This window comes from Oceanirhabdus seepicola, from assembly GCF_023684385.1.
GTDB lineage: Bacteria > Bacillota > Clostridia > Clostridiales > Clostridiaceae > Oceanirhabdus > Oceanirhabdus seepicola.
This window is the reverse complement of record NZ_JAGSOJ010000002.1, coordinates 1,095,753-1,153,423: the sequence shown is the minus strand read 5'-3', so window position 1 is coordinate 1,153,423 and position 57,671 is coordinate 1,095,753. Positions and strand designations below refer to the sequence as shown.

The window sequence follows — 57,671 nt, the reverse complement described above, 5'->3', positions numbered from 1 at the left end:
GATCCCAAAACTGGTGAGATTACTCCAAAAATTAAGATTTCTGAAAATCCTGAAAAAATAACCAACCCAGCTTTTAAAAATATTTACAGAATTTTTGATAAAGATAGTAATAAAGCAATTGCTGATTTGTTAACTATAAGAGGAGAAGAAATTGATTTTACTAAACCTCTAACTTTATTTAATCCTGTTCATACTTGGAAAAAGAAAACTCTTAATAATTATTATGCAAAAGAGCTTATGGTGAAGATTTTTGATAAAGGAGAATTGGTTTACGAATCACCTGAAGTTAAGGATATAAAAGAATTCTGCAAAAAAGAACTTGATAATCTTTGGGCAGAAGTTAAAAGATTCGAGAACCCTCACCCATATTATATAGATTTATCTCAAAATCTTTGGAATTTAAAACAAGAATTGCTTATGAAATATTCTTCTGAATTTAATAAATAGATTATTGAGTTTTTTCAATAATCAGAGGAAGTGATATTATGAATAAACCTAAAATAAAAATATCTTATACCGCTTATGATAAACTTATGGAAGTCATAGAAGATCGTCAAGAAATTAACTGCATTAAAGTTGAAGCTGCTACTAAAGGGTGTGGACCTAAAGTTAGTTTTTATTTTGATAGTGTTAATAATGATGAGATAACTGATTATGTAGACAAACTTCCATTAGTTTATGGTAATGATATATCTAAAGATTTTAAAACAATAATAATCGTATACAGAAAAAACAGTTTTTCAGTTAAAGCAGAAAGATATAGTGATGAGCTTCAAGGAATCCTTGTAGCTGAAACTAAAGGTTGTGGCGGAAACTGTGGAAAACACCGTTAAAGAAATGGAAAAGCTTTAAAAGAAGTTGAGAGTGGAGAATTGAGAATGATGGATGCTTCTGCCTTTAGGGGCAGAAGCTACATTTTATTGTTCTTTAGAACAAGGTATTTTTCACTCATTTTATCTTGAGATAAAATATTGTATTTGTATACACCTATGTTTTGTATTATTTAGATGCAACTTAAACTTTAATATTAATAACAAAAAAGTTGACGACATTATCGCCAACTTTTTTGTTATTAAATACAATATCTTTCTTGTGTTTCAGCTACAATGTTTCATCAAAATGAAACGAGTAAAACCCTTTTGTCCAAGGAACAACAAGATTAAAATTTCTCGAAGAGAAATGTCCTTCGTTCTCCACTCTCCACTTTCAACTCTCAACTTATTTTTTTACGCTTCGTGCTTTTCACGTCTTGTTACTTTAAAAAGATCAATCGTATGAGGAAGAGTAATCTTCTTAACTTTACCATTATACTTTTTAATCTTTCTCAAAACCAACACCTCAATAATAAAAATATTTTCTCACTTTTATTATTTATAAAAACTCTGAATTTTAATCATACTCTTTATTGATATAGTTTGTCTATATATTAAAAAGCTCCTGGATATTTATTTTTCAAATACTCTATATTATCATTCATTTCAAATACTTTTAATCTTTCCTCTTCCTCAAATGGGCAGATCCCGTCATTCTCATCCCATCTGTAAAAGGGACAATCTGCAAAGCATTCAACATCTTCCCCACTCAATGATAAAAACTCACATAACTTCATGCCAACACCTCTTTCGCTAATATTTCCCATTTCCTCAATTATACATATTTTTCCCCCTAATTACAATTAATTTCAGAATTTTTTTATTTTTTTGGAAATAGAACAATTTCACGAAGAAATTATCACATGTAATCTTGCTTATATCAAGTGGTTATTTATTTGTGTAAAATTGAACCTGTTGAATTTGGTAAGAATAAAAAAATGAAAGCCAAGCGCGTGCAACGGGTCTTTTTTAATAATCTATTTATTATAAATTATCAACAAATTTTTTAATTATTGCTGCCGTGAATCCCCAAATAACAATATCTTGGTTATACTTATAAAAATACTCATTCATAATTCCTTTTTTAAATTTATAATCTTTCCCTCCATTAATAAGTTCATATGGAAAATCTTTATTATTTATTGGCCCTATTTCCATCTCATATAATACTGGTTCATTATCCAAAAAATACTGCAATGGAATCTTTATCAATTCTTCAACCTCATTAGGGTTAACATTAAATTCCCCCCCTTTCTTTACCCCTAGAAAAGGATATATTATAAGACCATATGGACTTACTAGATAATCCAACTCCCCAATAACCTCTATATCCTCTTTATCTATGCCTATTTCCTCATCACACTCCCTAAGAGCTGCATCAATAGGTAACTCTTCTTCTACCCTGCCACCAGGCAAACAAATATCACCTGGTTGAGATTTCATTCCAAATGCCCTTCTCTCAAATATCACATTCACTTGACCATCTTCGCACTCTTCCATGAGCAAAAGTACAGCTGCCTCTCTTTTCTTAGTAATTGGATATCCTTTTCTTCCTCTATATTTTTTTATAACTCTTTCAATCATAAGTTCTCAACTCCCTTTAAATAAAGCCTAATGTTTTATTCCCTATAGTTTAACATAAAGAAAATTCCCATAATAGTTTAATAAATGTTCATAATTAAGAACCTTACTATTTTTATAATACAGGTTTATAGTAACTCCCTTATCTGATATAATTGAGTGTAGACATAAGTCATCTTCAAGCAAATAACAACTCTAGCTTGTTATTTTATTTGAATATGCCTTGGATACATAAATATATAAACTTTAATAGAATTGACGGAGGTATAAAGTGAAAAATTTCAAAAAATCTTTATGGATATTTTTAATCTTGTTTATTGTAAGTTTTAATCTTGTTTGGGCAGAAGATCTATCAAATATTAGTGGTACTCAGGCAATCGTTTATGATTATGAAACCGGTGAGATCATTTATACTAAGGATATTGATAGCAAATCATATCCTGCGTCAATCACTAAGTTAATGACCGCTTTACTATTAGCTGAAAACTTTAATAAAGATGAAATGCTTACATATACTCAAAGTGCGGCAGATCAACCTGCATATTCTTATGGTAAAAATGTAGAGCAAGTTCTTGTTGGAGATAAGATGTCTGCTGAGGATGCGATGTATGCATTGCTATTATACTCTGGTAATGATATAGCCTATATGATTGCTGATAATGTCAGTGGTGACAGTGCTAAATTTGTAAATGCTATGAACTTAAAGGCAAAAGAACTGGGAATGACTAGCACTAATTTTGTAACACCTAACGGAATAGATGATAATACTGAAGTTCATCTAACTACCCCATATGACATAGCTATAATGACAAAAGCAGCCTTTGAAAATGACTGGATAGAAAAAACTATGAAAACAGAACGCGTTGTGGTTTCTACTGAAAATTCAAGAGAAAGAGAAATTGAAAATAGAAATAAAAACCTTGGATTAAATGGATGTATTGGTGGTAAAACAGGTTATACAGAGAAAGCTGGTAGATGCTTGACTTCTATCTACAAAAATAATGATAGAACTTTAATTGGTGTAGTAATGAATTCTGAATATATTTACGGTGTAGATACTGCAGTATTCGAAGACATGAATACAATAATGGAATATAGTTTCAACAGAGAGAAAGATACCCTTAAGAAAAGCGGAGATATCATAAAAAGTGTAACAGCTTCATATAAAGTCATCCCATTCATTGGTCCAAATAGAACTATTGATATACCCCTTTTCATTAATGAGGACATAAAATATTATAAAACTGAAATTGAACCTAAAATCGATGTTAAAGTAAATACTTTTAATCTATGGAAAATAGATCCTTCAACTCCATTAGGAACTATAACTATTACTTTAAAAGATTATAGTGAAACATATACTCTTTATAGTGATATTAGCAGTAGCAAACTATTAAAAGATAATATTTTTATTTATGTTGGATTAGGAATCGGTGTACTTATACTAATAATCTTAATAGTAATTATATTTAAAAAGATTTTTGGTAGAAAAAAGAGAAGATATAGATATTAAGAACTTATGTTAAGGGGATTAGTATCTCTAACTATATTGTACTTGGAACAATGGGACTATTAACAGTATTTATTCTGGGAACAGTGTTTTATTTCTTTACTATTACTAACATTGCCATAGTACTTACCATAGCAATGATTAGCTTCATTAAACACCGCCCTAACTTTGTTAATATTAAAAACGGAACTGAAAAGAAACTAATGCGTACAATAAAAAAGTAAGTATTTTTATAACCAAAAGGAAGTACATGAATAAATGTTACTTCCTCTTTTATTTCCTTATTCTTATTAATTTTTTCTTTAAAAATTCCTAATATAATTAAAAATATAATCTTTATTAACTGGTAATCATAATTAATAATATTAATTATTTGTATTTTATTGACAACTATATCTATATATCATAACATATTAATATAGAGATAAACGAATAAGAAGGTGATCTTAATGAATAAAAATAATAAATCATATGAAGAGATAGCTGAAATTTTAAAAGCACTGTCTCATCCAGTTAGATTATGCATAGTTGCTGGCTTACTGGATAAAGGAAAATGTAATGTTAATTATATGAAAGAATGCCTTGAACTCCCACAATCAACTGTATCCCAGCATCTTCAGAAACTTAAAGCAGCTGGAATAATATCTGGTGAGAGAAATGGATTAGAGATATTTTATAGTGTTAAAGATGAATCAGTAAAGAAAATAATAGAAGTATTATTCTAAACTTAAGTAGGATAAATAGGTATAAGGCACATGAAAATAGATAACAAGTCAAAGATGCTAGTCTATTTATTTGAATGTGCCTAAGGCTTACAATATACATACTCGATAAAAAACTGAACCTAATAGAAATTTAGAGTACAATAAAAAGTAAATATTTTATAACTTATAACAAAGAAGGAAGTACATTTAAAAAATGTTACTTCCTTTTTTGTTATCTATATTCTTGTTAATTTTTTTCTTTAATGTTTACTTAATATAATAAAGAATATCCTTTTTGTTAACAGGTAATCCTAATAAAAACTAATAATATTTTTTATTTTTTTGTTATTTTATTGACAACCATATCTATATATCGTAATATACTAATATAAAGATGTTTAATAAGAAGGTGATATTAATGGATAATAATTATAAATCTTACGAAGAGATATCAGAGATTTTAAAAGCAATCTCTCATCCGGTTAGGTTGTGCATAGTAGCTGGCTTACTGGATAAAGGAAAATGCAATGTTAATTATATGAAGGAGTGTCTTGATCTCCCACAGTCAACTGTATCCCAGCATCTTCAGAAACTTAAATCCGCTGGAATAATATCTGGGGAGAGAAATGGATTAGAAATATATTATAGTGTTAAAGACGAAACAGTAAAGAAAATTATAGAAGTATTATTTTAAAACTAAGGAGGCTTATCATGGGAAAGAAAATATTGGTTGTAGGCGGCGTCGCTGGTGGTGCATCTGCTGCTGCTAGACTTCGTAGATTAGATGAAAAAGCAAATATTGTATTATTTGAGAAAGGACCTCATATCTCCTTTGCAAACTGTGGATTACCTTACCATATAGGTGATGAGATAAAAGAAAGAGATGCTCTTCTTCTACACACCCCTGAAACTTTTAAAGCAAGATTAGATGTAGATGTTAGAGTAAATAGTATGGTAAGTGAAATTAATCCAAAGGAAAATAAAGTTAAGGTTATTAATTTTGATGGTGAAAGTTATGAAGAAAGCTATGATGAGTTAATTCTTTCACCAGGCGCAAAGCCAATGCGTCCACCAATTCCTGGTATAGATAACAAGAATATATTCACTTTAAGAAACATCAATGACATGGATAAAATCAAAAATTACATCATATCAAATCATGTGAAATCAGCAGTAGTAGTTGGTGGAGGATTCATCGGAGTTGAGATGGCTGAAAATCTTCACTCTTTAAAAGTTGAAACCTCACTTGTTGAAGCAGCTCCTCATGTCCTAACTCCATTTGATATGGATATGATTCCAATGATTGAAGATGAAATAAAATCTAGAGGAATTAACCTTTATGTTAACAATCCAGTTTCATCTTTTGAAGGTGATGGAAAGAGTTTAAATGTTACTCTTAAAAACGGTGAAAAAATTGAAACTCAACTAGTTATCTTATCTATAGGAGTAACTCCTGATACAGGATTCATAAAAAATTCTGGAATAGAACTTGGTCCTAGAGGACACATTGTAGTAGATGATTCTTTAAGAACTAATTTCTCAAACATTTATGCTGTTGGTGATGCTATTGAAGTAAAAGACTATGTAGATGAAAGTAAAACTGCTATCCCTCTTGCAGGTCCTGCAAACAAACAAGGACGTATGGCAGCCGATAATATATATGGCGATGATAAAAAATATAAAGGTTCTTTAGGATCATCAATAATAAAAGTATTTGATTTAACATGTGCAAGAACTGGAAATACAGAGTTTGCTCTTAAGAAAAAAGGGATTGAGTACCATAAGGCACTTCTTTACCCTCAAAGCCACGCTTCATATTATCCTGGTGCTATGCCAATGGCTCTTAAGGTATTATTCGGTAAAGATGGTAAACTTCTTGGTGCTCAGGCTGTTGGATATGAAGGCGTTGCCAAACGTATTGATGTAATTGCTACTTCAATGAAATACAAAGGAACGGTACATGACTTAACTGAACTTGAACTATGTTATGCTCCTCCATTCTCATCTGCAAAAGATCCAGTTAATATGGCAGGTTATGTTGGAGAAAATATTTTAAAAGGAAAAACTGATATTGTTTCTCCAGAAGATATTGATAATATTCCAGATTCAGCTGTATTACTTGATGTAAGAACAGACTTAGAACGCGAAAATGGATATCTTAAAGATTCTATTCATATCCCTGTTGACTCTTTAAGAGAAAATCTTCATAAACTTCCTAAAGATAAAGAAATATGGGTTTATTGTCAAATAGGATTAAGAGGATATATCGGAGAAAGAATTCTTAAACAGAACGGATTCAAAGTTAAAAATATTACAGGTGGTTATAAGTTTTATAGAGGCGTTAATGTTGTAAAAACAACTGAAGCACCTTCAATTCCTCAAAATATAACTCCAGATAAAGTAGATACTTCTATTGAGGAAAAACAAGTTAAACCAGTTACTGAACTAAACGCATGTGGATTATGTTGTCCTGGCCCACTATTAACAACAAAAGAAGCAATGGATGAACTTAATGATGGAGAAAAATTAAAAATAAAAGCTTCTGATCCTGGCTTCTATGAAGATATAAAAGCTTGGTGTTACAGAACAAATAACAATCTTGTTAATTTAGAAAAAGATAAAGGTATAATAACTGCTGAAATAATCAAAGGGGTAGATGATAAATCTATTGCTTGTGATTCAACTGAGCAACTAGGCCCAGTTCGTGATAATAAAACTATGGTTGTTTTCAGTGGAGATCTTGATAAAGCTATAGCATCATTTATCATTGCAAACGGCGCTGCAGCTATGGGTAAAAAAGTTACTATGTTCTTTACTTTCTGGGGTATAAATATTCTAAGAAACCCTGAAAAGGTTAAAGTTGATAAATCCTTCATAGAGAAAATGTTCGGATTCATGATGCCTAGAGGTACAAATAAACTAAAATTATCTAATATGCACATGATGGGTATGGGAAGTTCTATGATAAAAGGTATAATGAAGAAACATAATGTAGCCTCTCTTCCAGAGTTAATTGCATCAGCTCAAAAGAACGGTGTTGAAATAGTAGCTTGTCAGATGTCAATGGATCTTCTAGGATTAAAAGTAGAAGAATTGATACCAGGAGTAAAAATAGGCGGAGTTGGGTATTACCTTGGTGAAGCTGAAGATTCAAATGTAAATCTATTTATATAAACTAAATGGAGTAGGGAAACGCCCCTACTCCGTTTTAATTTTATTCACTATTGCTTTTTCAATCTACTCAAGTCTTCATTTGCTAATCCTGTTACTCTACTTATTAAATCTAAATCAAAGTCTCTAATAAGTAAAATTCTAGCTACTTCTTCTGATTTATTTATTACACCCAAATCGTATCCTTTTTTAAATCCTTTCTTGAAGCCCTTTCGGAATGTTTTTTTCATATTCTTTTTTACTTTCTTTTTTTGCTTCTTTACTTTTTTTCCTCTATGTCCTCCACGTTTAGATAAAGATTTTTTATCCAGCTTCTTCTTATCATCAGACTTCATATCATCTAAATTTTTATCTACTGACTTTTTAACTCCATCCTCACTCATGCCTACCTCACTTTATGTTAGAAAAACAACAATTATTATTTATATAAATATATTAAAATTCTTTTATAAATATTCTAAGTAATAGCTAAATAACCATCTTAAAGTACTAATATTTTATTAATTAGCTCGTCTATAATTATTTCTTCACCTTGATAATCTCCATATTATACATTTATGTTAAAGACTTTCGCTGTCTCTTATTTCAATTTCCGTTCCCTCTGGAGCCACCAACTTAAATTGGTATCCCCCTTTTATCTTATAAATGATTTTACCATGTTTCTTTTTAAAGTTAGTAAAACCCTTGCTTTTGAATTCTTCTAATTCTTCATGAGCATCCTCAACAATAAAACTTAGGTGTGGTATACCCTGATTAAGCTTCTCATAGGCACTATAAGGACTTGAACATTTTGGTGGAAGAATTTCAAATAACAAATCACCATACTTCAACCACCCTCTCTTTATTCTCTTAGGAACATAGATATCTTCTTTAATAATTTCAACTCCTAAAACCTTTGTGTAAAAATCAATTGTATCATTATAACAAGATGTCTGAATACAAAAATGATGTAGTGATCTTCCTTTCACCAAATTCCTCTCCTTTACGCAATATGTAATAAAATAACCACTAGAGTAATTACCCCAATGGTTATTCTTAACTGGTTTTAGTAATGTATTCCACTCCAATAGATATTATTTGCTACCTTAGCCATGGGTGATAACTCCACATCTTTAAGTGCCCATTTCTTATATTCCATAAATCCAGTACGATCAACAATGTAACCAATATGCTCTTTTGGTAAACTTCTATCTATATACTCATTAATATAATCATAAGTATTCTTAATGATCTTAATGATACTCTCCTCATCTACCCAAAGAATGAAATCTTCAGCAAGTCTTGGATTTTTCTTACCTGTACGTCCCATTATTGCTAGACGGTAAAATTTATTATCATTACGTGTCCACGCGTTAGTTGGACAGTTAAGTACACATTCTCCACATCCGATACATTTATCATGATCACGTACAATCTTGTAGTTTTCCATCTTCAATGCACCTGTTGAAAGCTTCTGGCACTTTTCAACACAACGATTGCAGCTTACACAACGCTCTTTCTCATATTCAGGTAATGTCATACCAATGATTCCAAAGTCATGCATTCTAACTTTTATACAGTCATTAGGACATCCCGTTAAAGCAATCTTTACGTGAAAATCATTAGGGAAAATAGCATCTTCTATTCTCTTTGCAAACCCACTTGTCTCATATTGAGCTTTAGGGCAAGCTCTATTACCAATGCATGCAGCTACATTACGAGTACCTGCTGCCGGATAACCTGTATTAGGACTAACCTGATTTATTCCAAACCCTTCAATAACCGGTTGTATTAGTTCATTTACCTTATCCATATCTTCCATTCTAATTCCAGTAATTTCAAACCCCTGTCTTGTAGTTAAATGAACATCTCCATCTCCATATTCCTGTGCAATCTTATTAAGCACTAAGAAGTGTTCAGTATTTATTCTCCCACCTGGAACCCTTACTCTCAGGGAGGTCATATATCTATCTTTTACTATTCTAAAGGCATTTTGGGTAACTTTTTTAGTATTAATATCCATATTCAATCCTCCCCCTTAATCAAATAACTGCTTAGCTTTTGTAAAGTTAAACACTGGTCCTTCTAGACATATATATGTGTCATCCATTTTACAGTGTCCACATTTTCCAATACCACAGTGCATTTTTCTCTCATAAGATACCCAAATATTCTCCTCTGGTATACCGGAATCCAAGAAGGCCATAACTGTAAACTTCATCATCATGGGTGGCCCTACAATTATAACAGCAGTGTTACTCTTATCTTCTACCTTAACTCCATCTACGTACTTAGTAATAAGACCAACATTACCTTCGTATCCCTCTTCTGCACCATCAACAGTAAGAGTAATATTCATCTTTTCTTGCCAAGCTTTAATCTCTTTCTTGAATAAGATATCCTGAGGAGATTTAAAACCTACTAAAAGATTAAAATCTTTATATTCTTCTGGAGATCCATATATAATATCAATTATCCCTTTAACAGGAGCTAAACCACTACCACCTGCCGCTATAATTACTTCCTTATCTTTATATAAATTAACATCAAATCCATTTCCATAAGGACCTCTTAACCAGAAGCCATCTCCTACTTTGAACTTGTGAAGTTCATCAGTTACTTTACCTACACGACGAATCGTAAAATCTAAATACTCTTCTCCTATCCCTGAAACCGAGATAGGACACTCCCCGTATTTTGGAATTGAAACCTCAAAGAACTGACCTGGCTTAACATCACCTTTGTAAGCCATTCTAAATGTATATTCTATATCTGTATGTTGAATTATTTCTAAAATTTCTGATTTAAAAGGCATGTACGCATTTTTCATTATTTTGTCTCCCCCCTTGTATAATCATCTAATTTGTTTATACAAGCTGAGAAGGAAATATATTGAGGACATGCATCATCACAACGACCACATCCAACACACATATGATAACCAAATCGCTTGTTATAGTCATATACTTTATGAAGAGTTTTAAATCTCATTTTATCACCGTTCTTCTGTCTAAAGCTGTGACCACCAGCCATATCTGTATATCCATCTACCTGACAAGAAGCCCATACACGTCTTCTCTCACCATTGTTTTCGTTATCTTTATAAAATATATCCTGCATAGAGAAGCATGTACAAGTTGGACAAACAAAGTTACATTTTCCACATGCAATACAACGCTTATCATACTCTCTCCATAGGTCTGCATCTTTAACATCTCCAGTCAGCCCTTTTGGAATGTTAACCTTAGTATCATTTTCAGTTACATAAGGAACCTCAAATTCAACTTTTTCCCCTTGGAAATAATTCTCTAGTTCATCATCTTTAACATCTAACATTACTTGATCTTTATCTAGTTTTAATCCAAGACTGTAATTTTCACTTTTATTTGTTCCCATACTTACACAGAAACAATTTCTGAAACTCTTTTCGCATCCCATAAGTACAAACTTAACACGATCTCTAACTTGCTTATAGTATGGATCTATCTCTCCATTCTTAATATAAATCTGATCTATTCTTTTTATAGAATGAAGATCACAAGATCTTAAAAACACAAGTACCTTCTTTTTTTCCATTGAAGGCTCAGTATACGCATCTTCTGTGAAGTGAAATAACACTTGAGTCATAGGTAATAATACTTCTTTATGTGAGAAGTGTGATTTTTTATTAAACTCTATCTCCTCTAAGGAACTAACCCCTTTATAACGAATTGAATCTGTGTCTGAACAACGCCCTTTAAATGGCATTGAAACAGGTGCATATATTTTGTATTCTTTTTTTAAATTTTCTAAGCTCTCATTAAATTTACTTTTACTTAAAGAAATTTTCATATTGACCATTACCTCCACTTCATTCATTATTTTCCCTGACCTAAGATAAAGTAGCTTCCTCCTAGAAGTATTCCTCCACCGATAAAGTTACCGATTGTTACTGGAATTAAGTTATTCATCATCCCCATAACAGAGATTGTTTCTGGATGTGGCATAAATAATGATATTGAAAATATAGTCATATTTGCAATACTATGCTCGAATCCGCTAGTTATAAACGCAAATAAACACCACCAGATCATAATTAACTTTCCAGATTCACTTTTCATTTTTATAGAACAAAGTACAGCTAAACAAACTAAAATATTACATAAGATACCTTTTGCTAATAATGGCATAAATTCGCCACTCATCTTAGAACTTGCTACTTTGATTATAAAATCTCCAGTTCCACCAGTTGCAGATCCCGCCATAACGAATATCACCGCTACCAATGCTGATCCAATAAAGTTACCAATATAGCTATAGAACCATACACGACTTGCATCACCCCAACTCACACGATTGTCCAAAGCACCAGCTGTCATAATAAGATTATTACCTGTAAATAATTCCGATCCTGCCATAATAACAAGACTAAGTGCAATACCAAATGATACACCCATGACGATTTTAGTTGAAGGTGACCCTGCTGCTGATAACAGCCCTCCAATTGTCATAATAAGAATGATTCCTAGTCCAACGTAGAATCCAGCTAAAATTGAAGCTAAAACATATTTTCCTTTTGAGTCTTTTGACAACTTTGCTTTAGCCACCGATGCATTTCCTAACTTCTTCAATGTTTCTCCTGACATTTGTAACCCCCCTTAAATTTTTCTTTCTTCTTAAAATAACTTTCATTTAAACTTCGAGGATTGATAAATTTTAGACAAATCATCCTCCATTAATATATTTTAATTTTAAATTACTTCATAAAAAAAGTATGTGACAATTATCACACACTCATTCTTTTTATATTCAATTTTGCTTAATCCCTATAATATTTTAATAATGACTTCTCGTGAACAAAAAGACTCTTATCTTCCCACTTTATTACCCCTTCACTTAAGAGCACCTTCATAGCTCTTGAAATAGTTTCACGTGAACTGCCTAACATATAGGATAGATATGTTACTGTAATCTTAAGATCAATTAATCTCCAGTCACCCTTTGAAACGCCATAATCTCTTGATAACTTCCAGAGTTTCGCTGCTAATTTCTTATCCATTCTTATAGGTACAGTATTCTTTAGTTGACGATATAACCTTCTCTGTTTCTTTCCTATAGAGTTAATAATGTTTAGTGTTAAAGAAAAATCTTTCTCCATAATAGCAAGAAACTCTTCTTTATTAAATTCTAAAATCACTGCCTCTTCAAAAACTTCACACATTACTGATACGGGAAGTTCATCGAAGACAACTTCATTTATAAGGTCACCTTCCCCTAATATAAAGAAAATACGTTTCTGTCCCCATCCTGAATATCTAGCCATACTTACCTTACCTGATAAAATTGCGTAGAATTTATTTATCTGATCCTTTTCAAAAAAGAGCGTCTTATCTCTCTCATATAACCTTGCTTTAGCTATCTTTAGAATTGCCTTTTTAGATTTTTCAGTAATTCCATTAAAAGCTTTAATACTTTGAATATCCTTTAATGTAATTTCAACACCACTTTTTTTATCCAAGAGTAACACTCCTTTGTTTCATATATAATTTATTATATTTTACTCTATTGTATAACATTTTATTTCTAGTCCCAATATAAATTCCGTGTTAAAATATATATAAATAATTTAATGAATTTTCTAAATAAGCAAACACTTTTGAGAGGTGCATACAATGAAGAGAAATTTCATAAAAGTTAGTGGAATTGTTCAAGGGGTTGGTTTTAGACCCTATGTTTATAAAATTGCAGTTGAGAATAATCTTAAAGGGTGGGTTAATAATACCAGCGAAGGAGTTTTTATGGATATTGAAGGTAATGTAGATGATATAACCACTCTCGTTACTTCACTTCAAACATCACCTCCGCCCTTATCTAAAATAACTGCGATCCAGATTGAAGAGCTAGCTCTAACTGGTTTTGATGATTTTACTATAAAAATAAGCGAAGATAATAAAAATAAAGTCACCTTAATATCACCAGATATATCAACATGCGAAGATTGTTTCCATGATATTTCTGATCCAAATAATAGACGTTTTGAATACCCATTTACAAACTGTACAAATTGCGGTCCAAGATTCTCAATTATAAAGAATATACCTTATGATAGATGTGAAACAACCATGAATAAATTCCCTATGTGTCCTGAGTGTAATGAGGAATATAAAAATCCATTAGATAGACGATTCCACGCACAACCAAATGCATGTGATGAATGTGGACCTCATCTTTGGCTTGAATCATCTAAAGGAGAAAAAATAGAGTGTGATGACCCACTTGAATTTACAAGAAAAGAACTTCTTAAAGGAAAGATATTCGCAATTAAGGGATTAGGAGGTTTCCATCTTTGCTGTAATGCATATGATAAAGATGCACTCAAAACTCTGCGTGTGCGAAAGAATCGCCCATGTAAACCTTTTGCTATAATGGTGGATGACCCCACTATGTTAAGGCAAGGTTATTCTATAACCTCTGCTGAGGAGGAACTTATAAGGTGCAAAGAACGTCCAATAGTTATAATTGAAAAAAAGCATGGAGATGATCTTTTTCCATTGGAACTAGCTCCTAATGTAAATACCTGTGGTGTTATGATGCCTTATACTCCTCTTCATAAACTTCTATTTAAATGTGAGATTACTGCACTTGTTATGACAAGTGCAAATATGACTTCTCTACCTCTTGAATATACAAATGAAGGAGCAAGAGAAAATTTATCATCAATAGCTGATTATTTCCTCTTCCATAATAGAGATATTCATACTCCTATTGATGATTCAATAGTAAGGATTGTTGGAGATAGATTCCAAACACTTAGACGTGCACGTGGTTATGTACCTCTTCCACTGAAACATGAGAAGATGAACAGTATTTTAGCTCTTGGTCCAAATATGAAAAATACCTTCTCCTTTTCAAAGGAATCTAACATATTCATGAGTCAATATAACGGTGATCTCGAAAGCTATGAGAATATAAAACTCTACCAAAGAAACCTAGAACATTTTTCAAAGATATATGATTTCAAACCTGAAGTAGTGGTTCATGATAATCATCCTACATACTACACCACAACTTTTAGCAATGAATTTAAAGTAACCAAACTATCCATTCAACACCATTATGCTCATATTATAAGCTGCATGGCTGAGAATAATCTCCTTAAGAAAAAAGTCATCGGGGTAGCCTTTGATGGAACAGGATATGGAGATGATGGCATGGTTTGGGGCGGCGAGTTCTTTATATGTGATTTGAACCAATGTAACAGATATGCCCACTTTGAATATATGGATATACAAGGAGGAGAATCAGCGATTAAAAAACCTTGGAAGATTGCTGTAGCATACCTTAATCAAGCATTCTTAAAATCCAATGGAGCTTTGAATGAAAAACAATATGAAAATATTCTTTCATCCATAACTGGTAATGAAAATGATAAGAAAACCTTAATTACCTTGCTAAATAAAAATATAAACACCTTCTCAACCTCAAGTATTGGTAGATTATTTGATTGTGTATCATCCCTGATATCAGTCTGTAATGAAGCAACTTATGAGGGTCAAGCATCCATAGAACTTGAGGAACTCTTATGGAATCTACCTGTTAAGAGCGATGATTCATACAATCATGTAATTAATGAAGATAATAGAACTAAAAGAATTGAGATTGCAGAGTTAATTTGTACAATTTCAAAAGATATTTTGAATGAAGTTCCTAAGGAGATAATATCCCTTAAATTTCATAATACTATAATTAATATAATTGTAGATATATGTTCATCTATAAGAAAGGAACATAACATAAATGATGTATGCTTAAGTGGTGGCGTTTTTCAAAATTCATACATACTAGAGAATAGTATTAATAAATTAACATCACTATCTTTTATTGTGCACACCCATAAAGATTATCCATGTAACGATGGAGGAATATCTTTAGGACAACTAATATATGCATGGAATAAAACAAAAAAGGAGAGACTATAATGAAAAAATTTATTGATTTACGAAGTGACACTATAACGCAGCCTACAGATGATATGAGGAGAGCAATGTTCGAGGCCGAAGTTGGAGATGATGTATACGGTGATGACCCTACAGTAAATAAATTTGAAAAACTGGCTGCTGAAATTCTTGGAAAAGAGGCTGCATTATTAGTTCCTTCTGGAACATTCGGTAACCAACTTGCAATTTTCACTCATTGTAGAAGAGGAAACGAAGTAATCCTAGGAGAAGATACTCATATTATTCAACATGAAGTTGGCGCTGCAGCTGTTATAAGTGGTGTACAATTACGACCTATCCAAAGTACAAAAGGAGAAATGAATCCATTACATATCAAAGAGAGAATAAGAAAAGAGGAAGATGATATTCATTACCCTTCCACAGGACTTATTTGCATGGAAAATGCTCACTCTAATGGTAGAGTTATATCACTTGATAATATGAAAAAAATTTACGAAGTAGGAAATGTAAATAATGTTCCTGTTCATCTAGACGGTGCTCGCCTATTCAATGCAGCTGCTTATTTAAATAAAGATATCAAAGAACTGACTCAATACTGTGACACAGTAAATGTTTGTATATCAAAAGGGCTTTGCGCTCCTATTGGATCAATACTAGCTGGTGACAAGAAATTTATTGAAAGAGCAAAAAAAGCTCGTAAACTTTTAGGCGGTGGCTTACGTCAGGCAGGCTTCATTGCAGCTGCTGGTATATTAGCTATAACTGATATGGCTGAGAGAATTGGAGAAGACCATGAAACAGCATTATATCTCGCTAAACGACTTAAAGAATTCAAAAACATAAAAGTTTCACATGATTTCCTTCACATAAACATGGTATTCTTCCAACTGAAAGACTTTGATAGCATTGAACTTATGGAAAAATTATTAAAGTACAATATTAAAATCAATCCAGAAGAGGACGGTTTAATGCGCTTTGTCACAAGTTATTGGACTTCTGAAGAAGATATTGATATACTTATAAATAAAATGAAAGAAATTATGGCATAAACAACCATATGATATTTTTCTTTCATATAGTTTAATTTTCAGAATTTTGTTTCCTTTCAAATAAATAATTGATAAATCCATAATAATGTGTTACCATATAAATAACAATTGTCACAATTTGTTGTTGTATTTATAACATTCGAAATAGTATTCAATTTATAAATAGTCAATACCAAATATAGTGAATTATGCACATTTGCTATATTTTTATATACTACATTTTTCAAAGTTATGACAATGATATAGAATTTCATGTTCAATAGGTCGCGTCCCGCTAGAACCTATATAACCACTTAACCACATATATATGAATACAGAGCATGACTTTCAGCATTCATTACATAACTCCCTGAGAATATGTTATTTCCATTAACCAAAAGCCTCTCCCACAGAGGCTTTTTTATTTTGTTAAAACAACAAAATTCCCATGACCCATTAAGAATAAGTAGACATCGGAACAGTATTAAAAGAAACGTAAAAGTGCAGAGTTGAGAATTGAGAACGATTGACATTTCACTCCGTGAAATTTAAATTCTGCTGTTCCTTGAACAAAAAAAATTTACTCGTTTCATTTAAATGAAACCTTGTACTCTAAATACAATATTTTATCCACAGATAAAATGAGTAAAATCTCGTTGGTCTAAAGAAGAATAAGATGTAGTTTCTGCCCTAAGGGCAGAAACATCCATCGTTCTCCACTCTCCACTCTCAACTTCCAACTATGTTTTTATTTTCTTTGTTATATTTATTTTTTCAACAGGCTGAGTTTTTCCAATGGAACATAGAATTTCTCGTACCTGTTGCCTTTTTTATCACTATATTGTCCATTTTCACTATTCACCATAACAACAGCTCGTTTATTAACCTTATAGAGTACACCCTCTAACCTTGCATTCTTAAAATCAAAACATACCCTATCTCCTAACACCATGTTCTTCTCTTTCTTCAAAACCTCTCTGTTATTTGGTAGTTTATGATATGATTGAGTATGTCCAAAAATATTCTTTGCCAAAATCTTAAATCGAGGATTAGAACAATTGCTATCACCATATAGCACAAATTCTAGAAGATGAACCATTTCATGTTCCATTATGAGCATCACTGCCATTAATCTATCCTCACATTTTAATCCACATACTTCTCTATCTTCTTCTGTTTTCAACAAATTATTGAAAAATACCTTAGATAACCTTATTTCAAAATCATTAACCAGCTTCCCATTCCTTGTTTTAGCTAATGTTTTACCTGCTGCAGAGGTCATCCGACTTGATATTGAGAACTTTATGTTCATTTTATATTTTTTAAAGACCTCTTGAAGAAATATCTCATCATATATATTAAATAATATCTTTATATCAACAGCAGATATATCCACCAATCCATATTCCAAATAATTTATAGATTTCTTAATAAATTGTTTTTTTATTTCATCTCTTTTGCCAATAACTTCTTCTCTTGATAGTTTCATCAGAGCTATATCTCGCTGCATTTTATCCTCCTTAAGCGTTAGAATAAAAATATAATTTTCCGCCTTCTATCATACTGTCAATCTTTCCTTTATTTAATAAGTAAGTTATGTATCCATTTATAGTTGTTCTATTTAGGTAGTATTGCTTCTTATTTATGTTAAGATCATTTAATATGAATATGCGCTCCATAAGATCTTCCTGTGTCATCGGATTATTAAGAGCATCATATATTTCTTGCTCATACTTCTTTATGTTGCTTCTATTTACTTCTATTAATTCTTCCATTTCCTCATGATTATATATTCTGTCGGAATGTCCAATTACATATCTATCACATTTTAAACTCTTAATTTTTTCTAACGAATCAAGGAACTCTTCTATATTGAACACATACGCTAATGAATATTTTTCAAGTATACTTTCTGAAAAAATACTATCACCTAGGAATGCCACTTTATCAGGTGTTATAATACCTATCCCATCCGATGCATGTCCTGGCAGCGAGACAATCTCAAATCCCTTATTATTCAACTCTAACTTTCCCTGTTCAATAGTCTCATCCACCTCACTAAATTTATTCTTATCCTTCATTTTTTCAACAGGATTACCTCCATATGTAATATATGCTCCAATTTGATAATTCTCAATATACAATCTTTCTTCATGAGATGTATATATTCTCAAGTTAGGTGAATTTTCCTTAATAAATAAATTTCCTCCACAATGATCAGTATGATTATGTGTATTGATTATAAATCTACATTTTAACTGGTTTTCATTCAAAATCTTAAATATCTTTTTACCGAAAGCTTTTCCTGTTCCAGTGTCTATTATCAAAGCATCTTTATTCTTAAATATATATACCCCTATGTTGGTTGGTGCTGAAATACTATATGTATTTCCTAATATTTTATCAATATTCAATACTATCACCTTCAATTATTTTCTTTTTTTAACCATTATACCATTTCTAAACATCACTTCTCTACCACAAAAACTTGAAGAACTTGCTAACACATGAAATAACCTAAAATGTTTATACATTTAAGCTTGTTTTATATATATTATATATCAATTTAATATGTATAATTATATTTAATAACTTTTTTTGTATAACGTATTGCATAATTAAGCCACTTTATATTATAATGAAATCGAACGAACGAATATTATCCAAATGTTCCACGTTTTTATTCTGTAGGTTTAATAGAGTAGTTTCTTATATATTTATCACAAACAAAGAATATATAGTATACTACATTAAATATAAAATTCTCACATTAAAGAAAGGGGATTATTATGAGAAATTGCATAATTGCTCAATCAGGTGGACCAACTTCTGTAATCAACTCAAGTGTAATGGGGGTTGTTGCGAAAAATAATAAGATTAAATATTACGATAACGTTTTTGCAGGTTTAAATGGTATTGAAGGAATACTTCAAGAGAAATTCTTCAACCTATCAAATCTAACAAATGAACAAATAGAAACTATTAAGTATACTCCTGCTGCCGCATTAGGATCTTGCAGATATAAATTAAAAGATGTTACTAAATGTACTGAAGAATATGATCTTTTATTTGATATAATGGACAAACACAATATAGAGACTTTCTTCTATGCTGGTGGAAATGACTCTATGGACACTGTTAATAAGCTTTCGAAATATGCTGAACTTAAAAATAGGAATTTAAAATTCTTTGGAATTCCAAAAACTATTGATAACGATCTACCAATAATGGATCATACACCAGGTTATGGTAGTGCAGCAAAGTTCATAGCATCAACAATTTTAGAAAACTACCTTGATACTAACGTTTATTCAAAGAAAAACGTTTTTATCGTAGAGACAATGGGTAGAGATACTGGATGGCTTGCTGCTTCTGCAACTGCTGCAAGAATTAATAATAAATGTGTTGTTGACTATATTTATCTTCCTGAAAGCATATTCAATGAAGAACAGTTCTTAAATAACGTTAAGAAGAAACTTGAAACTCAAGACAGTGTATTCGTTGTTGTATCTGAAGGAATTAGAAATGCTGAGGGAACATTTATTAGTGAACTAAATGCTGAAAGCAAAAAAGATACTTTTGGTCACGTTCAATTAGGAGGGGTAGGAGCATACCTTAAACATATCCTTATTGAAAAAGGAATAGTATCAAAGGTTCGTTCACTTGAGATTTCCACTTCTCAAAGATGTGCTATGCACTGCGCATCACAAAGAGATATTGATGAAGCATTCTCCCTTGGGGAAGCTGCTTTAGACTACTCTTCTTATGGAGAAAATGGAATGCTAGTAGCTTTAAAAAGAACATCTTCATTCCCTTATTTCTGTGAACCTATAATAATTCATACATCAAAGATTGCTAATCAGATAAAATATGTTCCAACTGATTGGATAAACACTGAGAGCAATCACCTTAATGACAGTGCTTTTGAATATATCTCTCCTCTCATACAAGGTCAGCCAAATTTCGTTTTGGAAAACGGACTCCCTAAGTTTCTGACTTTGAGAGAATTGATATCCTAATATATATATATATATCGCCAGGAACTCCATTTATATGGAGTTCCTTAATATTTGATGACAAAGTTATATTATTTTGTGTTCAATCTGTTTTTTGTCTTTAGAAAGCAGATTGTTTAAAAAGTTCAAGGTCAAGGAACAAGGCGAACGAGCAGTGGAGTGTACGAATTTTGTACTCGAGCAGCACAGAGAGCCTTAGTGACGCCGAGATTGGGCTTTTTAGACGGTCTGCTCATTTTGGGTTCTTGACTTAAATTAGTTCTTACTATAATATCTATGTATAGATAATTCTAAGGAGTGAAATTATGGGTAATAAAATCAGAACAAGATTTGCTCCAAGTCCAACTGGTAGAATGCACGTTGGTAACTTGAGAACAGCTTTATATGCATATTTAATTGCAAAACACGAAGATGGAGATTTCTTATTAAGAATTGAAGATACAGACCAAGAAAGATATGTTGAAGGTGCAGTAGATATAATCTACAGAACTTTAGAGAACACTGGTCTTATTCATGATGAAGGTCCAGATAAAGATAAAGGATTTGGTCCTTATGTTCAAAGTGAAAGACAAAAATCAGGAATGTATCTTGAGAATGCTAAAAAACTTGTTGAAAAAGGAGAAGCATACTATTGTTTCTGTACTAAAGAAAGATTAGATTCTCTTAAAGGTGATGAAGATTCAAAGGAAATCGTTAAATACGATAAACATTGTTTACACCTTTCAAAAGAAGAGATAGAAAAGAACCTTGCTGAAGGTATTCCATATGTAATAAGACAAAATAACCCTACAGAAGGTAAAACATCTTTCACTGATGAGATTTATGGAACAATAGAAGTTGATAATAGCGAATTAGATGACATGGTTCTTATAAAATCAGATGGATTCCCAACTTATAACTTTGCAAATGTTGTGGATGATCATCAAATGGAAATAACTCACGTTGTACGTGGAAATGAATATCTTTCTTCTTCACCAAAGTACAACAGACTATATGAAGCATTCGGATGGGAAGTTCCTACATATGTACACGTACCATTAATAACTGATGAGAATCACAAGAAATTAAGTAAGAGAAGTGGTCACTCTTCTTATGAAGATTTAATTGAACAAGGATTCTTAGCTGATACAATTGTTAACTTTGTATCTCTACTAGGATGGAACCCTGGAACAAATGAGGAGATTTTCTCTCTTGAAGAGTTAATTAAACTATTTGATTACAGAAACATCAATAAATCGCCAGCTGTTTTTGATATGAAGAAATTTAGATGGATGAACGGCGAATACATTAAGAACATGGATTTTGATGCGTTCTTTGAGATTGCAAAACCTTATCTTGAAAAAGCAATCACTAAGGAATCATTAGATCTTAAAAAAATCGGTTCAATGGTTCAATCAAGACTTGAAGTTCTTACTGATATTTCAGAGAAGATTTCATTCTTCAATGAGTTACCTGAATACAGCATAGATCTTTATGTTCATAAGAAGATGAAAACAACACCTGAAAATTCACTTGAAAGCCTTGAAAAGGTATTACCTGTTCTTAAGGATGTTCAAGAATGGAATAAAGACGCACTTCACGAAATTATAATGGCCTTTGTTAAGGAGCTTGGAATTAAAAATGGTCAGATGTTATGGCCTCTAAGAACCGCTCTATCTGGTGTTGCATCAACTCCAGGCGGTGCTTTTGATTTAGCAGATGTACTTGGAAAAGAAGAATCTCTAAATAGAATTGAAAAAGGAATTGAGCTTTTAAAAGCAAACGTTTAAAAGCAATGTATAATGGAGAATGATGGATGCTTCTGCCTTTAAGGCAGAAGCATCCATTTTTTTGTTTTTAGAACTGCACACCCACTCACCTTATTGACATCTATTTTTTTAAATGCTATTATTTATCCGTATATACAAATATTAACTTAAGGAGGAATTTTATGTATAACTTAAACAAAGTAGACGCAAAAAATTTAACAGATAAAGAAATTGAATCTTTATATATTTTTGATCAAAATAATAATAATAAATACAACTTCTTAAATATCTATGATAATTTGGACAAGTTCAAAAATCAATTTTTGTCAAATTTTTATAATGATGATAAGGAATTATTTTTATTAAAAAAAGATACTTCAATATGTGGTATAATTTGCTTCACAAAAACTATTGATTTTAATGAAAAACCAGAGAATCAATTAAAAATATTAATTAATGAAAATATGAATGAAGATCTTATTAGTACCATTAATTCTTTTATAAAGTCAAAATTAAATGAACACGGTGAGATTCTACTTCAAACCTATAACGATGAGTTAACTGAATTAATCAATAAATACAACTATAAAACAAAATTCAAATCCAATTGTTATACATTAGATCGAGGAGATATCAATGTGGACATGCTTACTACATGGATTCATAGGTTTGAAACTAAAAATAAAGACCTTAAAATGAAATATACTACTTTAATCTCAGAAGAGTATATTCAACAATATTGTGACTTATTTACAGAAACAATGAAAGATATGCCTGATAATAATGAAGATGCTTATGAAAGTCCTATTATAACACAAGAAAAACAAAGAAAAATCAATAATAACTTTAGAAATAATAATATGACGCATAATTGTTATATGGTTTTTAACTCTGAAAATCAAATGATTGCCAAATCAAACCTTAGGGTAACTAACACTGATGCCCGTTTCCCATATCAATTTATGGTGGGAGTTAAAAGAGAATACAGAAACAGAGGCATCGGAAAATGGCTATATGCATGTATGTATAAGAGGTTATATGAAAATGTACAGTTTGAAAAAGTTCTTGTAAAACATCATCCCGACAATATATCAGCAATTAAAGTAAGTCAATCAGTTGGATATAAATTCAAATTTTCAGAAACTCACTACCTATTAACTAAAGATTATAAGTAATGATTAAATGAACACCAAAAGCCTCTAGTACAGAGGCTTTTTTATCCTAATTTTTGTAAAGGTACATAGTATTCCTCATATTTATTCCTTTTTTAGCACTATATTATCCAATTTCACTCTTTACAGAAGCATTAGTTAAAATGAATCATCTAATTAAAATTTCACAGAATTAAATAACCATCATTCTTCATTTTGTTTTCTTTAAACTTCATTAAGATTGTAAACAAACTCATCAATTATTTTAAAAAACTCTTCATAAATGAAATTATATTCTATGGCTTCTCCAGCTATAGTTAAGAACAAGATACTATACTCTCTAATATCTATCTCTTTAACATTTTTCAAGCTCCCATAATCATTAAATCCATCCATGGATAAAATTATCTTTTCTTCTTCACCATCAACATTATGATACTTAAACTCAAATATATTGTTCTGAGTATTATTAACAACAACTATCCCATTAGTTTCAGTGTTAAAAATTCCATAAGCCTTATCCACTATTATTTCAAATCCAATATCCTTACCAATATTTAATTTAAAAAGCTGCCATCTATACTCATCACATTCATCAATAATATTAATTAAATAAACCTCTCCATCACTTTCAAAAATACTATGTATGTTGTTTGCTTCATTATTTTTAATTAACTTCTCATGTTCATCCATTACATAATATTCTCTATCAGAAAACACTATGGTATATGAACCATCTCCAACTTTAATTTTGTTAAATTCAATTTCATAGCCCTCGGTATTATTAGCATAACACCTAATACTAATGCAATTTATCAATAATATAAATACAACCATACTTAAAATAATCCTCTTTATTACTTTCATAAACAACCTCCATTTGGAAAAATATTACAATATAAACATATTTATATTGTAACTCATTTTCCTTTTTATGGAAATTATTTTCATACGACTTATATCTATTTTATAAGACTTATATTATCTAAAATATACTCTCCCTCATCAAAAATGAACTTTATTACAGAGATATTGTCGATTTTTGCACTATAATCTAAAGGTAACAGAACTGTCTGAAATACAGTCCCCTCCCTTTTTCCTAAATCATCGTTTAAAGATTCTGTTTTCATAACATTACTATCAATACTATCCCATAATGGATATAATTCATTCACATCATATACTACTTTATTTCCATCACCATCAAAAATCTCTACTTCAATGTTATAAATAAGATCTTTTGCTCCGAAAGAAACCATATCAAAACTGAGATAATTATATTCCTCAATTTCTATATTTCTCTTAAGATTAAATCCTACAATATTTTTAGTACTCTCATCAATACTAATATACATCCCTTTATTGTTAAGCTTCCCGTTATCCCTAAGTCTTATCTTCTTAATTTCATAAGCTACATCTCCATCTTTTCCAATTCCCGAGTCAGTTAAAATAGAATACCTATAACTATTTTTATCAAAATCTACAAGAGTATAACTTTCTGAGTCACTATACCCATTAATGAACCGCTTATTTTCATGCTGATTTATACCATTTAAATTGTTTTTGAATATTGGTATGAACTCTTCTCTATCATTTAAAGTACTCTCAAGAAAAATATAAGTATATTTTAGAGCTATCTCTCTCTGCTTTTCTCCACTTATAAGTTCACTCTTATTTATCATCAAACTTAAAGGGAAGTCATCATCTTCATCCCCCCACATGGTGTTAAACTGCCCATGATTGGCTCCCTCAATATATAAGTAACTCTTAAAATAAAAGTCTTTACCCGTAAAAATAACATTATCATATGATTTCTTTCCTTGAAATTCTGAAACATCTCCATCATTACTCCCTTGAATAGCTAAAAAATTAACATCATGTATTTTTGGATAATCCCCACAAGATTCATACTGACCATAAGTAGTTCCAAATGTAATTATTGATTTAATATCAATTGGGAAGTTAAAATCCACACCATAATCCTCTGGTGATTCACTTATCTCTGTGAATAATTTTGACAGAAATGCAGTTTCGCCTCCTCTTGAGTGCCCAAAGAGAGCCACACTCTCCTCATTAATTTTACCCCTAATAGGGTTCCCCTCTTCTTTATTCCATTGAAAAATTTGCTCTATATGCTTAAGAGTTAGATACGCTCTTCCATCATTCTCATCTGAATAACCGCCACTCCAACTACCATTAAAGTAATTTTCATCAACCATAGCTACCACATATCCTCTTTCTGATAGGAACTTTCCTATATACTCATACCCTAATTCTGAAGGCTCCTCCATAGAATGATTTCCATGTATTACAACCACAAGGGGATAAGCTCCCTCATTCTTGGGATAATATATATGTCCATTTATAGGAACAGTATCAAATTGAGTATCCCAATATACCATTCTCCACATTTTATCAATCCCAATGGGCTCTTCAATAAATTCTCCTATGGTCACCACTTCTGTTTTTAATTCCCCATTACTATATCTACTTCTCTTATCATCTTGGTTACCATACCATATCACATTATAATCGCTTATTATATTTTCATCCCCTAAAACATTGTATATTGAACTGTCTTCCTTTAAATATTGAGAATAAATCTTTTCAATTTTTTCTTCATTTTCCCCAGTATAAGGATATTCTCCAATATGAAAACTCCATAATTGAATTATAATCACTACACTTAAAAATATACAATAACATATTTTTAGTGCTCCAATGGTACTCTTCTTTGCAAGAAAAAATGTTAAATATGAAATAACCATTAGTACTATTACCGTAGCATTCACTTCTTCAAAAAAGGAATAAGAGCTTTCAGTAATTAAGACATAAAACACTATATATATACCACAATGAATACCCATTAATCTATTATCAATAAATTTAAAGGGCTTACTTAAAATTCCAAATAAGAAGTACCCCACATAGAATAAAAGATTAAAAATCACGAAAAACACCAAGAATTTGAAATAAAAATCCAATCCAATTTCAATTAAAACAGAAAAAATAAAACTTAACATTAATATCATAATCTTTGTTGACCTATCAACAGATTTCAATTCTTTAAATGTACCAATAATTCCTTTTATTATTTTTTTCAACACTTCTTTAATATTTATTTTTTTCATCATCATAATTATATTGTTCTCCAGTCTAGACTTTGGCATGTAAAAATAAATAACAATTTATGTATTTATTATATACCCAAACCAGTCTAACTAAAACCCAAAATAATGAAATCACAGATATATTCTCACCTATAATTTCATTATTTCGGTCTTTTTTATTGTTTGTTAAACGGATTCTTTCTCTTTAAACCCGGATAGTAATATATAATCTTTTTATCATCTCCAATAGGAAAATAGTATAACTCAAGAGTTACACTCCCTGTCATGTCACATAGTTCTCCACCTGAAATACTCAAATATTTAATTACTATTTCCTTATGATAATTTTCAATTTCTGATATAAACTTCATTAACTCAGTCAAAGCATCGCTATAAGATAATGTTACAGAAAACCGAGGAATACTCCTGCCCATAACACCAGAATCTATATCTTCTGATGTTATAGACATACTACTTATATTTATTCCTGAGTTATTAATAATCTCATCTATTACATTAATTACATCTTCTTCTTCTATATAATGAAAAAAATCAATGGCTAATAATTTCATTTCTTTTGATAACCCTTCAACATTTACCTTATTTAACTTCTCTTCATTCCTATTATGCTCTATCTTACTCATTTCTCCTTCTAGTAAGTACTTTTCCTCCCTTAAGCTTTCTATTTGCTTTAATCTAGGATTTAACAAAAAATCATAATAGACGAAGATTGATATAATAGCAGAAAGAACAATAAGCATAACCTTCTCTCTTTTAGTTATCTTCATGATTCTTCATCTCCTCTATCTTTGCAGAAATGGAAAACCTATAGGTAGTAACTCCGTCATTATCCACTGCTACTATTGAAGGTACATTCACCTCTTTAAGTCCTACCCCTTTAAGATTATTTATAGTTGAGGCTACTCCTTTTCTATCAGAAGACTCACAGTCCATAGATAATTGTTTTTGGTTGTATTCAAAAGAACTTATACTTACATTTTTAGGTATAGCATTAAAGATCCTCACTATTCCATGTGTAGTTATCTTATTTAAACCAGCAACATATGCTTTTATACTTTGAATCTGTGTTAAAGACTCCTTTAATACTCTTTCATTTTCACTAATGCTCTTAAAATTACTATCAAGTTTACTCACCTGGGTTGATCTTAGCATTTTATTGTGATTATCAATATTGACTTTCTCCCTATAAATATCCCTCTCTAGATAAAACACAGAACTTACAACACCACCTAAAATAAATAAAACTGCAAATAGACTAAGTGTGATTGATATATTTTTATTCCTTTTTTCTTCAATGAATTCATAGAAAAAGTTTAAATCATTCATGACGCCCCCGTATTTTGAATATATAAAACTTATCACACTTTTTTAATATTCTTAATAATCTAGTGTGTGCTCTATATTTTTAGTTTCTATTTCTTTTTCTGTTTCTTTTCCATCATTAGTTTCCTTAACTATACTTGTAACTGTAGCTGTAACGGTTATAGTTCCCGTAGGATCAATTACTTTATCTGTATTAGAAAAAGCAATTCCCCAAACTCCACCAGTTTTAGGCTTAGTATCCATTCCGCCCTTAATATACTTCCACACATCCTCTAAATCATTTGAACTTAAAGCATCATTTGCATCAACCTTATCCTGAAGTTCTCCAGCTTCGTATGCCATAAGTGCCGCTTCAGCAAGTAGTTTCGCCGTTACCTCATCTGCCCTCTTATTTGCATTATCCTTATATGCAGAATACTTAGGAACTGCTATTGCAGCCAAAATTCCTATAATAGCGATAACCACTATTAATTCCACCAGGCTAAATCCTTTTCTTTTTTTGTTCTTGATTTCTTTTAACATATCATAATCCTCCATATATATTTTTTATGGTTAATATACTCCACGGATTCTATTTAGTTATAGGATTTATAGCATAAAACGTAAAGTATTTTAATTACATATTGTTATTTTTATCCTTTTATTGAATAAATATTCTTTATTTTGCCCCTTTCGAAGGTATTTTTTAGCGACAAAAAACGCCGACATAAATAGTCGGCGCGAGTTTATAAATATGTTACTACTTTATAAAAAGAGGAATAAACTCATTTATATTATAGTCATATAACCCTCTAGGTGTAATTTTGAGAGTTGGTACTACTGTAAGACTCATAAATGATAATGTAATTAATGGATCAACTCCTCCTGAAATCCCTTTACCCTTTAAAACATCTTTAATTCTTCTGATTCTGCCACTTATAAATTCTGGATTCATATTTGTCATTAATCCCCCAATTGGAAGGGCTATACTCTCCATTACCTTTCCTTCACAGACTAGAGCAATTCCGCCCCCCATCTGAATTACCTTATTCACCGCTTTTGTCATATCCTCATCACTATCTCCTACACATACAATATTATGGGAGTCATGAGAAATACTTTGAGCAAGAGCACAATTCTTAATTCCAAATCCATCAATATACCCTACTGAGTACTTATGCGATTTTGTATGTCTTCCAAAAACAGCTATCTTATTTATCCTTCTTCCCTTTATCTCTGTAACAAACTCGCCATCATTAACTACTTCTTTTACTTCTTTTTTAGTTACAATAGATTCAGGGATTACTTTGATTACATTTATAAGCTCTCCTTCACATTTAACTTTTAACATATCACTTGTTATTTCACTAATTTTAATAGTATTTTCAAATATATACTTATTCTCAACAAAAATTCTATGTTCTGTTACTTCTTTACCATTCTTTATAATCCTATTGATGCTAACATCATTAAGATCATCGAGTATTAAAAGATCAGCCTTAAACCCTGGTGCTACAGCACCCCTATCATGAAGGTTATATATTCTAGCTGCATTATATGAGCCCAATGTATAAGCCATTATAGGATCCATCCCTAATTCTATAGCTTTTTTAACACAGTTATTTATGGTACCTTCCCCAATTATATCGTCTATATGTCTATCGTCTGTACAGAAACAAAACATATGGGAATTCTCTATATTAACTGTAGAAATCACCTTTTTCAAATCCTTTGCTGCCGATCCTTCTCTAATGAGAATTTTCATACCTAAATCTATCTTTTCAAGAGCTTCTCTTGAAGTTGAACACTCATGATCTGTTATAACTCCTGCATCCACATATGCATTCAACCACCGTTTGCTTATGTTAGGACAATGTCCATCTATGATTTCTCCCTTGAATAACTCAAGTTTTTGTATCATATCTTCTCTTCCCGCAATAACAGCAAGAACATCCATTACTTCCCCTAGTCCTATGACATTGCTATATTTCTTTAATCTCTTTAATTCCTTTACTCCAACTTCAGCTCCATTATCATCAATATCTGTGGCTGGTACACACGATGGCAACATATAGAATATATCCGCCCCAATCTCAGCAGTATCATTAATCATAAACTCTATTCCTTTTTCCCCAAGTACATTTGCAATCTCATGAGGATCTGCAATGATTGTTCCTACACCTTTCTTTAGAACCTCTTGAGAAAAAACGCTAGGTGTCATCATGGATGATTCAATGTGTACGTGAGCATCAATAAATAATGGGGCAACATATTTTTCACTACAGTCGATTTCTTTCTCTCCACTAAATCTTCCAATACCCACTATTTTCCCATCTTTAATACCCACATCATTCTTAATAATCTTTTTAGTAAAGACATTTACAATTGAAGCGTTCTTTAAAACCAAATCAGCTTTTTTTTCTCCAAGAGAATACTTTATCTCTTCTGTTAATCCTTTCAAACTGTCCCCTCCTATTTTAGTATTTCATTAATTCCATCTTGGGCATATTCAAATATCAGATTTTATCTCATAAACAGCATTTAAATAAGCTTTAATAAAATATTCTATATCATTATCTGCGTAACCCTTCTTTTCAAGAACATTAATAATTATCAGAATTATATTTTTATGAATTAATTTATTAACAAACCGTCCCCTAATAAGATTCTCTATTTCATAAAGCCTAAAAGGCATTTCTTTCTCTTTAAATAAAACAATCCTACCATCTCTAATTTTTTTATTGTGTATATCCAAAAATAAAGTTACATTAAATTTTTCCTTAATTCCTTGTTCATCTTCAACTTCAATTTCATAACTCTTTCTTATTCCATTAAAATCATTATATATTATTTTTAGAATTTCACCAATGTTTTTGCTATAGAAAATTTCTCTTATTTCTTTTATTTCTGTAGTAGTTTCCTTTTGACACTTTATCTTAGCATTCAAAGCTAAAAGTTCGCACAGAGTTAATGCCCCATTCATCCTAGCATATAATTTCACCATATCTCTTGCATTATGAACCTGTTTTTCTTCATTATCGTGTAAGGATTTTGTTTTTAATTCCATAAAAATACACCCCTTAAATAATATGTTATTATAACATTATTATAAGAAGTGTATATATATGCCTTATGCTTAATTAATATATTGATTAATTAAAATACAAATATCAAAATAACAAAGAAACAAAGAAGAAATTATGTTATTTGTCCTTTGTTTCTGTATTCTTTATTTCTATATTCTTTATTTCTGTATCCTTTTCTGTTAATTCTTTATTGATAAACATATCTTTCCACTTTTCCATTATGTAATATAAACTAATGACATCCTGCTGGTTATATAGTAAAAGCTTGTCTATTTTATCATTTGCCATTCTGTAATTTTCTTTAGAGAACATTTTACCAAAAGTCCTAGCAATTTTTGCTCCATTTAGCACTTCACTTTCCCTTTCGATATTCATTATTTCCTCTAATTTTTTTAATCCTATTATTTTTTTAAAAACCTTTTCATATTCTTTCTGAATATCAACATGAATCAATCTAGACACCACACTGAAATCAAATATCTCATTTTCAGAAAGATGCTTAAGTACAAGAAAATCGTTATTTCCCGAGAATGTTATTATGTATCTCTTCCCCTTGCACTCATACATATATCTTAAATATTCTTCCGCTTGTGATAAAACAATTTGTTTTTCCCCTCTATTTTCCATCATATATTGTAAAAATTGTAACTCGTTAGTATTATTATCAAGTACGCATGCCCCAAATACTACAACACCAATTGGTTTTTTATATACATAATGCTCAAGATCTAGGAATACCCCCTTCTCACATACCTCACTACATGGTACTTCCTTCCCATTAATATTCATCATATAATCATTAAAGGAACCATCTACTTTTATACCCTTATTTATTTGAATCAAATTATCACACTCTCTATTTATATTCTTACTATTATAATATCATCATTTTCAATTAAACTCAATTAAAGTACATTAAACCCAATTGACATTAATTGAAAATGATGCTAGAATTAAATTGATAATAATTTTCATTACGAGGTGGTAATAATGAGCATTTGCGATTTATATCCAGGACAGAAAGCTTACGTTGAAATTGTTGCTGGAGAAGAAAAACTCTGTAAAAGATTAAACGCTTTAGGATGTGTTCAAGGTGCTGAAATTACGTTCAAAAACAAAGCTCCACTAGGAGATCCTATTATTATAAATTTAAAAGGTACAACCTTAGCATTAAGAAAAAAAGACGCTAAATTAATTCAAGTTAAAAAAGCGAATTAAGGAGGTTACTAATGAAGACAATTGCCTTAGTTGGTAATCCTAACGTTGGAAAGACCACTCTTTTCAACCTGCTCACAGGATCTAAACAGAAAGTTGGAAACTGGGCAGGGGTTACTGTTGATAAAAAAGAAGGTTCTTATAAGAACAACAGAATAATTGATTTGCCTGGTATCTATGCATTGGATACCTTTTCTAATGAGGAGAAAGTCTCAAAGGAATTCTTACAAAAAGATGATGTAGACTTAATAATAAATATTGTTGATGCATCAAACCTTGTGAGAAATCTTTTTCTAACAACTCAATTAAAACAATTTAAAAAACCTATTGTTATTGTTTTAAATATGATGGATATGGCTAAATCCAAAGGAATTGAAATCAATACAACAAAACTTGAAGATGAACTTGGTTTAAAGGTTATTCCAATATCCGCTTCAAAAAACGAAGGAATCGATAAAGTTAAAGATTTCATTATAAGTGGTAATTTTAAAAAGGAAAATAACATAAAAGATTTTGATGATGAAACAGATACATATATCTATTTAGATAGTGTGTTAGATAAATGTACTAACTATATTAAAACTGATGAATCATCAATAAGTGATAAAATTGATAAAGTTATGCTTAATAAATTTTTAAGCTTTCCAATATTCCTTTTCATGATGTTTATAATATTTAAGTTTACTTTCAATTGGGCTGGTCAACCGTTAGCTGATCTATTAGATGGTTATCTTAATGATTCTTTAATACCATTTCTAAATGAATCGCTAACATTCTTAAGTCCTATGATAAAATCCTTACTAGTAGATGGAATTATTTCTGGCGTAGGTTCTATTCTAGTATTTTTACCAATAATATTAGTGCTTTTTATAGGCATTACCCTACTCGAGGATAGTGGTTACATGGCCAGAGCTGCACTTATTACAGATAAACTTATGAGAATGATGGGTCTTTCTGGAAAAGCTTTTATCCCTATGATTGTAGGATTTGGATGTAGTGTTCCTGCTGTAATGTCTGCAAGAACTCTTGAAAGCGAAAAAGATAGAAAACTTGCTGCACTACTTGTTCCGTTAATGTCATGTAATGCTCGTTTACCAGTGTATGCAGTATTTATATCTGCTTTTTTCCCTAATAATGGGACACTAGTTTTAATGTCACTATACTTATTAGGAATTGTACTTTCATTCCTTATTGGCATATTATTTAAGAATACAATATTTAAAAAAGATGAAGAACCATTTATAATTGAACTACCTGAGTACCAGGTGCCAAATTTCAAAAATTTACTTCTTCATACATGGGAAAAGGCTAAAGGATTTGTTAAGAAAGCAGGAACTATCATCCTTGCAATGTCTGTAGTAATCTGGTTCCTTTCAAGTTTCAGTATGACTGGTGCAACAGATTCAATCAACGATAGTTTCCTTGCATCAATAGGTAAGGCTATAGCACCATTTTTCGCTCCACTAGGGTTTGGTAACTGGCAATCAGCAGTAGCATTACTAAATGGTCTCCTAGCTAAAGAAGTTGTTGTTAGTAGTATGGGAGTAATTTTCGGAAGTGACTTGCAAACCTTGTTACCACAACACTTCTCTGCTGTAACTGCATATGGCTTCATGGTATTCGTTCTTCTTTATACTCCATGCGTAACCGTGATAGCAACAATGAAGAAAGAATTTGGTTACAGATTTATGCTATTCTCTGTAGGTTATCAACTAGCATTAGCATGGATAGTTGCATTCTTAGTTAATGTATTTGGTGGGATGCTAGCAAATGGAGCAATTTCAGCAATACAACTACTGATGGCTATTGCACTTATCTCACTAACAATCGGAATAATTATAAAAATATTTAAGAAGAAAAAAAGTTGTGATTGCAGTTGCTAAAAATGCAAAAAACTAGAGACTATTAAACAGTCTCTAGTTTTTTAATATTTAAATTTATTCTTCTCAGTATATTCATAAGTTGCTTAAAAGGCTTCTTTTATAATCTCATCAATCTTTATAGGATCAGTATTGCCTTTTATTAGGGCTTCAATTGCTGCTGCAGCTTCTTTTCTACTTAATTTCTCTACATTACTTTTAAGCTCTATTTTGTGCTTTCTAAGAAGAGATCTTAAATAATTAAGTTGATTATTTGATATTTTCTCTACTTTTATATTTGGATTTTTATCAATCTCACTAATGATTTTGAACAAAAATGGCAAATTCAAAGCATCTTCGAAATTATGAAGCATTATAGTATCTCTTATGCTTTCATTATTTGTGTACAAGAATTGCTTATACAATTGTACTGTTAGTCCACCATCAATCTTATCTTCCCTCTCAATACCTATATACTTCTCTACACTTTTAAGATTACATCTTTCAATCCCTAACTGGTTATGATAAGGTTTTATCTCTCTGTATAGATCAATATGCTCTTTAGGGGGAATAAACTCTAATTTATGTTTTTCCATTCTTCTGATTAGATAGGGTTCATCAAAAGCAATTCCATTATATGAACACCATTTATCAAAGACTTTAAGATCATTCCTAAAATTCTCTAATACACTTATCTCATCCTCTTTATACTCTGCAAAATACTGCTTAACTACAAATCTTCCCTCTTTAAAAAATCCTAACGATATTAACATTATTATGTCTTGGGTTTTATTAAATCCAGTGCTTTCAATATCAAAGAAAGCAACGTTTTCTAAATCGTACTCTCTTATGATTTCGCTATCAAGTTCAATGTCTTGAAGCATTTCTTTAAAAAACATTAAATATCCTCCAAACTAGAACAATATGCTCTTTTCTCTACTATTTATTATACATTAAAATGATAATATTATAAAGCAAGTAAATCAAAAAAAGAGGAGGATATTCCTACCTCTTTTTATATTTACAACATATTACATTTTCTCAACTACTTTAATACCTAAAAGATCTAATGACTTCTTGATTACAACGCAAGTAGCTTCAACAAGTTTAAGTCTTGCATTCTTCAACTCTTCACTCTCAGAATTAGCAATATTATGTGCATTGTAAAACTTATTGAATGCTTTAGCAACATCAAGTACATATCTTGTTATTATACTTGGCTCTAACTTATCAATAGAAGATTTAATTGCAAGCTCAAGGTTTTCAAGAATTTTAACAAGTTCAAACTCTTCTTTTGAATTAAGTAATGAGTAATCTGCTTCTTCTTCAACAGTTCCAAGCTTTCTTAATATACTCTTACCCCTAGCATACGTGTACTGAGTATATGGTCCCGTTTCTCCTTCAAAGCTTAACATCTCATCCCAATTGAATACAATATCTCTTGTTCTATTATTCTTAAGGTATGTGAATATTATTGCTCCAATACCAACCTCTTTAGCAACTTCTTCTTTATTTTCTAATTCTGGATTCTTCTCATTAATTATACTTAAAGTTTTATTAACAGCTTCATTAAGAAGATCTTCAAGGAAAATTACATCACCTTTTCTTGTAGATAACTTCTTATCTGCAAATCTAACCATTCCAAATGGCACATGAATACAATCTTTTGCCCACTCAAATCCCATTAACTCAAGAGATTTGAACACTTGATTAAAGTGTAATGTTTGATCTTTACCAACAACATATATATTCTTGCTAAAATCATATTTTTTCTTTCTATATGTTGCAGCAGCAAGGTCACGTGTAGCATATATAGTAGCACCATCAGCCTTTTTAACGATACAAGGAGGCATATTGTACTCTTCAAGGTCTATTACTTGCGCTCCTTGGCTTTCAACAAGTAATCCTGTTTTCTCTATCATCTCAACTAATTCATCAATCTTATCACTATAGAAGCTTTCACCAGCATATGAATCAAACTCAACACCAAGCATCTCATAAACCTTCATAAACTCTTTTAAGCTTAACTCTCTAAATCTCTTCCAAAGCGCAACCTCTTCTTCAGATCCATCTTCAAGTCTCTTGAAGTACATTCTTCCCTCTTCAACAAGCTCTGGATTTTTCTCTGCTTCATCATGGAACTTAACATAAATTCTTAAAAGTTCTTTAATAGGTTCTTTTTCAAGAGCTTCTTCATCTCCCCACTTCTTATAAGCTGAGATAAGTTTACCAAATTGTGTTCCTGTATCACCAAGGTGATTTATTCTCTCAACATCATATCCTTGTGATTTGTAGCTCTTATATAAAGAGTTTCCAATAACAGTTGTAAATAAATGTCCAACATGAAATGGTTTTGCTATATTTGGTGATGAATACTCAACTAGAATAGTTTCTCCATCTCCATTTGTAGTATTACCATATTCAAGTCCTTCAATAAGGATTTTATCTATTGTTTTCTTTATTAACATAGTCTTATCAACAAAAAAGTTAAGGTATGGTCCATTATTTACAATCTTTTCAAAGCCTTCTTTATTGATTTTCTCCATCAATTCAATAGCAATCATAGGTGGAGCTTTTCTTAACACTTTTGCTAATATAAAACATGGAAATGCAAAATCCCCCATATCAGACTTTGGTGGTATTTCAACTAATTTCTCTATTTCAAGTACATCCATATCCACATGTTCAGCAATTCTTTGTGCAACTAATTTTTTGTTATCCATTATTCTCTTCTCCTTTCATCATTTCTTCAGAAATATCTATATTTAGACAAATAAAAAACTCGCCTCTAAAAATAGAGACGAGATAATCGCGGTACCACTCTAATTGATAAATTTTAATACAAAAATTTATCCACTTAACTTTTTAACGCATTTGCGCCTTTTCTTACTCTCCACAAGTTTTTGTGATTTTCAGATAGGTTCTCCAAGGCTCTCTTCCCACTAGCTATCCTGCGGAACTCGCACCAACTTCCGCTCGCTTTAGGCTATTCAAATAATAACCCATTAGAATATACTCTAGAGGTACTTTCCTCTTCTCAGAATTTCATTATTCTCTTTTAAACTACTTTTGATTATATATGCTATATAGATCATATGTCAAGATATACTTTTCAGACTGTTTAAAAATTCCAATCTCGGCGTCACTTAGGCTCTCTGCGCTACTCGTTCGCATAGTTCCTTGACCTTGAACTCTTTAAACGGTCTGAATTTCTAAAGAAACACAGAAAAAGTACTTAAACAATATATTAATAATCTTAATCTTTATATAATATTTCTCTTAATGTTTTTTCGTTAATACTATTATCATTAAATTTACCACTATATATATCCACACTCAATCTCTTAGACATTTTGCCCTGATATATAAATTCAGTGGTCGGTACACTAATGGCTATATTCTTTTCTGATAACTGTATTTCAACTTCATTTCCAAAATTGTTTGCATTAGAAGTTGGGTTTGTTCCTATAACTTTACCATAAAAATTATTCTTAATAAGATTAGCAACCCTAATAGCATCTGTTCCGCTATTACCATTAACTAAAAGAAATATTTCCTTACCATAGATAAAACTATTTTTATTTTTACTTTTAGTCTTTTTACCTAGAAATATCTTCTTAAAAAAACTATCATGTTCATATGATGCTGCTTCCCATTGAGAACTCTTTTTTATCTTCTTATGATAATTATAGTAGTCTTTATATTTTAAGTTTTTAATGATTTCATCTATAATATTCATATGAATATTCCCATCAGTTCTTAGATCAATTAGTATCTTGTCAACACTTTGATTTACTGAATCCTCAAAAAATGATTGAATTTCTTCGTTCTCTTCCTTTTTATTCTCATAACTATTTATATCCAACACAGCTATATCTTTATTATCAAAAACATTATAACCGTTGTTATAATTATACTCAATAGCTTCATCCACAAATGAAACATTTTCACATATTGAAATGCTGTCTCTCATTACTTCAACTTTAACTTTACCATTGTTTATTGCCCCAGAATCTTGTAAAAAGTGAAAATCTCTAATAATGTTATCTAAGTTACAGAATACCTCATCCTTAGTATTACAAGTTGTAAATTTCATGCCCATTTGTAATAACTCCTCAATAGGTAATCCTCCTATTTTAACAACTTTATCCCCTTTTTTTAAGTTTTCACTATCTTTCGAGACATATACTCCAGAAAGTCCACCAATTAAATTCACTTTTAATTTTCTTCTTGACTCATTTGAATATTTTACATTTAATGCTGGGTCTTTGTACAAACTTAAAAATCTCTTATAAAGAAAATATTCATCTTCGTTCTCTGAACTAAACTCATTGAAAATCTCTTTTCCCTGTTCTAATATTTCATTCTTACTTACATATTTATATGGATTTGGATGAACCTCTTCAATCAAATTAACTATGTACTCCAATTCATCAGAAACTATCTCATTAATTTTTTCCTTATCAGATGATATCTTTTTTTCTCCACTCTCTTCACTCTGTGCTATCTCACTCTGTTTGTTTTCAACTTTATCTATAATCACAGTCTCATTGCTACATGAAACAAATAACAAACTAGATAGCATACATGTCAACAATATTTTATGTATACACCTCACCGTTTAACCCTCCAACTGTTTTTTCATACGCCTAATTTTATCATAAGACTGATTTTATGTACATAGACATAACAGTTCACTATAATTATATTGGGACGTTTAAGGTGTATTTAACTGTTCAATAAACTCCATAATTTCACGCATAACGTTCGTTCTAGCCTTCTTTTTATTATCACCCTCAATAATTATCCATGGAGAAAATTTAAAACTTGTTCTTATAAACATATCTTTGGAATATTCATTATAGCTATTACGTTTCAATCTATTCTTCCAATCTCGCTCTCCAATTTTCCATCTCTTATTTTCCTTAATCACTCTCTTTTTAAATCTATTTAACTGTTCTTCTGGCGATACATTCAACCAAAATTTCATAACATGAATACCTGATTTTTCTAATTCCTTTTCAAAGTTATATATTACATTAAAGGCACTCTGGATATTTTCCTCAGAATCAAGCTTTTCAACTCGTTCTACTAATACCCTCCCATACCAGCTTCTATCTAATACAATTAAAGTCTTATCACTATAGATCTTGCCCATAAATCTCTTAAGGAAATGAGCACTCTTCTCCTTAAATTGTGGTTCACGAATTCTATATAAGTCATAATATCTTGGGTCCATCTTTTTTAGTACTTTTTTTATAGCACCTCCTTTTCCAGACCCATCCATCCCTTCAAATATAACCACTAATTTTTCTTTTCTCTTATAAAGAGATTTAATCATATTATCAATATCTCTACTATAAGTCTGCTTCACCTTATCTATAGTATCTTCACTATCATTAAATCCTCTTGAAGTTTTAAATGGAACATATTCTATTATTTTTTCAACTTTTTGACTATCATCAATACTATTATCATCTAAAAAATGAGTACTTTGTCCAGTAATATTACGTAATCTATTATTTATAACCCTAATAATTTTATAGAGATTTCCCCTCTTATTATCACCACATTCTATAAAATCCCACTGAAACCACCTTGAATTTTTCTCATTAAGCTTCTTCTCAGAGATATTTTCTTTTTTTGTTAAACATATTTTAATTAATTGGATTCCTCCACCATTAAGTACTAACTCTAATCTATTTACCTCTTTAAATTCACTCTTTTTTATATTACACCCTTTTTTATTTATATCTCCTAACCATCCATTTAAGATAATATTTATTTCACCAAAATTGGGGGAATGTTTTATCCAAAACATTTTACTTTGATATTCTCTATATATTAACTTGCAATTATTTGGCTCCATATTAAGATATAGAATGTTTCCATATTCTTTAACAAGTTTTTTATCTCCATAGAACAGAATAATTAACCCTTTTCGCTCTTTAATCCACTTATAATTATTTAATGTTAGTGATTTCAGCTCATCTTTCCATTCTTTTTTAATATCCATAATTTTCACTCCATAAACTGTATACTTTATAAAAATTATCTTTTCCATAAATGATAAAAAAAATAAGCACGGAAATCCGCGCTTAAAAACAAGTTTTCAATTTTCTTTTAATGTGCTTGTTTTTTTCTTTTAACTTGGTCGTAAATAATGAAGCCTATCCATGCAGCAACACCTAGTAAACTCACTATCTGAGCTATTCTCATTCCACCTATATATAAACTATCAGTTCTCATTCCTTCAATAAAGAATCTACCTAGAGAATATAGCCCTATATATGTAAAAGCAGTGTATCCATCTCTAACCTTTTTAAATAACATTATCATCAGAACAATAAAAATTCCAACATTTAATACTGATTCATATAGGAAGGTCGGATGATAATAAGCCCCATTTATAAACATTCCCTTCTGTATAAATTCTGGGAAACGACTTATAAACTCTTTTGTTACTTCACCACCATGAGCTTCTCCGTTCATGAAATTACCCCATCTTCCTATTGCCTGGGCAATAACAATACATGGAACTGTAGCGTCAATATACTTAATAATATTCTCTTTTTTCTTAAGAAGATAAATTACTCCACTTCCTATTCCAAAAATTAATCCACCATGAATGGCTAACCCACCTTGCCTTATGTTTAAAATTTGAATAGGATTACTTAAATAATAATCTAAACTAAATAGAACATAGTATAATCTAGCACCTATGATTGCACATGGTAATGCTATCAATATAGCATTTAAAAGAAGATCATAATTAATCTTCTTAAGCTTACTTGTATAGTTACTTAACACTAAGGCTATAAGCATTCCAAGTGAAATCAATATTCCATACCATGCTATTTTAATTCCGAACAATTCAAATGCCACCGGATCCATGATATCCCTCCATTTCTTAATTGAATATAAATATAAGCCTAATTATACTACATATTACCTTTTATTTAAACTTTCAAGTTATATTGTTTAAGAATTTTTAAAAATTCCTCTCCAGTTAGTGTTTCCTTTTCTATCAATATTGCTGCCAAAGCAGTCAAAACCTCTTTGTGTTTTTCCATAAGTCCCACAGCTCTTTCATGTTGAATTTTGATAATTGATACAACTTCATTATCTACTTCATACTCTGTTCTATCTGAACATCTCTTAACAGTTGTTCCTTGCAAATACTGGCCTTGAACATTCTCAAGTTGTGTCATATCAAACTTCTCACTCATCCCATATATAGCAACACTACTTCTAGCGATGGAAGTTGCTTTCTCAATATCATTTGAAGCTCCAGTAGTAATTGATTCGAAGACCACTTCTTCAGCAGCTCTCCCAGCTAAAAGTACAACAATCTTATCCATGAGTTCATCATATGAGTTCAAGTACTTTTCTGCCTCTGGTAATTGCATTGTAAACCCAAGAGCACCCAAAGTTCTAGGTATAATTGTAATCTTATGAACAGGATCAGTATTCTTCAATAAAGCTGCAGCAAGAGCGTGCCCTATTTCATGATAAGATACAATTTTTTTTTCATCCTTTGACAGTATTCTTTCTTTCTTTATCTTGCCTGCCAAAACCTCTTCTACCGCCTGTTCTAAATCTTCTTGCATCATAAAACTCCGCTTATTTCTAATTGCCATCAATGCACCTTCATTTATAATATTGGCAAGGTCCGCACCTACTGCTCCTGGAGTTATCCTTGCAATTTTCTCAAGCTCTATATCATCTCCTGCTTTTACATCTTTAATATGCACTTTCAATATTTGTAATCTTCCTTTTAAATCTGGTGTATCCATAATAACTCTTCTGTCAAACCGTCCTGGTCTTAGTAATGCCTTATCCAATACCTCTGGTCTATTGGTTGCTGCTAATATAACAACACCCTTAGAAGAATCGAAACCATCCATCTCTGTAAGAAGCTGATTCAATGTCTGCTCGCGTTCATCATTGCCCCCACCGATTCTACTATCCCTACTTTTACCGATAGCATCAACCTCATCAATAAATACTATACATGGAGCCTTTTCTTGCGCTTGTTTAAACAAATCTCTTACTTTAGAGGCTCCCATCCCTACAAACATTTGTACAAACTCTGAACCTGACATTGAGAAAAAAGGAACGTTAGCCTCTCCAGCAACAGCTTTTGCAATTAAAGTTTTTCCAGTTCCAGGCGGACCCACTAGAAGTGCTCCTTTAGGAATCTTTGCCCCTATTTCTCTATACTTCTCTGGATTATTTAAAAAATCTACCATTTCTCTCAATGACTCTTTTGCCTCTTCCTGTCCTGCAACATCTTTAAATCCTATCCCAGTCTCCTTCTCCGCATAAATCTTAGCATTACTCTTTCCAAAATCCATTACACCGCCACTCATCTTCTTCTGCATACTGCCCAAAATAATTCTACCAACTAACATGAATATTAGTAAAGGTACAACCCAGTTCAGTAAAATAACCATAAGAGGATTTTCTTTTTCTCTTATAGCTCCATAGTTCTCAACATTTAATTCCTTAAGTTTTTTTGTTAAATCGCTGTAATCCTGAGGGATTCTCTCAGTATACAAGACCTTTTCACGTTGCTCTTCTTCCTTCAAAAAAATGTATATTCTATCAGATGCTATTCTTACTTCTTCAATTTTTCCTTCTCTACCTAATGTCTCAAATTTACTATATAACACTTGTTCATATGTTAATGAATGAATTAAGTTATTTATTAAATAAAGCATTATAAACACAATTAAAATATATCCAATGCCAAATTTAAATTTATGAGTTGTAACTTTTTCTTTTAAATCTTTTTTATCACTACGTTTTTCTGCACCATTCTTTTCTTCTTTATTAGTTCTCTTACTCTTATCTTTATCGGTCTTATCATTCATATCCCTATTTCATCTCCTTGTTGGTAATAACACACACTCTCACGAATTTTTTCTTCTATTGAAAATTATTATCTCCCATGAATTTTAATTTATTCCTGAAGGATAAATTGCAGAGCTGTGTAATTAAAGAACGGCAGCTATGGAAATTAGAAAAATAAAATATTGCACTTAAAATACATCGTTTAATCTAAGATGAAACGATTCAAATTCTCTTGATTTTTAAACAATAGAATAAAGGTTCTGACCTTTGGTCAGAACCTTCCTGCGTTCTCCACTTTCCACTCCCCACTTCTTTTAAAAATTCCTTTCTGATTTATGCATTTAAAAACCATATATAAAAATTAAGAACACCAGCAAATGTTACCCAGAGTAGATATGGTATAAACAGAATTCCTGCTAATTTGTCTCTTTTGTAAAATTCCTTTAAAGTTAGTACTATAAATATCCATAATATTATTAATACTATAAAAGCAATAAACCTTAAATTTAACCCAAAGAATATAGGTGACCATAAAAAATTCAATGTAAGCTGAATAAAATATAGTTTTATAGCTTTTTTATTTTGAGGTTTCTTTTTAATATCTCTCCAAACTCTAAATAGAGCATATGCCATCAATACGAATAAAATACTCCACACTATTGGAAATACTATTGTTGGTGGTGAAAAAAATGGTTTCTTCAGTAATTGATATGTACTTTTTGTATTCTTTGCCCATATTGAAGATATAAATGCCGCTCCAAAAGTTATGATGAAACTTAATAAGAAATAAAACACTCTTTCTCCATTAATTTTAGGAATCTTTAACTTAAATTTACTCATAGGCTCCTCCCTTGAAACTGATTAAGGGTTTTAACTCAAATATTAATTTATACATAGGTTTAAAGTGTGCTGAGATTTTGAGACTTCTACAAATTAATTTTCGTAAAAAGACCCTTTATATGAAAAATGTATGCTCAATATTTAAATTAAATGCCATATATAACTTTCTAAATATTGAAGTTTATAGGATTTTATTATAAAATTAAATAACAGAAGAAGTTCTGTGCGTAGTATATGGTAGAAAGCACAGAATATTATCTGTGCTTTCAATGATTAGATGTAAATATTAGTAATAACCGTAATATCTATTATATGGTCTTCTGCAACCTCCTCCAAAGAAGAGTAGGATAAGGACCAAAACAATTAGATAAAAAAAACCACAACATCCAAAGAACATATTATCGCTCCTTTACTTTATCGCTGATAATCAGTTTATATCATTCGTTAACTTTAAGAACATAATAAAAGCTATAAATTGCTTCTATTCTATACCATTATATTCATAAGTTAATCAAATGTTATTGAGTAAGGAGAATATTTTAATAAGTTCCGTGATGATACTTTAGATTTTATTTTAAACTTCGCTATTTAAAAGGAAATAGTTTTAATAAATAATTGTATGATTAAATGAAACTGAAAAAGGGGCATAAGACAATGAACTGCAATAATGATGAATGTATTGAGCATATTGAATTACTTTTAAGAAAAATATGTTTTGAAATAAAGAAAAAAGGACGTGAAATATTAAATAATTATGATATCACTCCTCCTCAATTCGATGCACTTCAGAAGATAATCTGGTGCAAAAGCTTAACAATCGGAGAACTTAGTTCAGCTTTATATTTAGCACCAAGTACTATAACCGATTTAGTAGATAGAATGGAGAAAACTGGATTAGTAGAAAGAGTTAAAGATCAAAAAGATAGAAGAGTTGTTAAGGTTCAACCTTTAGAAAAAGGTAATTCTTTAATTGAAGAAGTTCTAAAGCAAAGAAGAGAATATATTGCATCTTTATTAAAAGATCTTGAAAAAAGTGAAAAGAAGGATTTTATTAAATATTTAGAGATTTTTTCATCCTCGTCACATTTTGATTAAAGTTTAGTTTGTTAAAAATCATATAACATTGTTATTCCTCTGATTTCCATATTCAGAGTTTCAGACGTTGAAAACCCTTTAAAATGGGTTTTTTATTCTTTAAAAAGGAAGGTAGTGATATTATGGGTAGAATTCTTGGACATTATATTCTCCCTCACCCCCCAATAATAGTACCAGAAGTGGGAATGGGTAATCAACATGTAGCATTTAGGACTTCATCCTCAATGAAAATGATTGCAAAAGAGATTTCAGCTCTTAACCCAGATAATATTGTTGTAATCTCTCCCCATGGTCCAAATTTTATAGATGGTATTTCAATAATGGATTCTTACTTCATTCAAGGTGATTTTGAAGAATTTGGTTCTGAATTATCTATGGAAAAAGAAATTAATAAAAAGTTAGTCAAAGAGTTGAAGTACAGATGTGAAGAAACAATCATCCCCCTTATCAGCATAGACCATAGTAATGCTGAACTGTACAATATTGAATATAAACTTGATCACGGTACAATGGTTCCTCTTTATTTTATAGATAAATTTATGGAAAATTATAAACTAACAAGTATAACATATGGCGGCATTTCAAAACTACATCATTATAAATTTGGAATGATATTAAAAGAATCCCTATCAAATATCCCTGGAGATTTTGTGATAATCAGTAGTGGTGATCTATCACATAAACTAATAGAAGATAGTCCTTATGGCTATGACTCCTCTGGTGAAAAATTTGATAGAGACCTAATTGACAACTTAGCAGCTGGAAATTGGGAGGATATCATTTTTATGAATGATGACCTGGTTACAAATGCATGTCAATGTGCTTTAAAATCAATAATACTCCTCTTAGGAACCTTAGATGAATTTGATTTCAAGTCAGATATTATATCATATGAGCATCCTTTTGGGGTTGGTTATTGTATTTCTAGAATAAATATAATAAATAATTGCGAAAGTAAGTATACTAAACTTGAAAGAAGCTTTGAAAGGAGATTCTTATCCATGACAAAGAAAGAAAGTTTTCAGGTTAATTTAGCTAGAGAAGCAATAAACAATTTCATCAAATACGAAAATTATATAGATATTCCTTCAAATACGCCAAAAGAGCTACTTTGGAATAAAAAAGGAGTCTTTGTATCATTAAAAATTGAAGGTAATCTCAGAGGCTGCATAGGCACTTTAACACCAACTTGTGATACTACATGTGAGGAAATAATTCGAAATGCAATAGAAGCCTGTTCACATGATCCACGGTTTACCCCAGTATACGAAGAGGAATTATCTCTCTTAACCATATCTGTTGACATACTAGACAATCCTGAAATTTGTTCAAAAGAAGATTTAGATCCACAAAAATATGGAATTATAGTATCAACAGAATCAAAAAAAGCTGTATTACTTCCTAATTTACAAGGAATAAATACAGTAGAAGAACAACTATCTACAGTTCTAAAGAAAGCTGGAATTTCTCCTAATGAAGAGTATTCCATTGAACGCTTTGAGGTGAAACGATATCTTTAAAAATAGCTTACGCTATTTAAGTTGAGAGTTGACAGTGGACAGTGGACAACGATGGGTATTTCACTCTGTGAAATTTTAATCTTATTGTTCCTTGACAATAAGACTTTGCTCGTTTCACTCAGATGAAACATTGCACAATAAATACATTATTTTATTCAAAGATAAAATGAGTAAAAACCTTTGTCCTGAAGATCAATATGATGTAGGTTCTGACCTGTGGTCAGAACCATCCTTCGTTGTCAACTGTCCATTCTCCACTTGTTTTAAAGCATTCCGCCGTCTGCCCTCAAAATCTGCCCTGTCATATATGAACTATCCTCACTTGAAAGAAAAACAGCAATTTTTCCAATTTCACTACCTTCCCCAAAACGGCCCATAGGAATCTCTTCTTGAAGTTCTTGCTCTTCCTCAGGTGTCATCCACCTATTCATTTCAGTATTGATTACCCCTGGAGATATTCCATTAACTCTAACTCCACTTGAGGCTACTTCTTTAGCAAATGCACGTGTAAATGCATTAATGCCTCCCTTTGTTGCAGAATATGCAACTTCACAGGATGCTCCAACCTCACCCCATATGGAAGAAATATTTATTATACTTCCTCCTTTATTCCACATCATATGCCTACCTATATGCTTACACATGTTGAATATACTCTTAAGGTTTGTATTACTTATACTATCCCATGTTTCCTCTTCCATATCTATCAACATACCTATCTCACTTATTCCTGCATTATTAACAAGTATATCTACTTTACCAAATCTCTCAATAATCTCTTCAGTAAATTTTTTCACCTCATTAAAGTTTGATACATCACATTTATACATATGCGCCTTATAACCCTTAGCCTTAATACCTTCAATCACTTCACATGCCTTATCATCTCTATTTCTATATACTATAATTACTTCTGCGCCATTAGTTGCCAGTTCCTGGGCTATATCTGCACCAATCCCTCTACTTCCACCAGTGACAATAGCAATTTTGTTTTTTAATCTCATAAAAACCGCCTTCCTAATTGTTACCATTATTTTGGTATCATAGTTATAATTATAATTGTTGATAAAAAAAAATCAACTAACTTCTCACCTGTTCTGAGAATAATTGGTGCCATTACGCAAACCATATTCATTAGAGGTGATTAACATGAAATTAAAAAAACAAATAAATGATTATATTATAATATCCCTAGGTTCATTTCTCGTATCTGCTGGATTATATTTTTTTATCATGCCACACAACATAGCTGCTGGAGGCGTAAATGGAATCGCACTGGTGATAAACAATTATATACCTTACCTTAATGTAGGTACCCTAATGTTAATAATGAATATATTCTTATTTATTCTGGGATTTATCGTAATTGGCGCTGGATTTGGAGCAAAAACAATATATAGTAGCCTTGCTCTTTCAGGTATAATTCTTTTCTTTGAAAAACTGTATCCTATATCAGAACCACTTACTAATGATATTATGCTTGAATTAATAATTGGAATAATAATTCAAGGAATAGGTATGGCCATTATTTTTAATAAGAACGCTTCAACTGGTGGAACAGATATCATCGCAAAGATCATATATAAATTCACACACCTAGAAATAGGTAAAGCACTACTTCTCACTGACTTAGTTGTTACTCTACTAGCTGCTTTGACCTTCGGATTTCAAAAAGGGCTATACTCCCTTCTAGCAGTTGTAATGAATGGATTATTGATTGATAGAGCAATAGAGACCTTCAATGCACATAAAGAAATTGTTATCATTAGCTCTCAAAAGGAGAAAATTAAGGACTATATAATCAATGACCTTGAAAGAGGTGCTACATATTATTATGCAAAAGGAGCATTTACAAGAAAGGAAGTTGAAGTTCTCAGTACCATAGTGACAAAACGAGAGTTTATAAGATTGAAATCCTATATAAGAGAAATAGATCCTAAATCTTTCATCAAGGTTTATGATGTTTTTGAGACACTTGGGGAAGGCTTTAAAAATATTCATGAATGATAATTGTTCGTTTCACTCGCTTAAAAGAAATTGAAAATGTATAATGTATAACTGAAAATGATGGATGTTTCTGCTGCCTCAGAAACTACATCTTATTGTTCTTTAGTCAAAAGTGTTTTACTCATTTTATCTAAAGATAAAATATTGTATATTAAATACAATGTTTCATTCATAAGATACGAGTAAAACCCTATTATAAAATATAGGTTCTGACCTTAGTCAGAACCCTCCTTCATTATCCATTATATTTTACTCTATTCTTCTTTAGCAAGATAGTATAGAGATTTAACAGCTACACCAGTTCCACCTTTATGATCATAGGCTTTCTTTGGAGCATCAGTCCAACCAGTTCCAGCAATGTCCATGTGTAACCATGGAGTATCACCAACAAATTCACCAATGAATAATCCTGCTGTTATTGATCCTGCATACTTTCCACCTAGATTCTTAAGATCAGCAATATCAGATTTAATAAGTTTCTTATAATCCTCATCAGCAGGAAGTCTCCATATCTTCTCATCAGCTTTATCACTTGCATTTTCTAAACAATTGAAGAATTCATCATTATTTGAAACTACAGCAGTTCTCGTAGTTCCTAAAGCCACAAGTACAGCTCCTGTTAAAGTTGCTATATCAACAACTTTAGTAGCCTTTTCTTTATTTATTATATAATACACAGCATCTATCAATGTCAATCTACCTTCAGCATCTGTATTTAATATTTCTATAGTTTTTCCACCCATAGAATTAATTACATCACCTGGCTTATATGCATTTCCTGAGATAAGATTCTCACAAGCAGCAACAACAGTAACCACATTTCTCTTAAGTTTCATATCTGAGATTGCACACATTGCTCCAATAACCGCAGCAGCTCCACCCATATCACTCTTCATACTAACCATACCTGGAGTTGGCTTTATTGAATATCCACCACTATCATATGTTAAACCTTTTCCTACAAGCCCAAGAACTTCATCCTTGTTCTCCTCATCTCCCATATGTCTCATAATTATAAATCTTGGAGGATTATCTGATCCTCTAGCAACATTCATGTATGATTCCATTCCTAATTCATTTATTTCATTCTCACCTAAAACTTCAACTTCAAATCCATGTTCCTTTCCTAATTCTTTTACTCTATTAGCTAAAGACTCAGGATATAATACGTTCGCAGGCTCATTTACAAGATCTCTAGCTATAATAGTTGATTTTGCAAGTGAAATTCCTTCTTGTGATACCCACTCTTCTAAATCTTTATCAATAACAAGATTTATTTCTTCTATCTTAAATTTTTCTTCTCCTGAAGTTTTATATTTATCAAATTTATAATTTCCTAAGTATAACCCATCAATTACACCTCTAACTATCTTGTTACACTTACAGAATACATAATAGTTTGCCTTTACAATTTTAAATTTAGCTAATTCCTTAACAATTTTAGCTGATATTTCTCTACCTTTCTCTGCAGTTATTTTTTCCTTCACGCCTAAACCAATAAAGAATAATTCCTCATCATTGTCTACATGATATATCTCTCCAAATTTACCTGTGAATCTTTTCTTTTCTTTTAAAACATTCACTTTCTCAGCATATAGCTCACTTTCACTGTCACTATAAACACCTATTATCTTTGGAATATTCTCTTCTTGGACGTTCTGTATTACTTTAATATCCATTTTAAAATCCCCTTTCAAAGCTTTATCATGTTTTCATATTTTATATAAATAAAATCTATTAAAAGCTACTTTCTCTAACTCTACTCATAATTTCTGAATAGAACTTTCTTGACAAATTACTATCCCCATAAATTATCATTATATTCTCATCGTTATTGCTATAACCATTTTTTGTCCAGTTCATAGAACCTGTTATTACTATATTATCTTTACCAAATGGATCAATCACAGCACTCTTTGAGTGTAATTTTCCCTGTAGCTTATCTTCATATATTGGCATAAATTCATTTACATTTCCAACTGTTCTGATAGCACTCCAGCCTTGTTTCCACATACCTTCATCTATTACCATAAAGATATCTCCATCTTTCTCTTTATTCTTTCTTGTTAAAATTTCCATTATCTCTTTCTCAGAAATACAGAATAGTGAAAAAAACATATCTTTATTATTACTATTGTTTAACAATTTTTTTATTTGATCAATAACAGTATTATTAGGAGAAAAATATATATCTACTCTTATATCTCCAATAAGAATGCTCTTAAATCCTCTTAAGGTTTTTCTCTTTCCAAAATTCGCTTGTTTTTTATTGGCCTCTTTCCCTTCCGATCCCCACATTTCATTGAACTGGTCTAGATAAACTTTGCAAACCTCACTATTTCTTATCTTAATACAATGCTGTTGATTACCATCTAACCTTTTATTGATTGCATCTTCATAAGTTCCATATAGACCTGTTACAGTAAAATTCCAACTACCAGTCCATAATATATTGTTATCAACTATTACAAATTTATTATGCATCTGATTTCCAGGTGAGGAATATTTGCCCTCATCTATTTCTTCTCCATAGCACAACACATATCCTTCTACTCTCATCTTCCCAATGGTCAAATGTTCATATCTTTCATTTTCATATATATACTCTGGCAACCCCAAAAGTTCTCTTATTCCCCTATCCTGAACCATAAAGATTGGAGAATCTGAGAATATCATTATGTCATCATCCGTTCCAATTACACCATCTCTTCCTCTTACCATCTTTTCAAGATATATTCGCATAAGTGTATACCTTTTTTCCCTATATTCATCATTACCTTCTTTACCATCAACAATGACTCTTACCCTTATACCCTGACTTGCCTTTTCTATGAGGCCTTCCACTATACCTGGAAGATTCACCTCATATATACACACATCTATAGATTCTTTAGCTTCATATATCATCTCAAGAAGTTCCCCCTCAAGATTAATATTTCCCCATTCCCTTTCACCATATTTTCCGCTTATAGATTTATTAAAAAAACCTTCTATTACTTTACTTCCATATGTTCTCTCAAAAACATCACCGCTAGTTACAAACATTGTTGTTAAAATAATTATTCCTATTAAACTTATTTTTATAGGTAATTCTTTAAGTACATTTCCTAATTTATTATCCATAAATTTATTCCTTAAATTGTTTTTTTATTTTATTTCTTATGATTAAAATTATATCCAATACAGTCCCATATATACTCATCCATATTCCTATAAAGCTATTAAGTAATTTATGTAATAATTCTGAAGAAAATGGATACAATATCTTTGGATAGAAAAATTTATATTTATGGAGGTATTTTATGGCTTACAAAATTAATGATGCATGTGTTAGCTGTGGTGCTTGCGAACCTGAGTGTCCAGTTTCATGTATTTCTGAAGGCGATAACATCTATGTAATAGATCCTAATGTATGTATTGACTGTGGTGCTTGTGCAGCTGTATGCCCTGTAGGCGCACCAAATCCAGCATAAAGTTTTAAAAACAGGAACTTCTTTAGGTTCCTGTTTTTGTTTGTTTTCCCTCTTTATTTATGTATTTTTTTATGATATTATAGAGTTGGTCAAAGAAATGAATATTTTTATTTCTTTATTATTATTTTGATTTTTAGGAGGGTATTACTATGGCTTACAAAATATTAGATACTTGCGTTAACTGTGGAGCATGTGAAGCTGAATGTCCAGTTTCATGTATTTCTGCTGGTGATGGACTTTACGTGATAGACGAGTCTACTTGCATCGATTGTGGTGCTTGTGCTTCTGTTTGTCCAGTAGAAGCTCCTCAAGCTCAATAATAGTAGCTTGCTTAAAAGATGTACAAGCATTTGTACATCTTTTTTGTTTGCCTTTTTTCTGTGGTGTACATCTTTTTGTTTACATTTATTAACTATTAATATTAGCAGTTCTATGTTTTCTTCTTGAGTGTTATAAGTAAAAGTTGCTAATATCTCTCTTTTTTAAGATACCGTTGAAGACGGTACATGACTGTTTAGTACTCTCTCCTTTATACATTGCAATTTCAACATTCCATGTTAACCATTATTCATAATATCTTCCCAATCTTTCCTCATATTTAAGGCCGTAAGGGCGCTTGTACACCTTTCTTTTTCGTCCCCTTATAGCACATGAACAGCTCCTCATACTTCTATCCTACCATACTCAAATGTATGTGTGCCCTATCCTTGAACTCCTTTATTCTTATACCAGAGTGTTCAGTATGGCTATCAATGAACAAGCTTATCGCCGCCTGGTGATTGCCATCTTCTCCACATCCCTGCTCCATATCATAAAGCCCCTTTGTCTTCATAAATCTGTACCAGTAGAGATAGTTATTCAAATATTTACTAGAAACCCCCTTAAACCGTATTATCCATGTAAGAATCTCCCTCTTCATCCTCATGAGCGCTTTTATATTGTAGTCCTTGCAGTCATCACCTGTATTGCCCCTACCCAGCTTTAGACCACGCTTTCTAACATATGTGTGGTAATTCCTATTTCCCTCCGTCGATACTACAGAATCCTCGTGTATACGCCCATCGAACATAGCACTTAGTATCCGTTGGTTCATATATCTTATGTCTGTAAGTTCCGCCATCATATTTCCACCATTATCCAGACCGCATAGAATATAGTTCGCCCTATGTCCCTTAAACAAATAATGGCATTTAGGTTTTTCGAATAAAGAAGAGTACTTATTCTTTGTTCCACACCTTCTTGGCAGATCATATACTCCGCGCTTCTTTCCTTTTGTACTCTCCATTACTAGCATATGTCCAATCTCCACATTTCCACCTATATTCCCCACACCCATATTTGCCCTTAATCCATCCATTATCTTATGCCTCCAGTAGAATGCAGTGGCTATGTTTATACCAACAATCTCACTGGATATCATAAGTGTCAATCCCATTGCCATACATCTCATATACTCTATCCATTTGTCTATCCCCTTCTTGCTATTGTACATGGGAGATAAGGTGGTATCTCTAAATGTACGTCCACACTCCTTATTCTTGCACTTATATCTCTGTTTACCTCCTTCCCATCCATATTTCCAAATATTCTTACATTTACAATGAGGGCATACACGTCCCTTACTGAATCTACTTTCCCTAATTTTCTCTATTATATCCTCATTTACCTTATTCTTGTCTTTTTTGCAATCTGCCTCCACGATCTTGATAATCATCTTGAGAATGTTCACTCTTCTTATCCTCTGCTGTAGCTGCTCCTCATGTTTCTTTTGTTCATTATAATTTCTCTCTTTCTCTTCTTTCTCACTATTAAGAGCCTCATGGGCTAACTTAAGAAATCCTTCCTTTATGAAATGAGACATGCTAGAGCTTTCAACATCCCTCATCAGTTCCTCTAATGCACACTTGCAATCACCTTTCTCAGAAAGATTATTGTCATCATTCTCCATATCTCGTTTTTTATTGTTTTTTACTAGTTGGCTCATAATTACCTCCATGATATACTTTATAGAATTCAAATTCATGCAAACATTCTTTCGCACATATCTGTAATTATGACCTTCTCAGTATTTTTTAATCACCCATTAATAATATTTTTTCTTATCATCTTGATTTTCAGCTTGAACACTTGTCCTTTATTAAGGTAAACCCTTTTCAACGGTATTTTAAAAAAGAGAGATATTAATCATCCCTTATTAGTCTAAGTCCAAACACATCTCACCCATTCCATTGATTCTTTATTCTTTAGAAACAAAAAAAAGAGCCGCAGCTCTTTTATTCGAATGACTGGAATCCTTCTCCAACAGTTTCGTGAACATTATATGTTATTAAAAATGCTTTATCATCTAATGCCTTTATATATTGTTTCAATCTAATAAATTGCTTTTTACCAACAACTGTTGATATTATAACCTTCTCTTCGCCAGTATAGGCACCTTCCGCTCTATAGATAGTAGCCCCTCTATCTAAAACCTCTATAATATATTTCTTTATATCTTCACCTTTAGTTGATATAATTTCAACTTTCTTGTTCATGCTAAGCCCTTCAATAAATACATCTATAAGATAACCCACTAAGAAAACACCAAGGATAGAGTATAACCCTTTACCTAATCCGAAAGTGAAAACAGCAACTATTGTTACACAAAAATCTGCCATCAACAGTCCTTTTCCTATATCAATATGGAAATACTTATTTAAAATCTTAGCTATTATATCTGTTCCTCCTGTAGATGTTCCTTGATAGAACACTAAAGCAAGTCCAATTGCAGTGATAGCACTTCCAAATAAGGTTTCAATAAAAATATCTCCTGTTATAGGACCACTAAGAGGAGTGAATATCTCCATCAACCTCATGTATCCTGATAATGCTAGGAATGCATATACTGTAAATGCACCAAAATCTGCTCCAATAAATATCAACCCAACCACAAATAATACTAAGTTCAAAGCTAGTAGTATTCCACTTAAAGGTAGACTAGGGAAATAGTAATTTAGTACCTTACTTAATCCTGTTACACCACCTGGTGCTAAATTATTAGGATCCATGAAATAATAAAATCCCGCAGCAACCAAGAACACTCCTATGTTAATCAAAATAAACCTTTTTAAAAACTTTTTCTTATCCATACTTACCTCCCGTTAACCTGAGTCACATTCAAATAAATAACTTGTTATTTATTTTCATATGCCTAATATTTCACTCTCAAAAAAAATCCCCAGACCATTTCAAGGTCAAGAGATTATTATCATCCGCATATACGCGTTTCTTTTAAAACTATAAATTTTAAGACGTGGATATATTCATTTCCACGTCTATTTTATATTAATTATTTGAATTTGTAAATCATATTTCGTAAAGTTAAAATATTCAGAATTAATAGAAAATTTATTTATCACCCAAAAGTTTCTTTATATCTTTTGTTTCATGGTTTTCATAATCAATAACTCTACCTTCCCAAGTTCTGAAAGTTATATGTTCTGGACCTCTTGATATTAGATACTGTGGTAATATTGGAGTTTTCCCTTGTCCCTTAGGCGCATTTATAATATAAGTAGGTATTGCAAGCCCAGATGTATACCCCCTTAGATACTCCATAATTTCAATACCATCATCTACTGAGGTATTAAAATGTGTTGTACCATGAACATGTTTAGCATGGAATATATAATAAGGTCTTATTCTTACTTTTAGTAGTTCTTGATTAAGACATCTCATTACAAACTTATCATTATTTACTCCATTAAGAAGAACAGCCTGATTCCCAAGTGGTACTCCTGCAAGTGATAATCTCACACATGCATCTTTTACCTCTTCAGTTATCTCCATAGGATGATTAAAATGAGTATTAACATATATTGGACCATACTTCTTCAACATATCAGTAAGCTCTTCATCGATTCTCTGTGGCATTGTTACAATAGTTCTTGTTCCTATTCTAATTATCTCAAGATGTTCTATGGATCTAAGCTCTTTTATCACTTTTTCAAGATTACTTGTAGATAATGTTAACGGATCTCCACCAGTTACAAGAACATCTCTGATTTCTTTATTGTTTCTTATATACTCAATTGACTCACTTAAAACGGACCATGTCTTATGCATATCTTTCTGTCCAATATTTCTTCTTCTCTGACAATGTCTACAATACATGGCGCACTCATTTGTTACATTAATAATTAGTCTATCTGGATATCTTCTTGTTAAACTTCCTGCTGGATTTGTATACTCCTCCCCCATAGGATCAAAGTCACAATTATCCTCTACAGCCTCTAAACCGGTTGGTATACTCATCAATCTAATAGGATCAAATCTATCATCTGGATCAATCAAACTAAGATAATATGGAGATATAGCCCATCTATAATTTTTGCCAACCTTAGATATATCTTCTTTCTCTTCCTTTGAAAGATTGAGTATTTCACTCAAAGTGTCAACGTCACTTATCCTATTGTGTAACTGCCAATGGAAATCATTCCATTGTTTCTCAGAAGCCCCTAAAACTTTCATGATTTTTTCTTTACGTTTGGAAATTATATCTTTCTGCTCTAATCCCTTTGATATAGAGTCTCTAACAGCTAAATAATCTTCAATTGTTTTCTTAAGTTCACTAGCTCTATTAATGGATATTTCTCTCTTATTCAATATTCATTCCTCCTATTCAATTGTTTATTGCTTTCCATTTTCTTTATTTGGTTATTTTGTATTTTTATTACATTAGAGATGTTATTTCTACACTCCAAATATACGATTATCGAAATTTAGATTACATATAATCCAAATATACGATTATCGAAATTTAGATTATATGTAATCTATAAATAAAACATATTAAGATTTAGTTTTAGATAACACAAAATTTACATTAGTTAAACTATGAAATAAAAATGAAGTAATTCATCATAGATATTACTTTAAGAAAAGTTTATAAGATAAGTTTTTTTGTTATTTAGCAATATATACATATGTTTAACACTAATATTTATATTATAACACCTTAAGATTATAATTTCAAATTACTGTAAATAGTTATCTTTTTATAAATAATTTAGTTATATTAACAACAAAAACCATTACGAGTATTCATAATGGTTTTGTTATATATTAAACACATAGTACCATAGCTTACAACTCATTTTAACCACATAAACAGTACATAACTAAACTTGAGCAACAAAAAAAGCACGTATAGCTTAATAGCTATACGTGCCAATTCTAAAGATACATTTTTATTATAGTCTCGTAAAGTTCCTCTTCAGACTCACCCTCAATATACTTTCCATCTACTCTAATAATAGGTTTGTACCCGCAACATGCACATTCACCTATACATTTGTTCACAGATGTTTCAATCTGCGGATACTCTTTTAATAATTTATCACGTAGTTTCCCACTTGCAATATTATGCTCACAAAAACTAACTTTCATTGTTCCACCTCGACTTAAGTTCTTCAACACACTCTTTTATGGAATTGAATTTATTAGGATAATCCATTTGTTCTTTTTTTATCACAGCCACTGGTATGTTAAGGTCTAGGGCACTTTTGATTTTCTCATCTGTCCCTCCAGCAAGACCGCTATCCTTCATAAT

52 protein-coding genes and 1 other annotated feature (2 of these 53 cut by a window edge) are annotated in these 57,671 nt (G+C 31.1%); of the genes, 18 read left to right on the top strand and 34 right to left on the bottom strand.

Annotation, left to right across the window (positions count from 1 at the left end; all coding sequences use genetic code 11):
• Positions 1 to 447 carry the end of a nicotinate phosphoribosyltransferase gene (locus tag KDK92_RS12745; protein WP_250859659.1) on the top strand. The gene continues 1,038 nt to the left of window position 1, outside the view, so only the last 447 of its 1,485 coding nucleotides appear in the window; its start codon lies beyond the left edge, outside the window; the stop codon is at positions 445 to 447.
• Between the two features lie 38 nt (positions 448 to 485).
• Positions 486 to 833, top strand: coding sequence for a hypothetical protein (locus tag KDK92_RS12740; protein WP_250859657.1), 348 nt, complete (start codon positions 486 to 488; stop codon positions 831 to 833).
• Positions 834 to 1,426: 593 nt separating this feature from the next.
• Here the strand turns inward: KDK92_RS12740 and KDK92_RS12735 are convergent.
• Positions 1,427 to 1,639: a hypothetical protein gene (locus KDK92_RS12735; protein WP_250859656.1), complete on the bottom strand. Its 213-nt coding sequence runs from the start codon at positions 1,637 to 1,639 to the stop codon at positions 1,427 to 1,429.
• Between the two features lie 217 nt (positions 1,640 to 1,856).
• Positions 1,857 to 2,456: an NUDIX hydrolase gene (locus KDK92_RS12730; RefSeq protein WP_250859654.1), complete on the bottom strand. Its 600-nt coding sequence runs from the start codon at positions 2,454 to 2,456 to the stop codon at positions 1,857 to 1,859.
• A gap of 268 nt (positions 2,457 to 2,724) precedes the next feature.
• On the opposite strand from KDK92_RS12730, the gene KDK92_RS12725 reads away from it, so the two are divergent.
• The 4 genes from KDK92_RS12725 (at position 2,725) to KDK92_RS12710 (ending at position 7,841) form a co-directional block, all read left to right on the top strand.
• On the top strand, positions 2,725 to 3,966 hold the full coding sequence (locus tag KDK92_RS12725) for a D-alanyl-D-alanine carboxypeptidase family protein (RefSeq protein ID WP_250859653.1): 1,242 nt from the start codon (positions 2,725 to 2,727) through the stop codon (positions 3,964 to 3,966).
• Between the two features lie 446 nt (positions 3,967 to 4,412).
• Entirely contained in the window at positions 4,413 to 4,688 is a 276-nt protein-coding gene (locus tag KDK92_RS12720; protein WP_250859651.1) for an ArsR/SmtB family transcription factor, read from the top strand.
• Between the two features lie 397 nt (positions 4,689 to 5,085).
• Complete coding sequence (locus tag KDK92_RS12715; RefSeq protein WP_250859650.1) at positions 5,086 to 5,361, top strand: ArsR/SmtB family transcription factor; 276 nt, start codon at positions 5,086 to 5,088, stop codon at positions 5,359 to 5,361.
• Positions 5,362 to 5,378: 17 nt separating this feature from the next.
• Entirely contained in the window at positions 5,379 to 7,841 is a 2,463-nt protein-coding gene (locus KDK92_RS12710; protein ID WP_250859649.1) for a DsrE/DsrF/DrsH-like family protein, read from the top strand.
• A 47-nt stretch (positions 7,842 to 7,888) separates the two neighbouring features.
• On the opposite strand, the gene KDK92_RS12705 is transcribed toward KDK92_RS12710, so the two are convergent.
• The 7 genes from KDK92_RS12705 to KDK92_RS12675 all read right to left on the bottom strand — a co-directional run bounded on the left by KDK92_RS12705 (position 7,889) and on the right by KDK92_RS12675 (position 13,314).
• Complete coding sequence (locus KDK92_RS12705) at positions 7,889 to 8,221, bottom strand: hypothetical protein (RefSeq protein WP_250859647.1); 333 nt, start codon at positions 8,219 to 8,221, stop codon at positions 7,889 to 7,891.
• A 177-nt stretch (positions 8,222 to 8,398) separates the two neighbouring features.
• Positions 8,399 to 8,806 carry a VOC family protein gene (locus KDK92_RS12700; protein ID WP_250859645.1) on the bottom strand — a complete coding sequence of 136 codons (408 nt, stop codon included), beginning with the start codon at positions 8,804 to 8,806 and terminating at the stop codon, positions 8,399 to 8,401.
• A gap of 77 nt (positions 8,807 to 8,883) precedes the next feature.
• Positions 8,884 to 9,840, bottom strand: a complete 957-nt coding sequence (asrC, locus tag KDK92_RS12695; RefSeq protein WP_250859643.1) for a sulfite reductase subunit C — start codon at positions 9,838 to 9,840, stop codon at positions 8,884 to 8,886.
• Positions 9,841 to 9,855: 15 nt separating this feature from the next.
• Entirely contained in the window at positions 9,856 to 10,647 is a 792-nt protein-coding gene (asrB, locus tag KDK92_RS12690; protein WP_250859641.1) for an anaerobic sulfite reductase subunit AsrB, read from the bottom strand.
• Positions 10,647 to 11,648 (bottom strand): anaerobic sulfite reductase subunit AsrA, encoded by a 1,002-nt coding sequence (gene asrA, locus KDK92_RS12685; RefSeq protein ID WP_250859640.1) that lies wholly within the window; start codon positions 11,646 to 11,648, stop codon positions 10,647 to 10,649. The genes asrB and asrA overlap by 1 nt, the downstream gene beginning before the upstream one ends.
• A gap of 26 nt (positions 11,649 to 11,674) precedes the next feature.
• The gene (locus tag KDK92_RS12680) at positions 11,675 to 12,442 is read right to left on the bottom strand and encodes a formate/nitrite transporter family protein (RefSeq protein WP_250859638.1); all 768 of its coding nucleotides are present in this window, start codon (positions 12,440 to 12,442) and stop codon (positions 11,675 to 11,677) included.
• Positions 12,443 to 12,615: 173 nt separating this feature from the next.
• Positions 12,616 to 13,314 carry a Crp/Fnr family transcriptional regulator gene (locus KDK92_RS12675; protein ID WP_250859637.1) on the bottom strand — a complete coding sequence of 233 codons (699 nt, stop codon included), beginning with the start codon at positions 13,312 to 13,314 and terminating at the stop codon, positions 12,616 to 12,618.
• A gap of 154 nt (positions 13,315 to 13,468) precedes the next feature.
• Between KDK92_RS12675 and hypF the strand changes: the two genes are divergently transcribed.
• Positions 13,469 to 15,775 carry a carbamoyltransferase HypF gene (gene hypF, locus KDK92_RS12670; RefSeq protein ID WP_250859636.1) on the top strand — a complete coding sequence of 769 codons (2,307 nt, stop codon included), beginning with the start codon at positions 13,469 to 13,471 and terminating at the stop codon, positions 15,773 to 15,775.
• Positions 15,775 to 16,803: a low-specificity L-threonine aldolase gene (ltaE, locus tag KDK92_RS12665; protein WP_250859634.1), complete on the top strand. Its 1,029-nt coding sequence runs from the start codon at positions 15,775 to 15,777 to the stop codon at positions 16,801 to 16,803. The genes hypF and ltaE overlap by 1 nt, the downstream gene beginning before the upstream one ends.
• Positions 16,804 to 17,548: 745 nt before the next feature.
• Here the strand turns inward: ltaE and KDK92_RS12660 are convergent.
• Complete coding sequence (locus tag KDK92_RS12660) at positions 17,549 to 18,292, bottom strand: SprT-like domain-containing protein (RefSeq protein ID WP_250859632.1); 744 nt, start codon at positions 18,290 to 18,292, stop codon at positions 17,549 to 17,551.
• A 10-nt stretch (positions 18,293 to 18,302) separates the two neighbouring features.
• Positions 18,303 to 19,196, bottom strand: a complete 894-nt coding sequence (locus KDK92_RS12655; protein WP_250859631.1) for an MBL fold metallo-hydrolase — start codon at positions 19,194 to 19,196, stop codon at positions 18,303 to 18,305.
• A gap of 375 nt (positions 19,197 to 19,571) precedes the next feature.
• On the opposite strand from KDK92_RS12655, the gene KDK92_RS12650 reads away from it, so the two are divergent.
• The 3 genes from KDK92_RS12650 to KDK92_RS12640 all read left to right on the top strand — a co-directional run bounded on the left by KDK92_RS12650 (position 19,572) and on the right by KDK92_RS12640 (position 23,721).
• Positions 19,572 to 20,801, top strand: a complete 1,230-nt coding sequence (locus tag KDK92_RS12650; protein ID WP_250859630.1) for a 6-phosphofructokinase — start codon at positions 19,572 to 19,574, stop codon at positions 20,799 to 20,801.
• Positions 20,802 to 21,100: 299 nt separating this feature from the next.
• Positions 21,101 to 22,567 carry a glutamate--tRNA ligase gene (gene gltX / locus KDK92_RS12645; protein WP_476739433.1) on the top strand — a complete coding sequence of 489 codons (1,467 nt, stop codon included), beginning with the start codon at positions 21,101 to 21,103 and terminating at the stop codon, positions 22,565 to 22,567.
• A gap of 161 nt (positions 22,568 to 22,728) precedes the next feature.
• Positions 22,729 to 23,721, top strand: a complete 993-nt coding sequence (locus KDK92_RS12640) for a GNAT family N-acetyltransferase (protein ID WP_250859627.1) — start codon at positions 22,729 to 22,731, stop codon at positions 23,719 to 23,721.
• A gap of 201 nt (positions 23,722 to 23,922) precedes the next feature.
• Here the strand turns inward: KDK92_RS12640 and KDK92_RS12635 are convergent, their stop codons facing one another.
• The 8 genes from KDK92_RS12635 to KDK92_RS12600 all read right to left on the bottom strand — a co-directional run bounded on the left by KDK92_RS12635 (position 23,923) and on the right by KDK92_RS12600 (position 32,059).
• Positions 23,923 to 24,564: a hypothetical protein gene (locus tag KDK92_RS12635; RefSeq protein ID WP_250859625.1), complete on the bottom strand. Its 642-nt coding sequence runs from the start codon at positions 24,562 to 24,564 to the stop codon at positions 23,923 to 23,925.
• Positions 24,565 to 24,659: 95 nt separating this feature from the next.
• Positions 24,660 to 26,834, bottom strand: coding sequence for an alpha/beta hydrolase (locus KDK92_RS12630; RefSeq protein WP_250859624.1), 2,175 nt, complete (start codon positions 26,832 to 26,834; stop codon positions 24,660 to 24,662).
• A gap of 149 nt (positions 26,835 to 26,983) precedes the next feature.
• Positions 26,984 to 27,595, bottom strand: coding sequence for a hypothetical protein (locus KDK92_RS12625; RefSeq protein ID WP_250859623.1), 612 nt, complete (start codon positions 27,593 to 27,595; stop codon positions 26,984 to 26,986).
• On the bottom strand, positions 27,582 to 28,154 hold the full coding sequence (locus KDK92_RS12620) for a PilN domain-containing protein (RefSeq protein ID WP_250859622.1): 573 nt from the start codon (positions 28,152 to 28,154) through the stop codon (positions 27,582 to 27,584). The genes KDK92_RS12625 and KDK92_RS12620 overlap by 14 nt, the downstream gene beginning before the upstream one ends.
• Before the next feature lie 51 nt (positions 28,155 to 28,205).
• On the bottom strand, positions 28,206 to 28,673 hold the full coding sequence (locus KDK92_RS24575) for a prepilin-type N-terminal cleavage/methylation domain-containing protein (protein ID WP_276575950.1): 468 nt from the start codon (positions 28,671 to 28,673) through the stop codon (positions 28,206 to 28,208).
• A gap of 217 nt (positions 28,674 to 28,890) precedes the next feature.
• A complete protein-coding gene (gene ade, locus KDK92_RS12610; RefSeq protein ID WP_250859620.1) occupies positions 28,891 to 30,591 on the bottom strand; it encodes an adenine deaminase in 1,701 nt (566 codons plus the stop codon).
• Positions 30,592 to 30,639: 48 nt separating this feature from the next.
• The gene (locus tag KDK92_RS12605; protein WP_250859618.1) at positions 30,640 to 31,197 is read right to left on the bottom strand and encodes a hypothetical protein; all 558 of its coding nucleotides are present in this window, start codon (positions 31,195 to 31,197) and stop codon (positions 30,640 to 30,642) included.
• Between the two features lie 136 nt (positions 31,198 to 31,333).
• Entirely contained in the window at positions 31,334 to 32,059 is a 726-nt protein-coding gene (locus KDK92_RS12600; RefSeq protein ID WP_250859616.1) for a ribonuclease H-like domain-containing protein, read from the bottom strand.
• 147 nt (positions 32,060 to 32,206) lie between these two features.
• On the opposite strand from KDK92_RS12600, the gene KDK92_RS12595 reads away from it, so the two are divergent.
• Together KDK92_RS12595 and feoB are read left to right on the top strand one after the other, a co-directional pair.
• Positions 32,207 to 32,434: a FeoA family protein gene (locus KDK92_RS12595; RefSeq protein WP_250859615.1), complete on the top strand. Its 228-nt coding sequence runs from the start codon at positions 32,207 to 32,209 to the stop codon at positions 32,432 to 32,434.
• A gap of 11 nt (positions 32,435 to 32,445) precedes the next feature.
• Positions 32,446 to 34,314, top strand: coding sequence for a ferrous iron transport protein B (gene feoB, locus KDK92_RS12590; protein ID WP_250859614.1), 1,869 nt, complete (start codon positions 32,446 to 32,448; stop codon positions 34,312 to 34,314).
• An 83-nt stretch (positions 34,315 to 34,397) separates the two neighbouring features.
• Here the strand turns inward: feoB and KDK92_RS12585 are convergent, their stop codons facing one another.
• The 7 genes from KDK92_RS12585 to KDK92_RS12555 form a co-directional block, all read right to left on the bottom strand.
• Positions 34,398 to 35,189: a ribonuclease H-like domain-containing protein gene (locus KDK92_RS12585; RefSeq protein WP_250859613.1), complete on the bottom strand. Its 792-nt coding sequence runs from the start codon at positions 35,187 to 35,189 to the stop codon at positions 34,398 to 34,400.
• 132 nt (positions 35,190 to 35,321) lie between these two features.
• Positions 35,322 to 37,013 carry an arginine--tRNA ligase gene (gene argS / locus KDK92_RS12580; RefSeq protein ID WP_250859612.1) on the bottom strand — a complete coding sequence of 564 codons (1,692 nt, stop codon included), beginning with the start codon at positions 37,011 to 37,013 and terminating at the stop codon, positions 35,322 to 35,324.
• A gap of 70 nt (positions 37,014 to 37,083) precedes the next feature.
• Positions 37,084 to 37,338, bottom strand: a binding site (T-box leader).
• Positions 37,339 to 37,546: 208 nt separating this feature from the next.
• Positions 37,547 to 38,908 (bottom strand): S41 family peptidase, encoded by a 1,362-nt coding sequence (locus KDK92_RS24815; protein WP_250859611.1) that lies wholly within the window; start codon positions 38,906 to 38,908, stop codon positions 37,547 to 37,549.
• A 99-nt stretch (positions 38,909 to 39,007) separates the two neighbouring features.
• Positions 39,008 to 40,306: a polyphosphate kinase 2 family protein gene (locus KDK92_RS12570; RefSeq protein WP_250859609.1), complete on the bottom strand. Its 1,299-nt coding sequence runs from the start codon at positions 40,304 to 40,306 to the stop codon at positions 39,008 to 39,010.
• A 107-nt stretch (positions 40,307 to 40,413) separates the two neighbouring features.
• Positions 40,414 to 41,184 (bottom strand): prolipoprotein diacylglyceryl transferase, encoded by a 771-nt coding sequence (gene lgt / locus KDK92_RS12565; protein WP_250859608.1) that lies wholly within the window; start codon positions 41,182 to 41,184, stop codon positions 40,414 to 40,416.
• Positions 41,185 to 41,249: 65 nt separating this feature from the next.
• On the bottom strand, positions 41,250 to 43,166 hold the full coding sequence (gene ftsH / locus KDK92_RS12560; RefSeq protein WP_276575949.1) for an ATP-dependent zinc metalloprotease FtsH: 1,917 nt from the start codon (positions 43,164 to 43,166) through the stop codon (positions 41,250 to 41,252).
• 313 nt (positions 43,167 to 43,479) lie between these two features.
• Complete coding sequence (locus KDK92_RS12555) at positions 43,480 to 43,986, bottom strand: TspO/MBR family protein (RefSeq protein WP_250859607.1); 507 nt, start codon at positions 43,984 to 43,986, stop codon at positions 43,480 to 43,482.
• Between the two features lie 627 nt (positions 43,987 to 44,613).
• Here KDK92_RS12555 and KDK92_RS12550 point away from each other — a divergent pair.
• Together KDK92_RS12550 and amrA are read left to right on the top strand one after the other, a co-directional pair.
• Positions 44,614 to 45,081 (top strand): MarR family winged helix-turn-helix transcriptional regulator, encoded by a 468-nt coding sequence (locus tag KDK92_RS12550; protein ID WP_250859606.1) that lies wholly within the window; start codon positions 44,614 to 44,616, stop codon positions 45,079 to 45,081.
• Positions 45,082 to 45,203: 122 nt separating this feature from the next.
• Positions 45,204 to 46,601 (top strand): AmmeMemoRadiSam system protein A, encoded by a 1,398-nt coding sequence (gene amrA / locus KDK92_RS12545; protein ID WP_250859605.1) that lies wholly within the window; start codon positions 45,204 to 45,206, stop codon positions 46,599 to 46,601.
• Positions 46,602 to 46,864: 263 nt separating this feature from the next.
• Here the strand turns inward: amrA and ymfI are convergent, their stop codons facing one another.
• Positions 46,865 to 47,605 carry an elongation factor P 5-aminopentanone reductase gene (gene ymfI / locus KDK92_RS12540; RefSeq protein ID WP_250859603.1) on the bottom strand — a complete coding sequence of 247 codons (741 nt, stop codon included), beginning with the start codon at positions 47,603 to 47,605 and terminating at the stop codon, positions 46,865 to 46,867.
• 145 nt (positions 47,606 to 47,750) lie between these two features.
• Here ymfI and KDK92_RS12535 point away from each other — a divergent pair, with 145 nt between their 5' ends.
• Complete coding sequence (locus KDK92_RS12535; protein ID WP_250859602.1) at positions 47,751 to 48,608, top strand: YitT family protein; 858 nt, start codon at positions 47,751 to 47,753, stop codon at positions 48,606 to 48,608.
• A gap of 254 nt (positions 48,609 to 48,862) precedes the next feature.
• Here KDK92_RS12535 and KDK92_RS12530 read toward each other — a convergent pair whose 3' ends face one another.
• Both KDK92_RS12530 and KDK92_RS12525 read right to left on the bottom strand, forming a co-directional pair.
• Positions 48,863 to 50,305 carry a leucyl aminopeptidase gene (locus tag KDK92_RS12530; protein WP_276575948.1) on the bottom strand — a complete coding sequence of 481 codons (1,443 nt, stop codon included), beginning with the start codon at positions 50,303 to 50,305 and terminating at the stop codon, positions 48,863 to 48,865.
• 40 nt (positions 50,306 to 50,345) lie between these two features.
• Positions 50,346 to 51,731, bottom strand: coding sequence for a phospholipase D-like domain-containing protein (locus KDK92_RS12525; protein WP_250859600.1), 1,386 nt, complete (start codon positions 51,729 to 51,731; stop codon positions 50,346 to 50,348).
• A gap of 179 nt (positions 51,732 to 51,910) precedes the next feature.
• Here KDK92_RS12525 and KDK92_RS12520 point away from each other — a divergent pair, with 179 nt between their 5' ends.
• Both KDK92_RS12520 and KDK92_RS12515 read left to right on the top strand, forming a co-directional pair.
• Positions 51,911 to 52,081 carry a 4Fe-4S binding protein gene (locus KDK92_RS12520; RefSeq protein WP_250859599.1) on the top strand — a complete coding sequence of 57 codons (171 nt, stop codon included), beginning with the start codon at positions 51,911 to 51,913 and terminating at the stop codon, positions 52,079 to 52,081.
• Between the two features lie 149 nt (positions 52,082 to 52,230).
• Positions 52,231 to 52,401, top strand: coding sequence for an indolepyruvate ferredoxin oxidoreductase subunit alpha (locus KDK92_RS12515; RefSeq protein WP_250859598.1), 171 nt, complete (start codon positions 52,231 to 52,233; stop codon positions 52,399 to 52,401).
• A gap of 350 nt (positions 52,402 to 52,751) precedes the next feature.
• Here KDK92_RS12515 and KDK92_RS12510 read toward each other — a convergent pair whose 3' ends face one another.
• The 5 genes from KDK92_RS12510 to KDK92_RS12490 all read right to left on the bottom strand — a co-directional run.
• Positions 52,752 to 54,065 (bottom strand): IS1595 family transposase, encoded by a 1,314-nt coding sequence (locus tag KDK92_RS12510; RefSeq protein WP_250859597.1) that lies wholly within the window; start codon positions 54,063 to 54,065, stop codon positions 52,752 to 52,754.
• 289 nt (positions 54,066 to 54,354) lie between these two features.
• Complete coding sequence (locus KDK92_RS12505) at positions 54,355 to 55,209, bottom strand: YitT family protein (protein ID WP_250859595.1); 855 nt, start codon at positions 55,207 to 55,209, stop codon at positions 54,355 to 54,357.
• A gap of 259 nt (positions 55,210 to 55,468) precedes the next feature.
• Complete coding sequence (gene eam / locus KDK92_RS12500; RefSeq protein ID WP_250859593.1) at positions 55,469 to 56,725, bottom strand: glutamate 2,3-aminomutase; 1,257 nt, start codon at positions 56,723 to 56,725, stop codon at positions 55,469 to 55,471.
• Positions 56,726 to 57,295: 570 nt separating this feature from the next.
• Entirely contained in the window at positions 57,296 to 57,508 is a 213-nt protein-coding gene (locus KDK92_RS12495; RefSeq protein WP_250859591.1) for a DUF1450 domain-containing protein, read from the bottom strand.
• Positions 57,498 to 57,671, bottom strand: partial view of a cobalt-precorrin-6A reductase gene (locus tag KDK92_RS12490; RefSeq protein WP_250859589.1) — the end only. 603 nt of this gene lie beyond the right edge of the window; the window shows 174 of its 777 coding nt (coding positions 604-777); the start codon falls outside the window, past its right edge; its stop codon occupies positions 57,498 to 57,500. Before KDK92_RS12490 ends, KDK92_RS12495 begins: the two co-directional genes overlap by 11 nt.

What these genes read in the sequence shown, in the direction of transcription:
- KDK92_RS12740 (WP_250859657.1), top strand. Translation starts at nt 486, where the DNA reads ATGAATAAACCTAAAATAAAAATATCTTATACCGCTTATGATAAACTT.
- KDK92_RS12735 (WP_250859656.1), bottom strand. Translation starts at nt 1,639, where the DNA reads ATGGGAAATATTAGCGAAAGAGGTGTTGGCATGAAGTTATGTGAGTTT.
- KDK92_RS12730 (WP_250859654.1), bottom strand. Translation starts at nt 2,456, where the DNA reads ATGATTGAAAGAGTTATAAAAAAATATAGAGGAAGAAAAGGATATCCA.
- KDK92_RS12720 (WP_250859651.1), top strand. Translation starts at nt 4,413, where the DNA reads ATGAATAAAAATAATAAATCATATGAAGAGATAGCTGAAATTTTAAAA.
- KDK92_RS12715 (WP_250859650.1), top strand. Translation starts at nt 5,086, where the DNA reads ATGGATAATAATTATAAATCTTACGAAGAGATATCAGAGATTTTAAAA.
- KDK92_RS12710 (WP_250859649.1), top strand. Translation starts at nt 5,379, where the DNA reads ATGGGAAAGAAAATATTGGTTGTAGGCGGCGTCGCTGGTGGTGCATCT.
- KDK92_RS12705 (WP_250859647.1), bottom strand. Translation starts at nt 8,221, where the DNA reads ATGAGTGAGGATGGAGTTAAAAAGTCAGTAGATAAAAATTTAGATGAT.
- asrC (WP_250859643.1), bottom strand. Translation starts at nt 9,840, where the DNA reads ATGGATATTAATACTAAAAAAGTTACCCAAAATGCCTTTAGAATAGTA.
- asrB (WP_250859641.1), bottom strand. Translation starts at nt 10,647, where the DNA reads ATGAAAAATGCGTACATGCCTTTTAAATCAGAAATTTTAGAAATAATT.
- asrA (WP_250859640.1), bottom strand. Translation starts at nt 11,648, where the DNA reads ATGAAAATTTCTTTAAGTAAAAGTAAATTTAATGAGAGCTTAGAAAAT.
- KDK92_RS12680 (WP_250859638.1), bottom strand. Translation starts at nt 12,442, where the DNA reads ATGTCAGGAGAAACATTGAAGAAGTTAGGAAATGCATCGGTGGCTAAA.
- hypF (WP_250859636.1), top strand. Translation starts at nt 13,469, where the DNA reads ATGAAGAGAAATTTCATAAAAGTTAGTGGAATTGTTCAAGGGGTTGGT.
- ltaE (WP_250859634.1), top strand. Translation starts at nt 15,775, where the DNA reads ATGAAAAAATTTATTGATTTACGAAGTGACACTATAACGCAGCCTACA.
- KDK92_RS12660 (WP_250859632.1), bottom strand. Translation starts at nt 18,292, where the DNA reads ATGCAGCGAGATATAGCTCTGATGAAACTATCAAGAGAAGAAGTTATT.
- KDK92_RS12650 (WP_250859630.1), top strand. Translation starts at nt 19,572, where the DNA reads ATGAGAAATTGCATAATTGCTCAATCAGGTGGACCAACTTCTGTAATC.
- KDK92_RS12640 (WP_250859627.1), top strand. Translation starts at nt 22,729, where the DNA reads ATGTATAACTTAAACAAAGTAGACGCAAAAAATTTAACAGATAAAGAA.
- KDK92_RS12635 (WP_250859625.1), bottom strand. Translation starts at nt 24,564, where the DNA reads ATGAAAGTAATAAAGAGGATTATTTTAAGTATGGTTGTATTTATATTA.
- KDK92_RS12630 (WP_250859624.1), bottom strand. Translation starts at nt 26,834, where the DNA reads ATGATGATGAAAAAAATAAATATTAAAGAAGTGTTGAAAAAAATAATA.
- KDK92_RS12625 (WP_250859623.1), bottom strand. Translation starts at nt 27,595, where the DNA reads ATGAAGATAACTAAAAGAGAGAAGGTTATGCTTATTGTTCTTTCTGCT.
- KDK92_RS12620 (WP_250859622.1), bottom strand. Translation starts at nt 28,154, where the DNA reads ATGAATGATTTAAACTTTTTCTATGAATTCATTGAAGAAAAAAGGAAT.
- KDK92_RS24575 (WP_276575950.1), bottom strand. Translation starts at nt 28,673, where the DNA reads ATGTTAAAAGAAATCAAGAACAAAAAAAGAAAAGGATTTAGCCTGGTG.
- KDK92_RS12605 (WP_250859618.1), bottom strand. Translation starts at nt 31,197, where the DNA reads ATGGAATTAAAAACAAAATCCTTACACGATAATGAAGAAAAACAGGTT.
- KDK92_RS12595 (WP_250859615.1), top strand. Translation starts at nt 32,207, where the DNA reads ATGAGCATTTGCGATTTATATCCAGGACAGAAAGCTTACGTTGAAATT.
- feoB (WP_250859614.1), top strand. Translation starts at nt 32,446, where the DNA reads ATGAAGACAATTGCCTTAGTTGGTAATCCTAACGTTGGAAAGACCACT.
- KDK92_RS12585 (WP_250859613.1), bottom strand. Translation starts at nt 35,189, where the DNA reads ATGTTTTTTAAAGAAATGCTTCAAGACATTGAACTTGATAGCGAAATC.
- argS (WP_250859612.1), bottom strand. Translation starts at nt 37,013, where the DNA reads ATGGATAACAAAAAATTAGTTGCACAAAGAATTGCTGAACATGTGGAT.
- KDK92_RS12570 (WP_250859609.1), bottom strand. Translation starts at nt 40,306, where the DNA reads ATGGATATTAAAAAAGAATGGAAAGATGAGCTGAAATCACTAACATTA.
- lgt (WP_250859608.1), bottom strand. Translation starts at nt 41,184, where the DNA reads ATGGATCCGGTGGCATTTGAATTGTTCGGAATTAAAATAGCATGGTAT.
- ftsH (WP_276575949.1), bottom strand. Translation starts at nt 43,166, where the DNA reads ATGAATGATAAGACCGATAAAGATAAGAGTAAGAGAACTAATAAAGAA.
- KDK92_RS12555 (WP_250859607.1), bottom strand. Translation starts at nt 43,986, where the DNA reads ATGAGTAAATTTAAGTTAAAGATTCCTAAAATTAATGGAGAAAGAGTG.
- KDK92_RS12550 (WP_250859606.1), top strand. Translation starts at nt 44,614, where the DNA reads ATGAAACTGAAAAAGGGGCATAAGACAATGAACTGCAATAATGATGAA.
- amrA (WP_250859605.1), top strand. Translation starts at nt 45,204, where the DNA reads ATGGGTAGAATTCTTGGACATTATATTCTCCCTCACCCCCCAATAATA.
- ymfI (WP_250859603.1), bottom strand. Translation starts at nt 47,605, where the DNA reads ATGAGATTAAAAAACAAAATTGCTATTGTCACTGGTGGAAGTAGAGGG.
- KDK92_RS12535 (WP_250859602.1), top strand. Translation starts at nt 47,751, where the DNA reads ATGAAATTAAAAAAACAAATAAATGATTATATTATAATATCCCTAGGT.
- KDK92_RS12525 (WP_250859600.1), bottom strand. Translation starts at nt 51,731, where the DNA reads ATGGATAATAAATTAGGAAATGTACTTAAAGAATTACCTATAAAAATA.
- KDK92_RS12520 (WP_250859599.1), top strand. Translation starts at nt 51,911, where the DNA reads ATGGCTTACAAAATTAATGATGCATGTGTTAGCTGTGGTGCTTGCGAA.
- KDK92_RS12515 (WP_250859598.1), top strand. Translation starts at nt 52,231, where the DNA reads ATGGCTTACAAAATATTAGATACTTGCGTTAACTGTGGAGCATGTGAA.
- KDK92_RS12510 (WP_250859597.1), bottom strand. Translation starts at nt 54,065, where the DNA reads ATGAGCCAACTAGTAAAAAACAATAAAAAACGAGATATGGAGAATGAT.
- KDK92_RS12505 (WP_250859595.1), bottom strand. Translation starts at nt 55,209, where the DNA reads ATGGATAAGAAAAAGTTTTTAAAAAGGTTTATTTTGATTAACATAGGA.
- KDK92_RS12495 (WP_250859591.1), bottom strand. Translation starts at nt 57,508, where the DNA reads ATGAAAGTTAGTTTTTGTGAGCATAATATTGCAAGTGGGAAACTACGT.